Annotated in this window: 53 protein-coding genes and 4 tRNA genes (1 of these 57 only partly in view); 29 read left to right on the top strand and 28 right to left on the bottom strand. The window is 72.1% G+C overall.

Annotated elements, in window-relative coordinates; all coding sequences use genetic code 11:
- The first annotated feature begins 392 nt into the window (after positions 1-392).
- Together ACZ6B8_RS13105 and ACZ6B8_RS13100 are read left to right on the top strand one after the other, a co-directional pair.
- Positions 393-1,070, top strand: coding sequence for a bifunctional DNA primase/polymerase (locus tag ACZ6B8_RS13105; RefSeq protein WP_471088360.1), 678 nt, complete (start codon positions 393-395; stop codon positions 1,068-1,070).
- Positions 1,071-1,125: 55 nt separating this feature from the next.
- Positions 1,126-1,665 (top strand): hypothetical protein, encoded by a 540-nt coding sequence (locus ACZ6B8_RS13100; protein ID WP_471607284.1) that lies wholly within the window; start codon positions 1,126-1,128, stop codon positions 1,663-1,665.
- A 242-nt stretch (positions 1,666-1,907) separates the two neighbouring features.
- On the opposite strand, the gene ACZ6B8_RS13095 is transcribed toward ACZ6B8_RS13100, so the two are convergent.
- The 3 genes from ACZ6B8_RS13095 to ACZ6B8_RS13085 form a co-directional block, all read right to left on the bottom strand.
- Positions 1,908-2,879 carry a DUF5926 family protein gene (locus ACZ6B8_RS13095; protein ID WP_471088356.1) on the bottom strand — a complete coding sequence of 324 codons (972 nt, stop codon included), beginning with the start codon at positions 2,877-2,879 and terminating at the stop codon, positions 1,908-1,910.
- Between the two features lie 128 nt (positions 2,880-3,007).
- A complete protein-coding gene (locus ACZ6B8_RS13090) occupies positions 3,008-3,625 on the bottom strand; it encodes an ATP-binding protein (RefSeq protein ID WP_471607283.1) in 618 nt (205 codons plus the stop codon).
- A 53-nt stretch (positions 3,626-3,678) separates the two neighbouring features.
- A complete protein-coding gene (locus ACZ6B8_RS13085; protein WP_471088352.1) occupies positions 3,679-4,515 on the bottom strand; it encodes a glycerophosphodiester phosphodiesterase in 837 nt (278 codons plus the stop codon).
- A gap of 290 nt (positions 4,516-4,805) precedes the next feature.
- Here ACZ6B8_RS13085 and ACZ6B8_RS13080 point away from each other — a divergent pair, with 290 nt between their 5' ends.
- Together ACZ6B8_RS13080 and ACZ6B8_RS13075 are read left to right on the top strand one after the other, a co-directional pair.
- Positions 4,806-6,314, top strand: a complete 1,509-nt coding sequence (locus tag ACZ6B8_RS13080; protein ID WP_471088350.1) for a S1C family serine protease — start codon at positions 4,806-4,808, stop codon at positions 6,312-6,314.
- A gap of 63 nt (positions 6,315-6,377) precedes the next feature.
- Positions 6,378-6,462, top strand: a tRNA-Ser gene (locus ACZ6B8_RS13075).
- Between the two features lie 299 nt (positions 6,463-6,761).
- Here ACZ6B8_RS13075 and ACZ6B8_RS13070 read toward each other — a convergent pair.
- The 3 genes from ACZ6B8_RS13070 to ACZ6B8_RS13060 all read right to left on the bottom strand — a co-directional run bounded on the left by ACZ6B8_RS13070 (position 6,762) and on the right by ACZ6B8_RS13060 (position 8,326).
- On the bottom strand, positions 6,762-7,250 hold the full coding sequence (locus ACZ6B8_RS13070) for a hypothetical protein (RefSeq protein WP_471607282.1): 489 nt from the start codon (positions 7,248-7,250) through the stop codon (positions 6,762-6,764).
- A complete protein-coding gene (locus tag ACZ6B8_RS13065) occupies positions 7,250-7,939 on the bottom strand; it encodes a hypothetical protein (protein WP_471607281.1) in 690 nt (229 codons plus the stop codon). Before ACZ6B8_RS13065 ends, ACZ6B8_RS13070 begins: the two co-directional genes overlap by 1 nt.
- A gap of 186 nt (positions 7,940-8,125) precedes the next feature.
- Positions 8,126-8,326, bottom strand: coding sequence for a hypothetical protein (locus ACZ6B8_RS13060; protein ID WP_471607280.1), 201 nt, complete (start codon positions 8,324-8,326; stop codon positions 8,126-8,128).
- On the opposite strand from ACZ6B8_RS13060, the gene ACZ6B8_RS13055 reads away from it, so the two are divergent.
- Together ACZ6B8_RS13055 and ACZ6B8_RS13050 are read left to right on the top strand one after the other, a co-directional pair.
- On the top strand, positions 8,325-8,519 hold the full coding sequence (locus tag ACZ6B8_RS13055) for a hypothetical protein (RefSeq protein WP_471607279.1): 195 nt from the start codon (positions 8,325-8,327) through the stop codon (positions 8,517-8,519). The genes ACZ6B8_RS13060 and ACZ6B8_RS13055 overlap by 2 nt on opposite strands.
- Positions 8,520-8,746: 227 nt before the next feature.
- Complete coding sequence (locus tag ACZ6B8_RS13050; RefSeq protein WP_471607278.1) at positions 8,747-8,986, top strand: hypothetical protein; 240 nt, start codon at positions 8,747-8,749, stop codon at positions 8,984-8,986.
- Positions 8,987-9,110: 124 nt separating this feature from the next.
- On the opposite strand, the gene ACZ6B8_RS13045 is transcribed toward ACZ6B8_RS13050, so the two are convergent.
- Both ACZ6B8_RS13045 and ACZ6B8_RS13040 read right to left on the bottom strand, forming a co-directional pair.
- Positions 9,111-9,350 (bottom strand): chaplin, encoded by a 240-nt coding sequence (locus ACZ6B8_RS13045; protein WP_471088346.1) that lies wholly within the window; start codon positions 9,348-9,350, stop codon positions 9,111-9,113.
- Positions 9,351-9,636: 286 nt separating this feature from the next.
- Complete coding sequence (locus tag ACZ6B8_RS13040; RefSeq protein WP_471607277.1) at positions 9,637-10,590, bottom strand: bifunctional DNA primase/polymerase; 954 nt, start codon at positions 10,588-10,590, stop codon at positions 9,637-9,639.
- A gap of 407 nt (positions 10,591-10,997) precedes the next feature.
- On the opposite strand from ACZ6B8_RS13040, the gene ACZ6B8_RS13035 reads away from it, so the two are divergent.
- From ACZ6B8_RS13035 to ACZ6B8_RS12995, 9 genes are all read left to right on the top strand, one after another.
- Positions 10,998-11,309, top strand: coding sequence for a hypothetical protein (locus ACZ6B8_RS13035; RefSeq protein WP_471088342.1), 312 nt, complete (start codon positions 10,998-11,000; stop codon positions 11,307-11,309).
- Between the two features lie 424 nt (positions 11,310-11,733).
- Positions 11,734-12,921, top strand: coding sequence for an acyl-CoA dehydrogenase family protein (locus tag ACZ6B8_RS13030; RefSeq protein ID WP_471607556.1), 1,188 nt, complete (start codon positions 11,734-11,736; stop codon positions 12,919-12,921).
- Positions 12,918-14,063 carry a bifunctional MaoC family dehydratase N-terminal/OB-fold nucleic acid binding domain-containing protein gene (locus ACZ6B8_RS13025; protein ID WP_471607276.1) on the top strand — a complete coding sequence of 382 codons (1,146 nt, stop codon included), beginning with the start codon at positions 12,918-12,920 and terminating at the stop codon, positions 14,061-14,063. The genes ACZ6B8_RS13030 and ACZ6B8_RS13025 overlap by 4 nt, the downstream gene beginning before the upstream one ends.
- Before the next feature lies 1 nt (position 14,064).
- Entirely contained in the window at positions 14,065-15,240 is a 1,176-nt protein-coding gene (locus ACZ6B8_RS13020) for an acyl-CoA dehydrogenase family protein (RefSeq protein ID WP_471607275.1), read from the top strand.
- Positions 15,237-15,704 (top strand): MaoC family dehydratase, encoded by a 468-nt coding sequence (locus ACZ6B8_RS13015; protein WP_471607274.1) that lies wholly within the window; start codon positions 15,237-15,239, stop codon positions 15,702-15,704. Before ACZ6B8_RS13020 ends, ACZ6B8_RS13015 begins: the two co-directional genes overlap by 4 nt.
- Complete coding sequence (locus ACZ6B8_RS13010) at positions 15,701-16,867, top strand: lipid-transfer protein (RefSeq protein WP_471090079.1); 1,167 nt, start codon at positions 15,701-15,703, stop codon at positions 16,865-16,867. The genes ACZ6B8_RS13015 and ACZ6B8_RS13010 overlap by 4 nt, the downstream gene beginning before the upstream one ends.
- Positions 16,868-16,919: 52 nt before the next feature.
- Entirely contained in the window at positions 16,920-17,873 is a 954-nt protein-coding gene (locus ACZ6B8_RS13005) for a DUF1906 domain-containing protein (protein ID WP_471607273.1), read from the top strand.
- Between the two features lie 196 nt (positions 17,874-18,069).
- Positions 18,070-18,651 carry a SigE family RNA polymerase sigma factor gene (locus ACZ6B8_RS13000; protein ID WP_471090075.1) on the top strand — a complete coding sequence of 194 codons (582 nt, stop codon included), beginning with the start codon at positions 18,070-18,072 and terminating at the stop codon, positions 18,649-18,651.
- A 181-nt stretch (positions 18,652-18,832) separates the two neighbouring features.
- Complete coding sequence (locus ACZ6B8_RS12995; RefSeq protein ID WP_471090073.1) at positions 18,833-20,482, top strand: long-chain fatty acid--CoA ligase; 1,650 nt, start codon at positions 18,833-18,835, stop codon at positions 20,480-20,482.
- Between the two features lie 126 nt (positions 20,483-20,608).
- On the opposite strand, the gene ACZ6B8_RS12990 is transcribed toward ACZ6B8_RS12995, so the two are convergent.
- Positions 20,609-21,919 (bottom strand): MFS transporter, encoded by a 1,311-nt coding sequence (locus tag ACZ6B8_RS12990; protein ID WP_471607272.1) that lies wholly within the window; start codon positions 21,917-21,919, stop codon positions 20,609-20,611.
- Between the two features lie 136 nt (positions 21,920-22,055).
- On the opposite strand from ACZ6B8_RS12990, the gene ACZ6B8_RS12985 reads away from it, so the two are divergent.
- A complete protein-coding gene (locus ACZ6B8_RS12985; RefSeq protein WP_471090069.1) occupies positions 22,056-22,631 on the top strand; it encodes a TetR/AcrR family transcriptional regulator in 576 nt (191 codons plus the stop codon).
- 67 nt (positions 22,632-22,698) lie between these two features.
- On the opposite strand, the gene ACZ6B8_RS12980 is transcribed toward ACZ6B8_RS12985, so the two are convergent.
- Both ACZ6B8_RS12980 and ACZ6B8_RS12975 read right to left on the bottom strand, forming a co-directional pair.
- The gene (locus ACZ6B8_RS12980; protein WP_471607271.1) at positions 22,699-27,555 is read right to left on the bottom strand and encodes a PAS domain-containing protein; all 4,857 of its coding nucleotides are present in this window, start codon (positions 27,553-27,555) and stop codon (positions 22,699-22,701) included.
- A gap of 168 nt (positions 27,556-27,723) precedes the next feature.
- The gene (locus ACZ6B8_RS12975; protein ID WP_471607270.1) at positions 27,724-28,146 is read right to left on the bottom strand and encodes an SSI family serine proteinase inhibitor; all 423 of its coding nucleotides are present in this window, start codon (positions 28,144-28,146) and stop codon (positions 27,724-27,726) included.
- Between the two features lie 190 nt (positions 28,147-28,336).
- On the opposite strand from ACZ6B8_RS12975, the gene ACZ6B8_RS12970 reads away from it, so the two are divergent.
- Together ACZ6B8_RS12970 and ACZ6B8_RS12965 are read left to right on the top strand one after the other, a co-directional pair.
- Positions 28,337-28,427 (top strand) — tRNA-Ser (locus ACZ6B8_RS12970).
- A 203-nt stretch (positions 28,428-28,630) separates the two neighbouring features.
- Positions 28,631-28,703 (top strand) — tRNA-Arg (locus ACZ6B8_RS12965).
- Positions 28,704-28,806: 103 nt separating this feature from the next.
- On the opposite strand, the gene ACZ6B8_RS12960 is transcribed toward ACZ6B8_RS12965, so the two are convergent.
- From ACZ6B8_RS12960 to ACZ6B8_RS12940, 5 genes are all read right to left on the bottom strand, one after another.
- Complete coding sequence (locus tag ACZ6B8_RS12960; protein ID WP_471607269.1) at positions 28,807-29,676, bottom strand: GNAT family N-acetyltransferase; 870 nt, start codon at positions 29,674-29,676, stop codon at positions 28,807-28,809.
- An 88-nt stretch (positions 29,677-29,764) separates the two neighbouring features.
- Entirely contained in the window at positions 29,765-29,929 is a 165-nt protein-coding gene (locus ACZ6B8_RS12955) for a hypothetical protein (RefSeq protein WP_162952559.1), read from the bottom strand.
- Entirely contained in the window at positions 29,926-31,050 is a 1,125-nt protein-coding gene (locus ACZ6B8_RS12950; protein WP_471090061.1) for a radical SAM protein, read from the bottom strand. The genes ACZ6B8_RS12955 and ACZ6B8_RS12950 overlap by 4 nt, the downstream gene beginning before the upstream one ends.
- On the bottom strand, positions 31,035-31,256 hold the full coding sequence (locus ACZ6B8_RS12945; protein ID WP_471607268.1) for a hypothetical protein: 222 nt from the start codon (positions 31,254-31,256) through the stop codon (positions 31,035-31,037). The genes ACZ6B8_RS12950 and ACZ6B8_RS12945 overlap by 16 nt, the downstream gene beginning before the upstream one ends.
- A complete protein-coding gene (locus ACZ6B8_RS12940; protein ID WP_471607267.1) occupies positions 31,244-31,546 on the bottom strand; it encodes a hypothetical protein in 303 nt (100 codons plus the stop codon). The genes ACZ6B8_RS12945 and ACZ6B8_RS12940 overlap by 13 nt, the downstream gene beginning before the upstream one ends.
- 347 nt (positions 31,547-31,893) lie before the next feature.
- Here ACZ6B8_RS12940 and ACZ6B8_RS12935 point away from each other — a divergent pair, with 347 nt between their 5' ends.
- The gene (locus ACZ6B8_RS12935; protein WP_471607266.1) at positions 31,894-33,240 is read left to right on the top strand and encodes a hypothetical protein; all 1,347 of its coding nucleotides are present in this window, start codon (positions 31,894-31,896) and stop codon (positions 33,238-33,240) included.
- Here ACZ6B8_RS12935 and ACZ6B8_RS12930 read toward each other — a convergent pair.
- Positions 33,218-33,751, bottom strand: coding sequence for an NUDIX hydrolase (locus ACZ6B8_RS12930; RefSeq protein WP_358778545.1), 534 nt, complete (start codon positions 33,749-33,751; stop codon positions 33,218-33,220). The two genes, ACZ6B8_RS12935 and ACZ6B8_RS12930, sit on opposite strands and share 23 nt — an antisense overlap.
- 207 nt (positions 33,752-33,958) lie before the next feature.
- On the opposite strand from ACZ6B8_RS12930, the gene ACZ6B8_RS12925 reads away from it, so the two are divergent.
- The 9 genes from ACZ6B8_RS12925 to ACZ6B8_RS12885 all read left to right on the top strand — a co-directional run bounded on the left by ACZ6B8_RS12925 (position 33,959) and on the right by ACZ6B8_RS12885 (position 44,808).
- Positions 33,959-34,840 carry a DUF2797 domain-containing protein gene (locus tag ACZ6B8_RS12925; RefSeq protein ID WP_471607555.1) on the top strand — a complete coding sequence of 294 codons (882 nt, stop codon included), beginning with the start codon at positions 33,959-33,961 and terminating at the stop codon, positions 34,838-34,840.
- Positions 34,841-35,000: 160 nt separating this feature from the next.
- Positions 35,001-35,348 (top strand): antibiotic biosynthesis monooxygenase family protein, encoded by a 348-nt coding sequence (locus ACZ6B8_RS12920; protein WP_362375147.1) that lies wholly within the window; start codon positions 35,001-35,003, stop codon positions 35,346-35,348.
- A complete protein-coding gene (locus ACZ6B8_RS12915; RefSeq protein WP_471607265.1) occupies positions 35,302-36,246 on the top strand; it encodes an amidohydrolase family protein in 945 nt (314 codons plus the stop codon). Before ACZ6B8_RS12920 ends, ACZ6B8_RS12915 begins: the two co-directional genes overlap by 47 nt.
- 151 nt (positions 36,247-36,397) lie before the next feature.
- A complete protein-coding gene (locus ACZ6B8_RS12910; RefSeq protein ID WP_471607264.1) occupies positions 36,398-37,150 on the top strand; it encodes a response regulator transcription factor in 753 nt (250 codons plus the stop codon).
- Positions 37,147-38,754: a sensor histidine kinase gene (locus ACZ6B8_RS12905; protein ID WP_471607263.1), complete on the top strand. Its 1,608-nt coding sequence runs from the start codon at positions 37,147-37,149 to the stop codon at positions 38,752-38,754. Before ACZ6B8_RS12910 ends, ACZ6B8_RS12905 begins: the two co-directional genes overlap by 4 nt.
- A gap of 26 nt (positions 38,755-38,780) precedes the next feature.
- The gene (locus ACZ6B8_RS12900) at positions 38,781-40,148 is read left to right on the top strand and encodes a bifunctional glycosyltransferase family 2/GtrA family protein (RefSeq protein ID WP_471607262.1); all 1,368 of its coding nucleotides are present in this window, start codon (positions 38,781-38,783) and stop codon (positions 40,146-40,148) included.
- Positions 40,145-42,265, top strand: a complete 2,121-nt coding sequence (locus tag ACZ6B8_RS12895) for an ArnT family glycosyltransferase (protein WP_471090045.1) — start codon at positions 40,145-40,147, stop codon at positions 42,263-42,265. Before ACZ6B8_RS12900 ends, ACZ6B8_RS12895 begins: the two co-directional genes overlap by 4 nt.
- A 136-nt stretch (positions 42,266-42,401) precedes the next feature.
- A complete protein-coding gene (locus tag ACZ6B8_RS12890) occupies positions 42,402-43,904 on the top strand; it encodes an MFS transporter (protein ID WP_471607261.1) in 1,503 nt (500 codons plus the stop codon).
- A 130-nt stretch (positions 43,905-44,034) separates the two neighbouring features.
- On the top strand, positions 44,035-44,808 hold the full coding sequence (locus ACZ6B8_RS12885) for a TetR/AcrR family transcriptional regulator (protein WP_471607260.1): 774 nt from the start codon (positions 44,035-44,037) through the stop codon (positions 44,806-44,808).
- A 402-nt stretch (positions 44,809-45,210) separates the two neighbouring features.
- On the opposite strand, the gene ACZ6B8_RS12880 is transcribed toward ACZ6B8_RS12885, so the two are convergent.
- The 3 genes from ACZ6B8_RS12880 to ACZ6B8_RS12870 all read right to left on the bottom strand — a co-directional run bounded on the left by ACZ6B8_RS12880 (position 45,211) and on the right by ACZ6B8_RS12870 (position 49,382).
- Positions 45,211-46,032 carry a YceI family protein gene (locus ACZ6B8_RS12880; protein ID WP_471607259.1) on the bottom strand — a complete coding sequence of 274 codons (822 nt, stop codon included), beginning with the start codon at positions 46,030-46,032 and terminating at the stop codon, positions 45,211-45,213.
- A 235-nt stretch (positions 46,033-46,267) separates the two neighbouring features.
- A complete protein-coding gene (locus tag ACZ6B8_RS12875) occupies positions 46,268-48,757 on the bottom strand; it encodes an MFS transporter (protein WP_471607258.1) in 2,490 nt (829 codons plus the stop codon).
- A gap of 97 nt (positions 48,758-48,854) precedes the next feature.
- The gene (locus tag ACZ6B8_RS12870) at positions 48,855-49,382 is read right to left on the bottom strand and encodes a MarR family winged helix-turn-helix transcriptional regulator (RefSeq protein WP_471090035.1); all 528 of its coding nucleotides are present in this window, start codon (positions 49,380-49,382) and stop codon (positions 48,855-48,857) included.
- Positions 49,383-49,556: 174 nt separating this feature from the next.
- Here ACZ6B8_RS12870 and ACZ6B8_RS12865 point away from each other — a divergent pair, with 174 nt between their 5' ends.
- Positions 49,557-49,787: a hypothetical protein gene (locus tag ACZ6B8_RS12865; protein WP_471090033.1), complete on the top strand. Its 231-nt coding sequence runs from the start codon at positions 49,557-49,559 to the stop codon at positions 49,785-49,787.
- Positions 49,788-50,186: 399 nt separating this feature from the next.
- On the opposite strand, the gene ACZ6B8_RS12860 is transcribed toward ACZ6B8_RS12865, so the two are convergent.
- The 8 genes from ACZ6B8_RS12860 to ACZ6B8_RS12825 all read right to left on the bottom strand — a co-directional run.
- Complete coding sequence (locus ACZ6B8_RS12860; protein WP_471090031.1) at positions 50,187-50,423, bottom strand: hypothetical protein; 237 nt, start codon at positions 50,421-50,423, stop codon at positions 50,187-50,189.
- Between the two features lie 690 nt (positions 50,424-51,113).
- Positions 51,114-51,977, bottom strand: coding sequence for an RNA polymerase sigma factor SigF (locus ACZ6B8_RS12855; protein ID WP_471090030.1), 864 nt, complete (start codon positions 51,975-51,977; stop codon positions 51,114-51,116).
- 244 nt (positions 51,978-52,221) lie between these two features.
- A complete protein-coding gene (locus ACZ6B8_RS12850; protein WP_471090028.1) occupies positions 52,222-53,073 on the bottom strand; it encodes an RNA polymerase sigma factor SigF in 852 nt (283 codons plus the stop codon).
- Positions 53,074-53,292: 219 nt separating this feature from the next.
- Entirely contained in the window at positions 53,293-53,586 is a 294-nt protein-coding gene (locus tag ACZ6B8_RS12845) for a Dabb family protein (protein ID WP_471090026.1), read from the bottom strand.
- Between the two features lie 100 nt (positions 53,587-53,686).
- Complete coding sequence (locus ACZ6B8_RS12840) at positions 53,687-53,866, bottom strand: hypothetical protein (RefSeq protein ID WP_150169725.1); 180 nt, start codon at positions 53,864-53,866, stop codon at positions 53,687-53,689.
- Positions 53,867-54,348: 482 nt separating this feature from the next.
- Positions 54,349-54,436: transfer RNA gene (locus ACZ6B8_RS12835), tRNA-Ser, on the bottom strand.
- Positions 54,437-54,507: 71 nt separating this feature from the next.
- Complete coding sequence (gene tadA / locus ACZ6B8_RS12830; RefSeq protein WP_471607554.1) at positions 54,508-54,939, bottom strand: tRNA adenosine(34) deaminase TadA; 432 nt, start codon at positions 54,937-54,939, stop codon at positions 54,508-54,510.
- Positions 54,940-55,089: 150 nt separating this feature from the next.
- On the bottom strand, positions 55,090-55,265 hold the final stretch of the coding sequence (locus ACZ6B8_RS12825) for a tRNA adenosine deaminase-associated protein (RefSeq protein WP_471090091.1). 382 nt of this gene lie beyond the right edge of the window; 176 of the gene's 558 nt are visible here — the last part of the coding sequence; its start codon lies beyond the right edge, outside the window; the stop codon is at positions 55,090-55,092.

Here is a 55,265-nt window from a genome sequence, read left to right as displayed (position 1 = left end):
TTGGCTGAAAACAGCGCCGGGTTAGGGCATATTGGGGTCGACTGACGTTGTTCGGTAAAGCGTTGCAGGGGTCGCGCTGGGTACGTACTCAGTGATGACCAGGGGCAGTTGGGGTCCGTCCGGAACCTGACCGAGGACCCGGGCGTCCTAACTCACGACGACCGTGCCCCATCCTCCCGTGGCGGAGGCGGCAAGCAATATCGCGGGACGGCAAACGCCAGGCGCCGCCACCCCACGCCACGTCAACGCTCGGTTCAGAGTGGTTCCCCATGCCGCAGGCTGGGGTCGGATGTGCCAGCTCGTACGTACAGCGAAGAGATCCACACATGGTGTGATGTGGCCCGCAGTCTCCCCGGCTAACGCCGGCGTGCAACGGAAAGGAACGAGCGCTCATGCGCGAGATCCTCGGAAGGCGACGCAGGCTCCTGCCCTGGCGAATCGGAAGAAAGCCCGGCCGGAGCGCCGGACAGCTCGGCGCGGCCCTGACCTTCGCGACCGAATGGCGGTGGCCCGTACTGCCGGGCGTCGCCCTCGACCGGCGGGACGGCAGCCGCTGCGCCTGCCCCGACCCCGACTGCGCGGTACCGGGCGCGCACCCCCTCGACCCCGGCCTCCTCGCCGCCACCACCGACGAGCGGATGGTCCGCTGGTGGTGGACCAACCGGCCCGGCGCGCCCGTCGTGCTCGCCACCGGCGGCCACGCCCCGTGCGCCGTGAGCCTCCCCGCGGACGCGGGCGTGCGCGCCCTCGCCGCGCTCGACGAGGCGGGCATCAGGCTCGGCCCGGTGGTCGCCACCGAGGACCGGATCCACCTGCTCGTCGCGCCGTACTCGCTGGAGCAGTTGGGCGAGCTCCTCTACGCGCGCGACCACGTACCCGGCTCGCTGCGCTTCCACGGCGAGGGCGGCTACCTCGCGCTGCCTCCCTCCGAGACGGGACAGGGCCGGGTCCGCTGGGAGCGCGCCCCGCTGCCCGGCTCCGCCGCCCCCTGGGTGCCGGACGTCGAGGCCGTGGTGGACGCGGTCGTCGACGCCCTCACTCGTACGGGTGTGAGCGCACCCGAGTTGTAGGGGAATCGGGCGCGCGGCGACCGGGCCGCGCGCCCGCGGTCGCTATCTTCGGCTCATGCAACCCCGCCTGATCGCGCTCATGGGCGTCGCGGCCGTCACGGTCCTGCTGCCGCTCGCCGGCGCGGCCGCGGGACCGGTGGGCGACGGTGACGCGAAGTCGCCCCTCCCCGCCCCCTCGAACGCCTCTCCGAAGCCGCACCGGCCCCCCGAGCCCCGGCGGAACCCCTCGCTCCCCGCGGCCCTCGGCGCGACCACCGTCGCCCGCTGCGGACCCGAACTCGCCGCGCCCGACGGCATCGAGGCCCAGACCTGCGTCCTCACCCACGGGCGTGACACCTGGGCGCGCACCTACTACCGCAACGCCACCGGCGAGGAGCTGACCGCCGTCCTCACCCTGATGGGGCCCGGCAGGCGCACCGTGCAGATGCGCTGCGCGGTCGAGGCGGGGGACGAACCGGCGACGTGCGAGACACCGCGCGAGCGGACCGCGGGCGAGGCGGGCGCCTACTCGGCGGTGGCGGAGTACGCGGCGGGAGAGGCCGACGGGCTGCTGCTGCGCTCGGGGAGCAACTCCCCGCATCCGCAGGGCAGTTGAGAGCCGGACCGGGTCTCCGGGCATGAAAAGGCCCGGTTGCTGGCGACGGGGGATGCACCAGCAACCGGGCTACCTGAACGGTAACAAGAGATCGGCTCCTGGCAAATTCGATCTCACGTATCCGGACAGGGATTCGCGTGCGACGACGGGGAGTTGTGAGCGGAGTCACGCATTCCGTACGCGCCCCGCCGACCGGCCCGCCGACCGCCCCGCCGACCGGCCCGCGGGCCGGGGCGACGAGGTCAGCTGAGCGTCACCTGGCGGTTGGTCAGACCGCCGCGCGCCCGGCGCTCGTCCGCGGTCAGCGGGGCGTCCGAGGCGAGCGCCGCGGCGAGCCGCTCGGCGAACTCCGCGGCGGGCTTCTCGACGTCCGCGGCACCGACCCCGGTCGGCAGGTCCCACACCGGCACGGTCAGCCCGTGCGCACGGAAGGAGCCGACCAGGCGGGTGCCCTCGCCGAGGCTCGAGGTGCCGGCCGCGTGCAGCCGGGCCAGCGCGTCGAGCAGCCGCTCCTCCGGGTGCGGCATGACCCAGCGCAGGTGGTTCTTGTCCGGGGTCTCGCACCAGTACGCGGCGTCGACGCCGGTCAGCTTCGCGGTCGGGATGGCGGCGTCGTTCGCCCGCTCCAGGGAGGCGGCGACCTCCGGCGTCGCGTTCTCCGCGTCCGGCACCCAGAACTCGAAACCGGCGTGCACGACCGGCTCGAACGGGCCCTCGGGGTCGAGGAGATCCTGCAGCCGCGGACCGTCGGCCGGGGCGCGGCGGCCCTTCACCGGCGTACCCGGCTCGGCCTCCAGGGCGCGCTGCAGGGTGTCCGCCAGGTCGCGGCTGATGTCACCGGACGCGGTGTCGTTCTGCAGACCGAGCAGGACCGAACCGTCGTCGCGGCGCAGCGCGGGCCACGCCATCGGCAGCACGGTGGCGAGGGAGACCGAGGGGACGCCCTCGGGGAGCCCGCCCTTGAGGGTCAGCTCGACGGTGGCGGCCGGCACCAGCTCGCGCAGCGCGACCCAGTCGCACTCGCCGGGCAGGCCCTCGAAGGGACGCTGCACCAGCTCGGTCACCGCCTGGGCGGCGGCCCGGCCGTGACAGGCCTTGTAGCGGCGGCCGGAACCGCAGGGACAGGGCTCCCGGGCGCCGACGACCGGCAGCTCCCCGTCCCCCCGCTGCGGCTGCTGCGACTTGCCCTTGGTCTGCGGGCGCTTCTTGGCCATCTTGGGTGTCTCCCGGCTACGGCTCTCTTGCGTACGGGCGCGAGCCTAGCCGCTGGCGCGGAGGCCGTCGGGACGCGTGCTCGCGCGGTCGCCGCACCCGGCCCGGGACGCCCCGGGGCACGGGACGGTCAGTCCAGGTCGTCGAAGGGGTCGGCGAAGGCCAGGTCGGAGAGCGCGGCCGCCGACGGCGCGGCGACGCGCGTAGCGAAATCCTCGTGGTGGTGCCCCGCTTCGAGGACGACCCACACGGTGACCTCGCCGTGCGCGTCGTCGCGGACCCCCCAGGTGTCGGAGAGCGCCGTGATGATGTTGAGCCCGCGGCCGCCGTGCGCCGTCACCGACGGGGTCGCCGGAACCGGGCGGGTCGGGCCGCCGCCGTCCGTCACCTCGACCGTCAGCCGGCCCGTCTTGTCGACGTGCCACGCCGCCCGCACGTCACCGTCGCCGACCATCCCGCGGCCCAGCGGCCTGCCGTGCCGGCAGGCGTTGCTGAGCAACTCCGACAGGACCAGTACGGCATCGTCGACGACCGACTCCGGCACCCCGCTCATGCGCAGCTGACCGCGCATCCGCGCTCGCGCCTCCCCCACGCCCGCAGGGCCATGGGGAACGGCCATGCTCGACGACGTGGGCACCTCCCGTGCCACCACCAACGCCACCCCCGAGACCTCCTTCGCCCCACGCCACGGTGTGGATGCCCCAATGGACTGGACCGGAAACCGGCCAATCCCCGCCCGGTGACGCACTCGTAACGATCGAATACGGACCGAACGCGCCGGTGCACACCCTGTAACCGGAGTTAGCGGAGTCCCAGATGGTCCAGTTGGGACAGAACCTGCTTGGGGCGGTTGGTGATGATCGCGTCGACACCCAGTTCGGCGCAGAGTTCGACGTCCTCGGGCTCGTTCACCGTCCACACGTGCACCTGGTGCCCCGCGCGTTTCAGCTTCTCCACGTAGCCGGGGTGATTGCGCAGGATCCGCATGGCCGGGCCTGCGATGCCCACGCCCGCGGGCAGGCGTCCGTCGCGGTGGCGCGGCGAGACGAACTGCATCAGATAGACGGTCGGCAGCGTCGGGGAGGCGGCCCGGACGCGGTGCAGTGAGCGCGCGGAGAAGCTCATGATCCGTACCGGCGACGCGGCATCGGACGAGGGAGCGTCCAGGCCGAAGCGCTTCAGCAGCAGGAGCAGGCGCTCCTCCACCTGGCCCGCCCAGCGGGTGGGGTGTTTGGTCTCGATCGCGAGGCGCACCTGACGCCCCGAAGCATTACTTTCGGCCACCAGCTCAAGGAGCCGCTCCAGCGTCAGGACGGAGGTGTCCTCGCCCGCGGAGCCCTCCCAGTCCGGACCCTCGTCGGCCTCGCCGTGCTGTCTCTTCCAGGAGCCGAAGTCCAGGGCGGCGAGGTCGGCCAGTTCGAGGGCGGAGACGGCGCCGCGGCCGTTCGACGTACGGTTGACGCGCCGGTCGTGGACACACACGAGGTGGCCGTCGGCGGTCAGCCGTACGTCGCATTCGAGGGCGTCGGCACCGTGCTCGACCGCCTTCTTGTAGGCGGCCAGGGTGTGTTCGGGAGCGTCTTCGGAGGCTCCGCGGTGGGCGACGACCTGGATCTGGTGCTGTCGTGCGAGGGTCACCGCGTCATGGTGCCATCACGGGGTACCCGACGGCTCGCCGGACGGTGCCCTCCAGGGGCGCCGGACGCACAGGATCGGCTTATGGTGCCCTGACAGCCCATGGGAAAAGCTGACTGCAGACATCTGTACCGCGGACTCGGCAGCGCGTACCCGCGCAAGCGGCCGCCCCGCGCACGCCGCGTCCACAGGTGGCCGGGCCGCCGCGTACACAGGTAACAGGTGCACAGTAGGCACAGCCAGGCCGTGACCGAGAACGCACGCAACGACAGCATGGACCGAGGAGAAGAGCTGTGAGCACCGAGAACGAGGGCAACGAGGTACCCAAGGCCCCGTCCGCGCCTCCCGCGCCGGTGGACGCTCCCGCTGTTCCCGCCGACTCCGCTGCCGCCGGTCCCGCCGCGGGGTCCGCGCCCGGGACCGGCGCCGGCGCCGCGGCTCCGCCCGCGCCCGCAGGACAGCCGGGGCACGCGGGGGCGGCACACGCGGCTCCCGCGCACTCCCACGCTCCCGCCCACGCCCCCGCTCCGGCCGCCGCGGGCGCTCCGCAGAGCGGTTCCGGCGCCGGGAACTGGCCGCCGCCTGTGCCGCCCGCCGTGCCCTCGTACGCCACGGGCGGCGGTTCCGGATCCGGCTGGGGCGCCTCCTACCACCCGCAGGAGCCGAAGCCCGGCGGCCGGCGCGGCGGTCTGGTCGCGGCGGTGCTCGCGGCGGCGCTGCTCGCGGGCGGCATCGGCGGCGGCGTCGGCTACTGGGCGGCCGAGCGGGGCGACGACGACACGGGCTCCACGACGGTCTCCGCCGCGGACACCCCCGCCGACCTGAAGCGCGAGCCCGGCTCGGTCGCCAAGATCGCGAACGACGCGCTGCCGAGCGTCGTGACCATCGAGGCGCAGAGCGGTGGCGGCGAGGGCGGCACGGGCACCGGCTTCGTCTACGACAAGCAGGGCCACATCCTCACCAACAACCACGTGGTGGCGTCGGCCGCCGAGGGCGGCAAGCTCCAGGTGACGTTCTCGAACGGCAAGAAGTACGGCGCCGAGGTCATCGGCCGCGCCGAGGGCTACGACGTGGCGGTCATCAAGCTCAAGAACGCCCCCGAGGGGCTGCGGCCGCTCGCGCTCGGCAACTCCGACCGGGTGGCCGTCGGCGACTCGACCATCGCGATCGGCGCCCCCTTCGGCCTGTCGAACACGGTGACGACCGGCATCGTCAGCGCCAAGAACCGCCCGGTGACCTCCAGCGACGGCGGCCAGAGCGGCAAGAGCTCGTACATGAGCGCGCTCCAGACCGACGCGTCCATCAACCCCGGGAACTCCGGCGGCCCCCTCCTCGACGCGCGGGGCGCGGTGATCGGCATCAACTCCGCGATCAAGCCCGCGGAGAGCGGCGGCGGCCTCGGCGGGGGCGGCCAGTCCGGCTCCATCGGCCTCGGCTTCGCGATCCCGGTGAACCAGGCGAAGCAGGTCGCCCAGCAGCTGATCAAGACCGGTACGCCGGTCTACCCCGTGATCGGCGCCTCGGTCTCCCTCCAGCAGGAGGGCGACGGCGCGACGATCAGCCGGGGCGGCGCGGACGGCACGTCCAAGCCGGTCACCCCGAACGGCCCGGCGGACAAGGCGGGCCTCAAGCCCGGCGACGTCATCACCAAGCTGGACGACATGGCGGTCGACAGCGGCCCGACCCTGATCGGCCAGATCTGGACCCACAAGCCGGGCGACACCGTCAAGATCACCTACGTGCGCGACGGCAAGGAGCACACGGTCGACGTGACCCTGGGCCAGCGCAAGGGCGACAGCTGACCCGCTAGTCTTGTCCCCGCGCAGTCCTGATCCCACCGCTCCGGCACGGGCGGGACGGCGCGGGGTGGGTTGCCCGAGCGGCCTAAGGGAACGGTCTTGAAAACCGTCGTGGCGCGAGTCACCGTGGGTTCAAATCCCACACCCACCGCTCGCAGGCCAGCGTGTGTGCTGGTCAGAAAGGGTGTCTCTCATTGAGAGGCACCCTTTTTCGTGGGGGGCGTGTCTCACCTTGATCCGCGACTGTCACGCCTTTGACCAGCGTGTGTGGACCAGGCGTGGACCACGGTGGAGCCCGAACGGGGCCTTTAACCAGGGGCTTTGGGCCATCAATGGGCCAGCATCCGAAGTGCTGTGGGAACCGCGGGCTTGTTCACGGACCTCGGCTCCGCGCTAGTACAGCGAGCAGCGCCCCAGGGCAAGACCCTGGGGCGCTGTGTCGCTTGGCTGCTACTGACCCACGGTGAGGGACCAGCGAACTGCGGAGGGGGCAGTCACAGTGACAGTGCCCTCTGGCCTCGCCTTCTTGAGGCCCAGCTCGTTGTATGTGCTGCTGATCTCGCCGTCCACACAGGCGAGCGGGAAGCTCAATCCCATGGGTTGGACCGTGACCTTTAGCGTTCCCTTGCCCTGGCAGTTGACGAGCACGGACAGCGGCCCCGCAGCGACACGGCCGAGCGGGACGTTCTGATTCCCCTTAGCCGCTGCGATTTCGGCCAGCGCCTTGCCCTCCGGAAGCTTTGGCGCCTCGCTGACCGACTCCCCGGGGATGTGCTCCGGCCTGGGTTTGTCCTTGGAGGGAGTCGCGGAGGATGTCGGTTTCGACTGCCTCGACGAGTCATCTGCCCCAGAGCAGCCGCCAAGGACGACGCTTACCAACAGCACGCCAGTGATGCAGCTTGCCGTGCGGAGAGTTGCCCGCTTGGCAGTGTGGGGCATCACGTCTCCCAGATGTACCAGCCCACCCGGTACGGGGAGTAGCTGGTGATCGTCTTCTTCGCGGTTGTCGAGCAATCGCTGTAGTAGGAGTAGCTCTTGCCCTTGTGCTTCAGCCGGTAGACGCCGTACTTGGCATGTGTGGTCCTCTTGGAGGGGGTATCCACGCTGATGACGTTGCCCATCTTCGCGGTCAGTTCGACCGACAGATTGACGTTGAACTCGCCCTCAAGCTCATGCACCAGCGTGCTGACCTTCACCTTGAGCCCGGCAGATACCGATACACCGACCTTGCCGGTGACTTCGGCCTCGAACCGAGACTTGGCAGTACGGCTCGTGCCGTTGTAGTTGGCATTCGTCGGGCCAACCCCCTTGTGGAACTTTCCGCCCTTGCTGGTGGGCCGGTACACACCGCCCGGTGTGCAGTGCTCGGCGCCGGGAGCAGGATCGGCCTTCCCAGGCGGCAACTCTCCGCCTTCTACGGGAGCGTCGGGGTCCTGGACCTCAATGAGGTCCGTCTCCTCCGGCTCGGCGGGCGGGCCGGGCTGGACGGCGGTGTCCTCCGCGTCTGCGGAGCTACCGGCTATGGGTTCTGGGCTGGGTGCGTCTGCCAGTGCTGGAGTGGTCAGCCCCGCACAAAGCAGAAAGGTGGCTGCCGGAATCAGCAGGCCCTTGGTTGCTCTGATGCCCACAAGGCACCTTCCCCGATGAGCCGCCCCTATTGGGCGGCCGGTCACCTGAAAGTACTGGAGCGGATGCTCTGGGTGAAGGTCGTAGGTGATCTTCTGAGCAAGAATTGAGGTCCAAGAACAGCGCGAGCGCCGTCCTGCCTGATGGGGGCGAAGGACGGCGCCTTGAGGAGCGCGTAGAACTAGCGGTCAGTCCTCTTCTTCTGCCGCCTCCAGAGCTCGCTCAATCTGGCGGTTCGACCGATCCTGGCTGCGGTGGATGGCCTTCGCGTAGAAGCGGAAGAGGACCGCGATGCTGTGGCCCGCGCGACGGGCGACCTCTGCCGGGGAGACCCCCGACTCAAGCCAGAGCGACACGCCCGCATGCCGCAGGTCGAGGGAGCGACCCATGAGTAGTGGTGTCCCTTCCGGGTGGGAGCCCGCGGGCGGCACCGGGCAGGTGGGTGCCGCCCGCGGGCAGAACGAGGAGGCCGCGGAGATTCCCGTAGCGGTACCTGTCGACGAGATGATCCATGCGCTCGCCGCTCAGTTCACCGTGGGGTACAACCGTCGGCTTGCGAAGATGGGCCGTCAGCTTCCTTGAGGTGTTGGAAGCCTTCGCCGCCGTGGCTCCGCCGGCTTCTCGCCCAGGGACTTCTTCGAACTGCCCGGCTGCGCATCAACTCCCGCTCGTTGCGACCTGTTTGTGCGGGAACTGAGCCGTACCTGCACCTTGCGGGTTTTACGTGCTCTTGACATGCGGTGAGAGGAAACGCATGATCTCTCGGCGCCAGGAACCTGGCGTCTGACATGTGAAACGGGAGAACGACGATGCGTAAGGCCTGCGTGGCGATTCTGACGGGGCTGTTCAGCCTCACCCTCTTTGTCGCGCTTCCTGGCAACCAGGGCGACGCCCGGGCCATGACGTTCGACCCCAACGCGTGCCTCGACCTCTCCCAGGTGCAGGTGTGCAAGAAGGGTTACATCTGGAAGAACGTCCCGGTGCAGGGTCCTGTCGTGCCGGGTAAGTGCCGTCCGTACGTCCAGGTCAAGACCGCGAAGAAGTGCTGACGGGCTGAGTGACGCCCGGGCCGACGCGGTCCGGCGGCCGCACCGCACGCGGAAAGGGCGCGATCCCCGCGGGGATCGCGCCCTTTCTGTGTCGTCCCGCCTTACGGCGCGATGCTGCGCCTGATCAGTCGTTGACGCAGGTGTTGCCGAAGGCCGGGTTCAGCAGGCCGATGACGTCAACGGTGTTGCCGCAGGCGTTGACGGGGATGTGGATCGGAACCTGGACCATGTTGCCGGAGATGACGCCCGGGGAGTTCACGGCAGCGCCCTGCGCACCGGAGTCGGCGGCGGCGAGGCCGGCGCCACCCATGACGAGGGCACCGGTGCCCAGCACGACAGCGGTCGTCTTCTTCATTGCGGACATGCTTGTTCTCCTTGATTACGTGCCTGTCGAAGGCGCCCCGCCGGGCCACACACAACACGACGTCGCTCCGGCAGAGGAGCAGCACACCTGTCGGGCGCCTGCGTGATCAACGCTCACCCCCGCCGCCGGACACGTTCGTACCGCCATTCGGGGGACGGCTGTGGTCGGTGGGGGGTGAGGGATGTGTGGGCTTCGCAGGTCAGCCGTGACGGCAGGTCAGTCGTGACGCGTCAGGCGTGACCTCTCAGGCGCGACCTCTCGGATGTGACCCGTCAGGCACGACCTCTCAGGTGTGACCCGTCAGGCGCTCCGCCGAGGCGATCGTCGAGAGGGCCTCGCGTTCGGTGAGGCCGACGCGGAGGGCGGCGTCGGTGAGCCGGGGTGCCAGGGCCTCGCCGATGCCGTTCTCGTACGCGCGGCAGGCGGCCCAGAACAGGCGGGTGTTGCGCTGGCCCTCGTGCGCCGCGAGGACGAACTGCACAAGACCCTGGCCGCGTTGGGCCTCCGGGTTCGAGGGCGTGCGGGGCGCGCGCGACGGGGGCGGCGCGAGCAGGCGGAGCAGCGCGGGCGGGCAGGGCGCGGGCGGCAGATGGTCCGTGCCGGGTGCGGTGCTGTAGATCCCGTGTTCGGTACGGGAACCGGGGCCGACGAGGTAGCCGCCCGCGCCCCTGACGTCGATGCCGGGGGCGAGCCGGCCCGCCGAGTTGGGGACCACGGCGTGCGGCGGCCCCGTCAGCCAGATGTGCCGACCGCCGCTCGGCGTGGTCACGACGACGGTCGGGGGGATCGTGAAGAGGTGGCGCAGCGCCAGTTCGCGCAGGCCCGCGGACGCGTCCGTACCGGACTTGGTGTCCAGGTCGATCCCGATCAGATGGTGTGGCGGCAGCCCGCAGGCGATGCCGTAGCCGGTGGCCCAGGGCGCGGCGGCGAAGAGTTCCCGGATGCGGTGCGGGTCGGTCGTCGCGTCGTACACGCCGTGGCCGGGGCGGCCGCACTCGCCGTGGCAGAGGGCCGGTTGAGGGTCGTCGTGGTGGGGGGAGCGCAGGGCGGGGAGCTTGGTGCGGGAGAGCGGGATCACCGAGAGGCCCCGCTCGGCCGCGGACAGGGCATGGGCGAGCGCGAGGGTGGCGGCGCGGCGGTCGGCGACGCTTCGGGCGGCCGTGCTGGACGCGGAGGTGCGGGCGGCCGCGCTGGATGCGGAAGAGCTGCTTCCAGTGGCGCCGCGTTCGGTGGGGGCCATGACTTCATTTTCGTACACGCGTTCGAAGAAGGGAAGAGGGGGCGACCCCCGGACGGTGGGGTGGTGTGCTCCGCAAGGGGCGCCGCCCCCTCGCTCCGGGCGCTTCGTGCGGCGCTGCCGGAACGCTTCGCCTCATGCGGCACAAGGCATGCGCCCCGGTTCGAATGGGTTCGCACAGCCCTGAAAGGCGATGCAGGGGGCGTGAAGCGTGTTTATCGACATGTCATCACGCTTGCGGGGGAATCGGGGCGATAGGGGTGGTTCGCCGGGGATTCGGTGGGCAACTCTGATCTCGCGACGTCGTACAGAACTCCAAGGCGGTCGGCCAACTTCCTTGGGATAAGCCGTACTTCCGGTGCTCACGGACGCCCGTCCGGCGTGCACCTCCTGCTCTGGAGGAAACAGACATGGCAAGCATCCGTACCGCCCGCATCATCGCCGCCGCCGCCGCCGTGCCGCTGGCTGCGGCGCTCTTCACGGGCATCGCGACGGCCGACAACGGCTCCTTCGCGAACGACGGATCGAACGCGGGCGTGGCGACGGTGAACGGCAGCGGCGTCGGCCACAACAACAGCGGCAACTCGTCCACGACGCAGCAGCAGGCCGTCGGCAACGGCGCCTCCAACCAGAGCAACACCGCCCAGGTGAACGGCTCCGCGTTCACGGCGATCCACCAGGAGAACGAGAACATCGCGGTCAACTTCACCCACCTCTGGTGAGCCGACGGCCCCTTGAGTCGCTCGGGACGGCTCCAAGGGGCGTGGGCTGTGGGGTGTGACGCTCTGTGCGGCGGTGCTTCGGCGCCGCCGCACAGGCGTGTTCGGGGGTGGAGTGCGGGTGGGGTGCGGGGTGGGCGGCTTGTGGTGGGCAGCCGGCTGTGGGGGATCTCTTGGTGCCGGGGTCTCTTGGTGGCTTGGTGGCTTGGTGGCTTGGTGTCGGAGTGTCTTGGTGTCGGCATCTCTTGACACCGGTACGCGATCTGACGGACAGTCAGAAACCCTAGTCAGTACGGGATGGCGACAGCGATATGCGGCTCGTACGAGCGGTGCGCCGCCGCGCGCCCGTACGTCCCCGAATCGCCCGTACCCGCCCGTGCCACCCGTACCGCCCGTACGCGCCGTACGAGCCGGAGAGGCCGCCACCGTGTACCTCGCCTCCACCGAACGCCAGCGCCGACGCCGCGCCGAACTGCGCGCGTACTTCCGGGACGTGATGCCGGACGGCCCCCCGGACGGCGCGGACACGCAGGGCCAGCGACGGCTGCTGCGGCGGATCGGGGCCGACGGCATGCTGGGCATCGGCTGGCCCGTCGAGTACGGGGGGCAAGGGTGCGGCGCCGACGAGCAGTTCGTCTTCTTCGACGAGGCGTACCGCGCGGGCGCACCGGTGTCGATGGTCACCCTCAACACCGTCGGGCCCACCCTCATGAAGTACGGCACGGAGGAGCAGAAGGCCGCCTTCCTGCCGCGGATCCTCAGCGGTGACCTCGTCTTCGCGATCGGCTACAGCGAGCCTTCCGCCGGGACGGACCTCGCGTCCCTGCGGACGAGGGCGGTGCGCGTCGACTCCGACGGGGCGGCCGGTGAGGGCGGGGACTGGCTGATCGACGGGCAGAAGATCTTCACGTCGAACGCGCAGAACGCCGACTGGATCTGGCTCGCCTGCCGCACCGACCCCGACGCCCCCAAGCACCAGGGCATCTCGATCCTGCTCGTCCCGACCGACGCCCCCGGCTTCTCCTGGACACCCATCGAGACCGTCGGCGGCCTGACGACGACGGCCACCTACTACGACGGCGTCCGGGTGCCCGCCGATCACCTGGTCGGCGAGGAGAACGGTGGTTGGGGCCTCATCACCAACCAGCTGAACCACGAGCGGGTGGCGCTCGCCGCGATGGGCATGCAGGCGGAGGACTTCTACGCGGCGGCACGGGCGGCGGCCCGCACACCCGATCCGGTGACGGGCGAGCGGCGGATCGACGCCCCGTGGGTGCGGGCGCGGCTGGCCGAGGCACACGCCCGGCTGGCGGCGACACGCCTGCTCAGCTGGCGTCTGGTGGGGGACGTGGGGGCGGGGACGCCGGCGCCGGGCGACGCGAGCGGCGTGAAGTTCATGGGAACCGAATCGGCCGTGGCGGTGTACCGGATATGCCAGGAGACGGCGGGCGAGGCGGGGTTGGTCCGGGCCGGCTCACCGGGCGGATGCGGGGACGGGGAGCTGGAGCGGATGAACAGGGCGGCGCAGATCAACACGTTCGGGGGCGGGGTGAGCGAGGTGCAGCGCGAGATCGTGGCGACGATGCGGCTCGGGATGCGGAGGGGGCGACGGTGAAGGGCGAGATCCCGTACGACGAGCTGCGGGCCTTCGAGGGCCGGGCCGCGGAGGAGACCGGGCGCGGCAAGGACCCGGTCAACCGTCCGATGATCAGGCACTGGTGCGAGGCGATGGGCGACACCCATCCCGCGTACGGGGGCGAGGATCCCGTGGCGCCGCCGACGATGCTGCAGGCCTGGACGATGGGCGGCCTCTCCGCGCGCGGCGGCCGCTTCCGCGCCCACGACGAGCTGTTCGCGCTGCTGGACGGCGCGGGGTACACCTCGGTGGTCGCGACCGACTGCGAGCAGGAGTATCTGCGGGCGCTGCGCCCCGGCGACGAGATCACCTATGACGCGGTCATCGAGTCGGTCTCGCCGCGCAAGACGACCAAGCTGGGCACGGGCCACTTCGTGACGACGCGGATGGACGTCCTGGCCGGCGGCGAACTGGCGGGGACGCATCGTTTCCGCATCCTCAAGTACGCTCCGGCGGTCCAGCGGGAGCGCCCCTCCGCGGACGGCGGGACGGAGCACACCCGGGCCGCCCGGCGTGACCGAGCCGGAGCGGGGGCGCAGGACCGAACCCCGGCGGACCTGGGTGACCGAACCCCGGCGGACCTGGGTGACCGAACCCCGGCGGACCTGGGTGACCGAACCCCGGCGGACCCGGGTGACCGAACCCCGGCGGACCCGCGGCAAGCCGCCGCGGGCCAGAAACCGAGAAGCAGCCGCCCCCGCCCCGTCGTCAACCGCGACAACGCCGGGTTCTGGGCGGGCGTCGCCGAGCACCGCCTGCTGATCCAGCGCTGCACCGGATGCGGCGACCTCCGCTTCCCCTGGCTGCCGGGTTGCAACGCCTGCGGCTCACTCGAGTGGGACACGGTGGAGGCGAGCGGCGAGGGCACGGTCCATTCGTACGTCGTGATGCACCACCCGCCCTTCCCGGCCTTCGACCCGCCCTACGCCGTCGGCCTCATCGAGCTGGCGGAGGGCGTGCGGATCGTCAGCAACGTCACCGGGGTGCCGTACGACAAGGTGCGCGTGGGGATGCCGGTCCGGCTGGAGTTCCAGCGGGTCGACGCGGAGTTGGAGCTGCCGATGTTCCGGGCTTCGGACAGCGCCGGTGCCGGTGCCGGCGACGCGGGAGGGGTGGGCTGACATGGACTTCACGCCCACCCAGGAGCAGGCGGCGGCCCGTGATCTCGCCGGGGAGATCTTCGCCGACCTGGCCACCCCGGAGCGGCTCGCGGCGGCGGGCACGGGGTCTGACGCCGAGTTGTGGAAGGCGCTGTGCGCGGCGGGTCTGCCGGGCGCGGTGGAGGAGGTCGGGCTGCTCGGGCTCGTGCTGCTCCTGGAGGAGCAGGGCCGGGTCACGGCGCAGGTGCCGTTCGCGGCGAGCTGTGTCTACGGCCTGCTCGCGGTGGCGGCGCACGGCACGCCGGAGCAGCGGGACCGGCTGCTGCCTCCGCTGCGGCAGGGGAGCGCGGTCGCGACGGGGGCGTTCCCGGCCCGGGGCGGGGTCGTGGCGTCCGCGGACGGGCGGCTGAGCGGCGAGGTGGCGTGGGTGCCCTGGCTGCGGGACGCGACGCAGGTCCTGGTGGCGGCGGCCGACCGGAGCCTGTGGCTGGTGCGGGTGGCCGACGCGCGGGTGGAGCCGGTGGAGCTGACCGCGCCCTGGGCCGCGGGCCGGCTCGTGCTGGAGGGGGTCCCCGCGGAACGGCTCGGTGAGGCGGGCGCGGAACGGGGGACCGGCGGGTCCGGCGGGGCCGGCGGGCCGGGTGTGGAGCGGGGCGGGGGCACGGGTGCGGGCGGGGTCGGTGGGTCGGCGGCCGAGAGAGGTGGCGGTCCGGGGGCCGAGGGGGGCCGTGGGGGATCTGGGGCGTACGAGGACGTGCTGGCCTCCGCGCGGACCGCGTTCGCCGGGCTGCAGGCCGGGGTCTGCGCGGGTTCGCTGGCCCGCGCGGTGGCCCACACCAACGAGCGGGAGCAGTTCGGCCGCCCCCTGGCCGCCAAGCAGGCCGTCCAACTGCGCGCCGCGGACGCCCACATGGACACCGAGGCGATACGGGTGACGGCCTACGAGGCGGCCTGGCGCCGCGACGCGGGCCTGCCCTGCGCGACGCACGCGCTCACCGCCGCCTGGTGGGCGTCGGAGGCGGGCACCCGCGTCGTGCACGCGAGCCAGCACCTGCACGGCGGCGCGGGCGCCGACCTCGACCATCCCGTGCACCGGCTCTTCCTGTGGGGGCGGCAGTTGGACGCGTACTTGGGGAGTGGCGGCGAAGTGCTGCAGGAGTTGGGCGAGTTGATCGCGCGGGAGGAGGAGCCGGCATGACGGGGAGAGCAGGCACGACGGGGAGAGCAGGCACGACGGGGAGAGCAGGCAGGGCGCGGGAGGGCGAGGTGCTGCCCCCGCTGGAGATCCCGGTCACCCGCACCCTGATCGTCTCCGGGGCCATCGCGTCCCGTGATTACCAGGACGTGCACCACGACGCGGAGCTGGCGCGGGCCAAGGGCTCCCCCGACATCTTCATGAACATCCTCACCACGAACGGCCTGGTGGGCCGGTACATCACCGACCACTTCGGCCCCACCGCCGTCCTGCGCAAGGTGGCCATACGGCTCGGCGCCCCCAACTACCCCGGAGACACCATGGTGTTGACCGGCACGGTGGAGCGCGTCGCTCCCTCTCCCGAGGGCGACACCGCGACCGTCAGGGTCGTCGGGGCCAACGGCATCGGCAACCACGTGACGGGCACCGTCACGGTGACCGTCGGCGCGGGAGGGAGGGCCGCATGAGCGTCCGTACGCGCGACAGTCTCGGCGGCCGGGCCGCCATCGCCGGCATCGGGGCCACGGAGTTCTCCAAGGACTCCGGGCGCAGCGAGCTCAAGCTGGCCGTCGAGGCGGTGCGGGCCGCGCTGGACGACGCGGGGCTCGCTCCCGCGGACGTGGACGGCATGGTCACGTTCACCATGGACACCAGCCCGGAGATCACCGTCGCCCAGGCGGCCGGCATCGGTGAACTGTCCTTCTTCTCCCGCGTCCACTACGGCGGCGGCGCGGCCTGCGCCACCGTCCAGCAGGCGGCGCTCGCGGTCGCGGCCGGGGTGGCCGAAGTCGTCGTCTGCTACCGCGCGTTCAACGAACGCTCGGGCCGCAGATTCGGCTCCGGGGTGCAGCGGCGCGAGCCGTCCGCCGAGGGGGCGGCGCTCGGCTGGTCGCTGCCGTTCGGCCTGCTCACCCCCGCCTCCTGGGTGGCGATGGCGGCCCAGCGCTACCTCCACACGTACGGCCTGACACCGGACGCCTTCGGCCACGTCGCCGTGATGGACCGCCGGTACGCGGCCACCAACCCGGCGGCGTACTTCCACGGGAAACCGATCACCCTGGAGGACCACGCCGCGTCGCGCTGGATCGTCGAGCCGCTGCGGCTCCTGGACTGCTGCCAGGAGACGGACGGCGGCCAGGCGCTCGTCGTCACGACCACGGAGCGGGCCCGCGACCTCCGGCACCCTCCGGCGGTCGTCGCCGCCGCGGCCCAGGGCGCGGGGCGGGCGCAGGAGCAGATGACCAGCTTCTACCGCGACGACCTCAGCGGTCTCCCCGAGATGAGCGTGGTGGCCCGGCAGCTCTGGCGGACCTCGGGGCTCGCCCCGGCCGACATCGACGTGGGGATCCTCTACGACCACTTCACGCCGTTCGTGCTCATGCAACTGGAGGAGTTCGGGTTCTGTCCGCGCGGTGAGGCCGCGGGCTTCGTCGCCGAGGGGCGGCTGCCCCTGAACACCCACGGCGGCCAGCTGGGCGAGGCGTATCTGCACGGCATGAACGGCATAGCGGAAGCCGTCCGCCAGGTGCGCGGCACCTCGGTGAACCAGATACCCGGCGCCGCACGCACAGTGGTGACGGCGGGCACGGGTGTTCCCACATCGGGGTTGATTCTGGCGGCGGACGGCTGAACCCGGCGCGTCCCTCGCGTGTGCGACGAGGCCCGGCCCTTTCACTCGCCCTATGCGTCTCCAAAAGCTGATCATTGGACTTGTCCTCGTTCTGACCGCCCTGACCGCGGACCTCACGGCGGCACCACCGGGCGTCGCCGCCGACCCCACCCCCGGCACGGGCGCCCCGTCCGGCTGGGCCAGCGCCATCGGCTGGGCCGCGGCGGCCGAAGCGGCCGGTGCGTCGGGTGCCTCGGACGCGGACGACGTGGTCGAGATGCCCTGGTCGGGCGCGCGGGCGTCCGCCAAGGTGTCGACCTTCAACGGCAAGGCGTTCGACACCTGCAACACCCCGTCCGCCGACACCATGCGGCGCTGGCTCAAGTCCAGCTACCGCGGCGTCGGCGTCTACTACGCGGGGCGCGGCCGGGCCTGCAAGAGCCAGGCCCACCTCGACCACGCCTGGATGCGCTCGGTGAAGCGCATGGGCTGGCGGGTCCTGCCGGTGTACGTCGGTTCCCAGGCGCCGTGCGTCGTCGCGAAGAACAAGCGGCACGTGCGCATCGGCAAGAACCCCGCGGCCCAGGGGCAGCGGGAGGGCGCTGACGCGGTGCGCATGGCGAAGACCTTCGGCATCGGGAAGCAGAGCCCGCTCTACCTGGACATGGAGGCGTACCCCTACCGCAAGAAGAGCTGCGCCGACAGCACGCTCTCCTTCGTCCGGTCCTGGGACCGGCAAGTGCGCCGACAGGGCTACGTCCCCGGGTTCTACAGCAGCGCCGACTCCGGGGTGCTGCACATGGAGATGGCCCGCAGGGCGGGGGTGCGGGACCTGCCCGAGGTGATGTGGTTCGCGCGCTGGCACACCAAGCCGAACCTGTACCGCGAGGCGGCGCTGGGCCGTTCGGCGTGGCACCCGGCGCGGCGCATCCACCAGTACGCGGGGAACGTGAAGGAGAGCCACGGCGGGCGTGCGCTGAAGATCGACCGCAACCTGGTCCACGCGCCGGTGGCGCGCATCAGCTAGTCCGTCCACCGTACGGAGGCGCGGGGCTGCGGCATGGTGCGGTGGGGTGGCTCTCGGGGGTGAACCCTCAGGGGGACGCCCCGCCTCCTCCACCTGTAGGAGGTGGCGTCAGCCCCACTCGTACAACCTGAGGCGGACACCGCTTCGGGACCTGCGGCCGATCCGCTGAAGTAGGGGGCGCTTCTAGCGTGGAGCCATGACCGCATCCATGGTGTCCGTGTGCACCAGCGCATCGAAGGCCGCGACGCGGCGCCCGGGTCCGACGCGGCCCGCCGGGCCCTCCGCGTACCCGTCCTTCGCGTCCTACGTACGGGCCCGTCAGTCCGTACTGCTGCGCACCGCCCGCTCGCTGACCGCGAATCCGAGCGATGCCGAGGACCTGCTGCAGACCGCGCTGACCAAGACGTACGTGGCGTGGGACCGGATCGAGGACCACCGCGCGCTCGACGGCTATGTGCGCCGGGCCCTGCTGAACACGCGCACGTCGCAGTGGCGCAAGCGCAAGGTCGACGAGTTCGCCTGCGACGAACTGCCGGAGCCCGACGTGGCGCCGGCCGGGGACCCCGCCGAGCAGCAGGTGCTCCGCGACGCGATGTGGCGCGCGATCATGAAGCTGCCGACGCGGCAGCGGGCCATGGTCGTCCTCAGGTATTACGAGGACCTCAGCGAGGCCCAGACGGCCGAGGTGCTCGGGGTGTCCATCGGCACCGTCAAGAGCGCGGTGTCGCGCGCGCTCGGCAAACTCCGCGAGGACCCGGAGCTGACCCCCGTCCGCTGAGGCGGCGCAAGGGGATACCCGGGGTCACGGGGCTGCCGGAAGCCCCGCGGACGAGGCCGGACGATGATCGATCATCCCCTGGACTAGTGACATACCAAGCGGTATGCGCGCAGAATCAGCGCAGCCCCTACTGCCGCGCGGGCGATCTGCCGCGCAGGCGATGTCGCCCCAGGAGGACGCCGTGCTGAGCACGATGCAGGACGTACCGCTGACCGTCACCCGCATCCTCCGGCACGGCACGACCGTGCACGGGACGTCGCAGGTCACGACCTGGACCGGCGAGGGCGCCCCGCAGCGCCGCAGCTTCCGCGAGATCGGTGAGCGCGCCGCCCGGCTCGCCCACGCCCTGCGCGAGGACCTCGGCGTCACGGACGACGAACGCGTCGCCACCTTCATGTGGAACAACTCGGACCATGTGGAGGCCTACTTCGCGGTGCCCTGCATGGGCGCGATCCTGCACACCCTCAATCTGCGGCTGCCCGCGGAGCAGCTGACGTGGATCGTCGACCACGCCGCCGACCGCGTCATCATCGTCAACGGCTCCCTCCTCGGCCTGCTCGCACCGCTGTTGCCGCACCTGACGAGCGTCGAGCACCTGGTCGTCTCGGGGCCCGGCGACCGCTCCGTCCTCGCGGGCTGTCACGCCCAGGTCCACGAGTACGAGGACCTGCTCGCCGGCAAGCCCGGCACCTACGACTGGCCCGAGCTGGACGAGCGTGCCGCGGCCGCCATGTGCTACACCTCCGGCACCACCGGCGACCCCAAGGGCGTCGTCTACTCCCACCGGTCCATCTATCTGCACTCCATGCAGGTCAACATGGCGCAGTCGATGGGCCTGACGGACGCGGACACCTCGCTCGTCGTCGTCCCGCAGTTCCACGTCAACGCCTGGGGCCTGCCGCACGCCACCTTCATGACCGGCGTGAACATGCTGATGCCGGACCGCTTCCTGCAGCCCGCCCCGCTCGCCGAGATGATCGAGTCGGAGCGCCCCACGCACGCGGCGGCCGTCCCGACCATCTGGCAGGGGCTGCTCGCCGAGCTCACCGCGAAGCCGCGCGACGTCGGTTCGCTCGGCCAGGTCACCATCGGCGGCTCGGCCTGTCCGCCCTCGCTGATGGAGGCCTTCGACCGCCTCGGCATGCGGGTCTGCCACGCCTGGGGCATGACGGAGACGTCGCCGCTCGGCACCGTCGCCCGCCCGCCGGCCCACGCCGTCGGCACCGACGAGGAGTTCGGCTACCGGCTCACCCAGGGCCGCTTCCCCGCCTCGGTCGAGGCCCGGCTGGTCGGTCCCGGCGGCGAACACCTGCCGTGGGACGGCGAGTCGGCCGGCGAGCTCGAGGTGCGTGGCCCCTGGATCGCCGGCGCCTACTACGGCGGCGCGGGCGGCGAGGTGCTCCGCCCCGAGGACAAGTTCAGCGAGGACGGCTGGCTGAAGACCGGTGATGTCGGTGTGATCACCGCGGACGGCTTCCTGACCCTCACCGACCGGGCCAAGGACGTCATCAAGTCGGGCGGCGAGTGGATCTCGTCGGTCGAGCTGGAGAACGCCCTGATGTCGCACCCGGACGTCGCCGAGGCCGCGGTGGTGGCCGTGCCCGACGAGAAGTGGGGCGAACGCCCGCTCGCCACGGTCGTGTTGAAGGAGAACGCGACCGCCGACTATGCCGTCCTGCGCGACTTCCTCGCCGGCTCCGTCGCCAAGTGGCAGCTCCCCGAGCGCTGGGCGGTCATCCCCGCGGTGCCGAAGACCAGCGTCGGCAAGTTCGACAAGAAGGTCCTGCGCAGGCAGTACGCGGACGGCGAGTTGGACGTCACGCGGCTCTGACGTGGCCGGGGGCCGAAGCGCGACCGGAGCGGGAGGCGGGCCCGGGACCGTGCCGGTGGCACGAGCCGGGTCCGGGGCCATGACGGTGACGGGGCCGGTGCCGGGGCCGGTGACCGGCGCCGGGGGTCAGGCCACCCCGGCACCGGCGGCCGTCCCGCCGCCGCGGCGGGCCGGTATCGCGGTGCTCGCCCAGCCGAGCGCGAGCCAGAGCGCGGCCACCGCGCACACCCCCGTCCACCCCCAGTGGGTGTACGCGCTGCCCGCGAGGGCGGAGGCCAGCGCGCCGCCCGCGAAACCGGCCACCACATAGGCGGTGTTGGCGACCGCGGGGGCGGAGGTGGTCGTCAGCGCCAGGGTCTGGTTGGCGACGTGGTTGGTGACCAGCGCCGCGTGCAGGGCTGTCGCCGCCACGCACAGCGCCCAGAGCGCGCCGCCGCCCAGCCAGAAGAGCGGCACGGAGACCCCGGCGGCGCCGTACGCGTACGAGACGACCTTGGCGGCGCCGAAGCGGTCGACGAGCCCGCCCGCGAGGGGTGCCACGACGGTGGCCGCGAGGCCGAAGAGTCCGAAGAGGCCCGCCGTGGCGGTCGTCATGCCGTACCCACCGGAGCCGCTCTCGGTGAGCAGCAGGGCGAGGGAGGTCCACAGCGCGCTCCACGCCCCGTACATCCCGGCCTGGCGGACGCAGGCCCGCCGCAGGTCGGCGGAGCCGCGCACTACGCCGGGCAGCTGGGCGAGGCCGGTGAAGAGCCGGCCCGCGGGGCGACGGTGCTCCTGGGGCAGCACGGCGGCCGAGGCCAGACCGAGCAGCGCCGTGAGGACGGCGGCGCCGACGAACACCGAGCGCCAGCCGAAGGCCTGGCCGGCCAGGGCGCCGAGCACGCGGGCCGCGACGACCCCGGTGAAGAGGCCGGCTATGACCGCCGCGACATGGCTGGCCCGCCGGTGCGCGGGCGCCCGCTCGACGACCAGCGGCACGAGCAGCTGCGGCACGACCGTCGCCGCGGAGGCCACCAGGATGGCGGCGGCGAGCGCGGTGGTGCCCGAGGCGGCCGCTCCGAGGCCCAGCGCCACCGCGGTCACGAGGGAGAGCACCGCGACCAGTCTGCGGCGGTTCACCCGGTCGCCGAGCGGGGCGAAGAACAGCAGTCCCGCCGCGTACCCGAACTGGGCCACGGAGGCGATCCACGCGACGGCCGACGGTGTGGACCCGAAGTCGCGGGCCATCAGGGGGAGCAGGGGCGCGGCCAGGTAGATGTTGGCGGCCGTCACGGCGGTGCAGACGGCGATGAGGACGAGGAAGACGCCGTGCGGAACGGGGAGCGGGTGAGGGGTGGTCGGAGCCGATGCCTGGGCTCGGTCCTGCGCCTGGGGCGGCTTGGCGGAAGCGGGGGCGGAGGTGGCGGCGGAGGAGGTGGAGGGTGCTCGTGAAGGCATGGGCGTGACGACTCCCGCGAGTGAGGGGCCAAGTTTGCAACCAACTGGTTGGTTGGAAAGAGTCTGCGCCCGCCGCCGCCGCACTGTCAAGCAACCAACCAGTTGGTTACCCGGAAGTGTTCGCTACCCTGAGCGCATGGCAGTGAGAGACCCCGAGGCCACCAAGGCGCGGATCTTCGAGGCGGCGGTCGCCGAGTTCGCCCGGTACGGCATCGCAGGCGCCCGCATCGACCGCATCGCCGCCGAGGCGAAGGCCAACAAGCAGCTCATCTACGCCTATTTCGGCAACAAGGCGGAGCTGTTCACGCAGGTGCTCGAGAAGCGCATGCTGGAGATGGCCGTCGCCAACCCCGTCGACGCCGACGACCTGGACGGCTGGCTCGACCGGCTGATGGACTACCACGGCGCCCACCCCGAGCTGCTGCGCCTGCTCTTCTGGGAGGGCATCGAGTACGGCACGGAGGAGCTCCCCGACGAACAGGAGCGGCGCGACCACTACAACGGCAAGGTCGCCGTGCTCGCCGACGCCCAGAAGCGGGGCGTCATCAGCGACGAGATCCCGGCGTCGCACCTGCTCTTCATCGTGGTCGCGCTGGCCGGCTGGTCCACGGCGGTGCCGCAGATGCGGCGGATACTCGTCGGGGACGAGGACGCCGACCGCGAGCGGCTGCGCGCCTCGGTCAAGGCGGCGGTACGGCGTATCACTGCCTGAGGCCTGAGCCTTGCCGGCTCCCCCTCAGGTTCGTGCCGACGCGTTCATACCGACCGCGTCGTGCCCGCTAGTTCGTGCCGATCTTCGCCAGCAGGTCCACGATCCGGCCCTGCACCTCGCTGCTGGTGGAGCGTTCCGCGAGGAACAGCACGGTCTCGCCCGCCGCCAGCTTCGGCAGCTCCGTCTCGTCGACGGCCGCGGTGTAGACGACCAGCGGAGTGCGGTTCAACTGCCCGTTCGCACGCAGCCAGTCGACGATCCCGGCCCTGCGGCGGCGCACCTGGAGCAGGTCCATCACCACGAGGTTGGGCCGCATCTGCGCCGCGAGCGTCACCGCGTCCGCGTCGCTCTCGGCCCGCGCGACCTGCATGCCGCGCCGTTCCAGCGTGGCGGTCAGGGCGAGCGCGATCTCCTCGTGCTCCTCGATGAGCAGTACGCGCGGGGGGTGCTGCTCGCTGTCGCGCGGCGCGAGGGCCTTCAGGAGTACGGCGGGGTCGGCGCCGTACGCCGCCTCGCGCGTCGCCTGGCCCAGCCCGGCCGTCACCAGCACCGGAACCTCGGCGGCCACGGCGGCCTGACGCAGCGACTGCAGCGCCGTACGCGTGATCGGCCCCGTCAGCGGGTCGACGAAGAGCGCCGCGGGGAACGCCGCGATCTGCGCGTCGACCTCCTCCCGCGAGTGCACGATCACCGGGCGGTAGCCGCGGTCGCTCAGTGCCTGCTGCGTGGTGACGTCGGGCGCGGGCCACACCAGGAGGCGCCGCGGGTTGTCGAGCGGCTCGGGCGGCAACTCGTCGTCCATCGGCTGCGGCTGGGGCCGGTTCGCGACCTCGACGGCACCGCCGGGCCCGTCCAGCGGCTCAGGCCCCTCGTCGGCGTCCTCGTCCGGCGCGCCGATCGCGTACGACCGTCCGGTGCCCTCGGTGGCGGACGCGATACGGGACTGCGGGGGCGTCGGAGCGTGGCCCGAGACGGGCGTCTGCGGCAGCGGGTGCGGGCGTACGGGGGCCTCGGGACGCTCGTCGGCCGAGGGGTCCGGCGGCGTGCCCAGCCTGCGGCGGCGTCCGGAGCCGCCGAGCGTGTGCGACTGCCCGGCAGCGGTCTGCGGCGAGGCCGGCTGCGGCTGCGCGGTCGGCCCCTGGCCGGTCTGACCCGGCAGAGGCTGGCTCTGGCCCTGGCCCTGGCCCGGCAGAGGCCGGCCTGCCTGCGGCCGGCTCGTCGGGGCCTGCTGCGGTGCATGAGGTGACTGAGGCGGCTGTGGTGCCTGCGCCGGCTGCCGGGGTTCGGCTGCGGCGTCCGTGGGGGACTGGGGCGCGGACGGCTCACCGGGCTGCGGTGTCTGCGGTGCCTGCGGCGGCAACGGAGGCTGCGGCGCCTGCGGGATACGGGCGGTACGCGGCGGCTGCTGGCCACGCCCGCCCTGCTGACCCTGCCCGGCCTGACCCGGTGCGGGCCGGCCCGGGGCTGGCTGCTGGTCCTGCGGGGGCCGGCCGGCGCCGGGTACGGCCGTGCCGCCGCCGCCGTTGCCGCCGCCCTGCCGGCCCCGCTGCTGGTCGGTGATCTGCTGGCCGAAGGGCACACCCTGCCCGAGGGTGCGCACGCTGATCGAGCGGCCCTGCGTCGAGTTGGGGTCCCCGGCCGGGGCCTCGGCGGGCAATGGCTGGGCCGCGCGGGCCTGCGCGCCCTGCTCGGGCGGGAGCGCGGCGCCCTGCGTCTGTGACGGGAGCGCCTGTGACGGAACGCCGTGCGCCGGGGCACCCGCGGAGTGCGGGGCGCCCTGCGCGGGTACCCCGCCGGGCGGCGTCGTCCCGTCGGGCCACGGCTGCGGCGCCGGTGCCGGCCCCTGTCCCTGTCCCTGAGCTTGCGCCTCCCCCGCCCCCTGCGGGCCACGCGCGGGCGCACCCTGACCCGGCACCCCGGGAACACCCGGCACCTCGGGAACACCCGGCACCCCGGGAACACCCGGACCGCCGGGCGCCCCAGGAGCGGACGGAACCGGACGACCCTGCGCGCCCGAAGACGGCTCGGCCGGAGCCTGCGGTGCCGCCACCGCACGGCGGGAACGGCGCCCCGTGGGGGCCTGCGCCGGATGGGGCTGCGGCGGCGTGTGATCGTCGTCCCCGGCACGCACGGCCGCACCGTGGTGCCCGGTGATCTCCTGCGCGGCCGCGTACTCCTGGCCCGCGGCATGCCCGGCGGGCGCGTACCCGGCGACGTCCTGTCCCGGTGTGCGGTCGGCGGCGGCGGGCGGCAGCGCGAAGACCCGCCCGCTGTTCGCCTCCTCCGCGGCGGCCCGCTCCTTGGCGGCGGCCAGCGCGCGTCGCGCCCGCCGCCCCGTGGGCCGTGCGGTCCCGTCGCCGTACCCGGCCTCGACCGCCGCGAGCTCGACACCCGTGGAGGGGCCGGCCGCCTCGGCCGGGCCCGACGCCAGCGCGGGCAGCGCGTGCTGCTCGCCGACCCGGCGGGCCCGGCGCCCGGACGCCCCTTCGCCGGCGGGCACGCCCTGCGGCGGCACCGTCTCGCCCAACGCGGCGGATCCGGCCGCGTGTTCGGCCGCGGTCATCACGGCGCCCTCGGCACCCTCGGCGGCGCTCGGCCGCCCGCGCCGCCGCCCGGTCCCTCCGGAGGCACCGCCGTACGTCTCCGAAGAGGAAGCTCCCGTACCGCCGGCCCCGGCAGCACCGCCCGTACCAGCGGCACCAGGGCCACCAGCCCCACCCGGGCCGCTCGCCGCGGGATCCGTGGGCCCGGCCACCAGGTCCGTGGTCACGGATCCGCCGAGGCCTTCCGGAGCGGCCTCAGGGGCCCGCCGTCCCCGCCGACGCCCCGTACCGGTAGCCGCACCCGTACCGGCAGGCGCACCCGCGCCACCGGTGTCCGTACCCCCGGACGGCGTGTCCGAAGTGCCCGGAACAGAGTCCTCCGCTCCGGTGGCAGAACTGGCCGCGCCCGGAACACCGCTCTCCAGGAACGAGTCCACCGAAGCCCGCCGGGCCCGCCGACGCCCGCCCCCGGTACCGCCCGAAGCCTGCTCGGGAACCATGACCGCGTGGCCGGGACCGGCACCAACACCGGCACCAGCACCCACACCCGCGGCAGAACCACCGGACACACCGGACCCACCCGAAACAGCCTTCTCCGCGGCGACGCCCGAAGAGACGCCCGAACCGTCGCCCTCCGCGGCCCCCGTCCCCGTCCCCGTCCCCATCGGCACTTCGAGCACGTACGCGCTGCCGCCCATGCCCGGCACCTCGTGGGTCTGCAGCACACCCCCGTGCGCCCGCACGATGCCCCGGACGATCGGCTCGTGGACCGGGTCTCCCCCGGCGTACGGGCCCCGCACCTCGATGCGGACGACCTCGCCGCGCTGGGCGGCCGCCACCACGATGGTCGAGTCGACGTACCCACCCGCCGCGGGGACCCCGGGAAGCCCGCCGGACGCTCCGACACCCGCGCGCGCGTTGCCGGTCGCGTCGATGCCCGCCACGTCCGCGACGAGATGGGCCACCGCCGTGGCGAGCCGTTCCGCGTCGACCACGAGCTCGATCGGCGGCGCGTGCACCGCGAACTGCGCGCGCCCGGGCCCGATCAGCTCGATCGCGCCCTCCACACCGGCGGCGACGACCGCGTCCAGCAGGACCGGCGTACGGGAGAGCTGGTCGTCGCCCGCGTCGAGCAGCTGGAAGCCCAGGACATTGTCGACGAGGGTGGTCATCCGGGCGTAGCCGGCCGACAGGTGGTGCAGCACCTGGTTGGCCTCGGGCCACAGCTGGCCGGCGTCGTCCGAGGCGAGCGCGGCCAGCTCGCGGCGCAGCTCGTCCAGGGGCCCGCGCAGCGAGGAGCCGAGGACGGCGAGCAGCTGTTCGTGCCGCGCGGCCAGCGACTCGTACCGCGTCTTCTCGCGCTCGGCCAGCTCCTCGAAGCGGTCCTTCTCGCGCTCGGCGAGCGCCGCGTACCGCTCCTGCTCGGCGGCGAGCTCCTCGGCCCGCTGCTCCTCGGCGGCCTCGGTCTCCGCCGCGCGCCGCTCCTCGGCGGCCCGCACCTCTTCCTCGCGGCGCTCCTCGGCGGCGCGCAGCTCCTCTTCGTGCCGGGCGAGGGCGGCCTCGTACTTCTCGTTCAGCTCGTCGTAGGGCCTGCGGTCGGTGAACGTCATCACCGCGCCGACCAGTTGGTCACCGTCGCGCACCGGCGACGTCGTCAGGTCGACCGGCACCTTGGCGCCGCTCTTGGACCACAGGACCTGCCCGCGCACCCGGTGCTTGCGGCCGGAGCGCAGCGTGTCGGCGAGCGGGGACTCCTCGTACGGGAAGGGCTCGCCGTCGGCGCGTGAGTGCAGCACGAGCGGGTGCAGTTCCTGGCCGCCGAGGTCGCTGGCGCGGAAGCCCAGTATCTGAGCGGCGGCCGGGTTGACCAGGACGACCCGGCCGTCGGTGTCGGTCCCGACGACGCCTTCGGCCGCGGCGCGCAGGATCATCTCGGTCTGCCGCTGGGAGCGCGCGAGTTCGGCCTCGGTGTCCACCGTGCCCGAAAGGTCCCGGACGACCAGCATCAGCAGTTCGTCACCCGTGTATCCATGGGTGTCGTACGCCGTCCTGCCGTCCTCCAGCGGGGAGCTGGTGACCTCGACGGGGAACTCGATGCCGTCCGTGCGCCGGGCGGTCATCCGGGTCGGCTTGGTGCGCCCGCGCTCGTCGATGGTGTCCGGCCGCCGCATGGATCCGGGGATGAGCCGGGAGTCGAACTCCGGCAGCAGATCCAGCAGACCGCGCCCCACGAGCGCGGTGCCGGGCGTCTCGAACGCCTCCAGCGCGATGGCGTTGGCGTTCACGACCGTGCCGTTGGCGTTGACGAGGACGAGCGCGTCCGGGAGCGCGTCGAGTATGGCTGCGAGGCGAGCAGCGCCTCGGGATGGCCTGCTGCTCACGACGACGCTTCCTCCCTGATGTACCGCTTCTTGCCGACTCGCTCAGGCCATCTTGCCCCTCGGCCCGTGGCGTGTCACGGGAGGGAGTCTACGGGGAGTGGTTGTGCGCGCGTTGCCGGATGAGAGGGAGGTCGCACGCAGAAGATGTGAGTTTTCGGTAGCCCCTGGTCACGCGGAGGTCGCGGGGAGCACCGGCACGAGGGCGTTCCACCGCGAGATCTGGCAGCCGTCGGTGCGGGAGTAGCGCGCGTCGACGGGCCGTCCCGCCCAGGTTCCCCGGATGTGCGCGGTGGCGGGGCCGCCGTACTGCATCGTGCACATCGCGTCGCGCGGGACGGGGGCGAACGGATTGGTCCCGAAGACGGTGACCTCGTCGAGCCGGGCACACGCGTCGGCGGCGTCCGGGTGGTCGCCGCCCGTCGGGTGGCACTTCAGTACGTATGTCTGGTCGTCCTCGCCGCCCATGTCGGTGACCGTGACGGTGAGCCGGTCGGTCGGGGCCGGGGCGGGGGCGGCGGCCTGGGCGACGGTGGGCAGGGCGGACAGCGCGGCGACGGACGCGGCGGCGGTGAGGACGAGACGGCGCAGCATGGGGGCTCCACGGTGAGAGGGGACGAGGCTCTACCGCTCTAACGCCGTGCGCGACGCGACGTTGCGGTGGGGAGGAACGCTTTTGCCCTGCGGGCCGCGCGGCTAGTACCGTGGGGGCCGCGATTGGTGACCGGCCGCCCGGCTGTGTCATCATCTGCACGCACCCCGCGCTCGCGCAGGTGTGCAAGCTGGAGGCGTCGCCTAGTCCGGTCTATGGCGCCGCACTGCTAATGCGGTTTGGGCCTTAAAGCCCATCGAGGGTTCAAATCCCTCCGCCTCCGCAGCTTGATCCGAAGCCCCGGTCCGTCTGGACCGGGGCTTCGGTGCGTAGGCGCGCGTGTCGGCGCATACGGGTGTTTCCCCAGCTCACAAGGGGTCGGGCTAACGGATTTCACATGGCGGCGGCAGTCATGTAATGTTCTTCCTGTCGCCGCGAACGGGCCGCAAGGCCGGGAAGCGAAGACAGAAACAAAAGAAAAAACAAGCACTCGTAGCTTAACGGATAGAGCATCTGACTACGGATCAGAAGGTTGCAGGTTCGAATCCTGCCGAGTGCACAGCAGCCCAGAGGCCCCGTGGAGCAATCCACGGGGCCTCTGGCTTTTGCGTTGACGCGGTGTTCGACGGCAACCGTCTCAGGAGAGTCGGCACAGTCGGGAGCTACCCGGATGTGGTGTGGATGAAGCCCAGGGAGGCCAGTCCTTCGGATTGACACAGCCGGTCCGAGGGGCCGCCGGTCTCGGTCTGGAGGAGTTGGTAGGAAGCGCCGTGGGCTTGCCCCCAGTGCATGGCGGCCCGCCACAGGACACGCCCGAGGCCCTGGCCTCGGGCTTCGGGCAGGACGGCGAAGTACTGGGGCATGAGCTGGGGGCGTCCGATGGCGTCGGACTGGATCTCCATGGGGCCGATCGCGCCCACGATGCGGTCTTCGATGGCGGCGGCGAGGACCGGGCCGCACCGGCCGGCCTGCATCTGCGTGTGGAGGAAGGCCAGGCCATCGCCCGCCATGGCCTCGGCGAACGAGGCGAAGGTGTCCTGCACAGCGGTCGGCCAGGCAGTGACGGGTCGGACCGGGCCATCGAGGGTAGGGCAGGGGCCGGCAGTGAAGTCCTTCAGCTGGATGCGGGTACCGCGCGGGTGTGCGGCCTCGGGGCGGAGGGGGCATACGACCCGGGCGTTGACCACATCGTGCGCGGCAGCGAGCTTGGCGGCCAGCTCTGCGGCCTCATCCACGACGCTGTCACGGAGCCCATAGGCGAAGACCTTCACAGTGCCGCGTCCACCACGCCGAGTCAGCGTGGGGATGAGGGTGTGCCCGGGCTGGTGCACCACGTCTTCGCGGAGGACTTTCTCGTCCTTCTCGCCGCCCCAACGCCGGTCCTTGTCGTAGGGCAGGAAGCCTCCGGTGTCGGCGGCTCGCAAGGTGTCCTCGAAGATGCCGACGGTCAGGGCGTCGGGATGGACGGGACCGAGAGTCGGCACGATCGGTGCGGCCAGTTGGGGCCGGAGCCAGTCCCAGCGGAAGAACATGAGCGGCACCCTAACGGTGAGCCGGTCAGGGCTCAGGCCCCGACGCGAGCACGCCGGGGCCTGAACAGAGTTGACCGGATCGTGTCGGTCAGTGGGGGTTATCGTCACCGGCGTCGCAGGAGCACTCTGCGCTCTCCACGATCACGTCGAGGTCCTGGACGGCGGTGATCGACGCGGTCGCGACGGGCGGGGCTGCTCGGCGGGCCGAGGCCGGCGGGCCGGGGAGGATGGTCACCGGTACGGGCGGGGTCATGAGGCGTTCTCCTTGTCTCCGTGCTGGCAGTAGCTGTGCAGCGGCGCCTTGGCCTCCTGGTAGTGCTTGGCCAGGGGGCGGCAGACCCGGCAGGTGCCGGACAGGGCGCAGCCTTCGCACCCTCCGGTGCGAAGCATGAGGCGGTCGGCGATGGCGCCGAGCCGGGTGAGGCCGTCGATGCCCTCGGCCATGAGGTCGATCTGGTCGTCGCGGCCGACCTTGCAGATCGACACCTTGGCGTGGGGGTCGGCGTGGAAGAAGGTGTGTCCCGCGTTGCAGCCGGCGAACGGCTTGCGCTGCCGCAGGTGGGCGGCGGACTGGGCGAGCAGCGGCTCTCCGCCGCCGTAGATCGTGGGCGTCATGTTCGTGTACGCGTGGTTCTCGACGTTCCACTCTTCGGCGAGGGCGGCCATCTCGTCGGCTTCGGAAGCGTTGTCCTCGGTCACCACGACGTTGATGCGCAGAGGAAGACCCGCCTCACGGGCGGCGTCCATGCCGCGCCGGAACGCCTTCCACGCGCCACGGCGCTGGGTGAGCGTGTCGAAGGACTCCTCGCTCGCCCCGTACATGCTGACCACCAGGCGGTAAGGCGGGCAGTCGCGGAAGAGCTTGAGGAGGTCAGGCCGCCAGAGCAGCGAGCCGTTGGTGGAGATGGTGACCATCATCCCGGCCTGCCAGGCGTACCGGTAGGCGCCTTGGAAGTGGGGATCCATGGTGGGTTCGCCGCCGGTGATCTGGAGCCAGAGGACACCGGCCTCGCGCATGATGTCCAGCAGCCGCACCTTGTCCTCCCAGCCGAGGCCGGAGAAGGGGCGCTCGCCGAGGTAGCAGTGCTTGCAGCCGAAGTTGCAGCCGAGGTTGATCTCCCAGGAGGCCCGGCAGTAGCCGTACGGGGACGGCTCGCGTACCAGCACGGTGCCCCGCGCGGGCAAGCTGCCCAGGTCCAGACCCCACACGTCGGCGGCGGTCTGCACCGCCCAGTCGGACAGCGGTTCACCGTCGGTGGTGGCCTGGCGCAGGCCCTCGTAGTGGTCGGCGGAGATTCGGGCACCGGCCCTTGCTCCCGGCTTGAGGAGAAGGTGCCCGTCGAGGAACGGGGAGGCGATCAGAGCGTGGGCCATCGGTGGCCCTCCTTCCGGATCACGGAGCGGGACAGCACACGGGACTCCTGGCGGCCGACGCGGCAGTAGATCTCGCCCAGCCCGTTGCAGGTGCCGCAGGTCTTGCCGGACGAGTTGGCGCCGCTGCCACCGCAGTCCCCGCACTGTTCGTTGCGAGGCGAGCGAGGGGGCCGGGGCTTGCGCGGGCTCGCGATCAGTTGGTGCACGAGACCTCCTCCAGGGCGTCTTCCCAGGTGTGCTGCATGGCGTGGTCGGCGAACAGACAGCAGCCCTCACCGTCAGGACCCGGGGCGGCCACCGGGCAGTCCGGCAGCACGACAAGTTCCGCCTCGTCCGTCCCGTGCCAGCGGAGCCACAGCGCGGTCCCGTACGCGCCGGCGTCGGCGAGGAGACCGAAGTGCTCACCGTCGTGCGCGGACAGCTGGCACTGCACCGCCCTGTCGACGTGCGGGGCGGCCGACCTCTCCCGCGCTTCCCGTGCCAGGTCGAGGGACACCCGACGCCAGTGCACGCACCGCATCACGACACCATCCGGAAGGATCCGATGGCATTCCGGGCCTGCTGCGAGCAGCGGGGGCAGACGCAGGGCGGGTAGCGACCCGGATTCTCCGGAACCACAGGGTCCTCGCCCACGCGTACCTCCGTGAGAGGCCCCCACGTCTGGCCGGAGTCACGGGAGACCCGCAACGTCATCCGTACGTCATCCTGTCCGTTCGCCATGGCAAGGAGCATCGCGATCCACGGACCCGACCAGAAAGGCCAAGCGGATTACCCAACTTGGGTAATATCACCCTCGGTTGACCAAGTGCAGCGATCCGTAGTCCTCATGCCGGAGCGTGCCCGATGCCCGAGCCATCTCGCTCGAAGGAACTCCCGGTCAGCCTGCTCACGGACCCAGTGATGATCGAGGCATGCCAGGCCAGAGACTTCGGCCGCATCTTTCAGCTGGTCAAGGCACGAGCAGGCATCTATCCGTCGATGATTGCGCGCCGCTGCGACCTGACCCCGAGCCGTGTGGGCGAGGTGATTGCGGGACGGCGGCAGTTGCTGCACATGGACGTGATCGAACGGATCTCGGACGGACTACGCATCCCCGGACACATGCTCGGACTTGCCCGACGCTCCTGGGAGACGCCGCCCAGCCTGACGGTCACACCCCGCGAACCGGCCGAGGTGCCGACCTCAGCCGTCGCACCACTGGCCGCCGGACTGCCGGGGGCGGATGTCGACAGCATCCTCTCCCTGGCGACCGAGCGGGATCTCAGCGTCTCGACGCTGGACGCGCTGCATTCGTCGATCGTGGACTACTGGCGCCGTGACGACGAGCACGGCGGCGAGACCTTACGGCCGGCGGTCGTCGGCCAACTCCGATATGTCGTCGATTTCCTCAGGGAGCAGCGTCCGGCTCCTTTACGGGACGGCCTGCACAGCATCGCGGCCGAGCTGGCCCGGCTCACCGGGTGGACCTATTTCGACGCCTGCCAGTACAACCAGGCGCGCGCCTACTTCACCGAATCGCTCGGCCTGGCCAAAGCCATCGACGACCGCCAGTTCATGGCCAACGTCCTCGCCTGCATGAGTCTCCAGGCCACCTACCAGGACAAGCTCGGCGACGCCCTCGCACTCGTCACGGCGGCCCAGGACCAGGCGCGAACGGCCGCGGGGGCGACACCGCGTGTGCTGGCCATGCTCGCGATGCGTGAAGCTTTCGCCCACGCCACCCTCGGCAATCGAGGCGCGACCCACACCGCGATCTCGGAAGCCCACACCCACTTCGGACGGGTCGGCACCGGTGATCCGGACCCGGCCTGGGTCGCCTACTTCGACGAGCCGAAGCTCATCGTGGACACCGGCATCGCGCATGGCCGCCTGGGTGAAGCCGCTCTTGCCGAACCCCTCATCGCGGACGCCCTCCGCCGAGAGCACCAGACGAACCACCGAGGCCGCGCCTTCCACGCCTTCTGGCTCGCCCGCACGCAGCTCCAGCGCGGCAAAATCGACGAGGCGTGCCATACGGCCATGGACGCCCTGGCCCCAGCGGCGGCCGTCAGCTCGCAACGAGTCGCCGGCCACCTCCGGGAGTTCTACGAGCAGTTGGAGCCCTTCCGTCGCGAACCGGCCGCGGTGGCGTTCGAGTCTCGGCTCCGGGAAGCGCTGCCCCGGCAGATCAGCGGATCGTGTCGTCCATGAGGACGTAAAGCAGTCCGACCAGGGAGCCGCTGCTGACGATCTCGCGGCGGTCGATCATGCCCCGCACGTCGGCCAGCGGGATCCACTCCACCCGGTCCGACTCGTTCTTCTCGGTCGGCGGTCCTTCGTACGTCGCCCCGTCGGACCGGAAGACGTGGTGCTGGGAGTCGGTGATGCCGTTGGCCGGCTCGGCGTAGATCAGCGGCTTGAGCGGACCGGTCCGCCAACCGGTCTCCTCCAGCACCTCACGCGCGGCCGCTTCGGCGGGGGTCTCGCCCACCTCGACCAGGCCCATCGGCAGCTCCCACGCCCAGGCGTCCGTGATGAAGCGGTGCCGCCACATCATCAGAACCTCGCGCTGCTCGTTGACCACGGCCGCCACGGCCAGGTGCCGGAGCTTGACGACATGGTGCTCCCAGCGGTTCCCGTCCGGGGTCTCGATATCGGTGAGCCACACGTTCACCCAGGCGTTCTCGTAGATCGGACGTTCCCCGTGGATCTTCCACTGCATCGCTGCGGCCCCTCTCGATCGGCCTACAGGATCGCAGAACGTACCTCCAGGGCAGCAGAGTGCGGCCATTTAGCGTCCGCCTGACCAATATCGGACGCGACGATCCGCCGCAAGCACTTCCCTCATCTTGGCGGCCTAGGCTCGGGGTCATGCGTGTGCCCTACGCCTTGCAGGTGGCGTTGGCCGGCGGTGCGAGGGGTGACGGCGGTGGCGTGGCGGTGTGCGGGGCTCGGGTGGCCGGACGGGAAACCGGTGCTGCGGTGGGAGGGCGGGCGGGCGAGCGTCCTCTCGTACGGGACCGAGCTGGGGTTCCGGGGCGTCGGGGAGCGGCGGTGTGTGGGGGCGCGGGGGAATCCGTGTCCCTTGCGGGCCGTCGTGGCGGGTACGGCCGCGCAGGCTCGGTGTTCTGAGTGTGCGCGGTTGGATCGTCTTTTCTCCGTGGCCGCGGATGGGGTTCCCGATGATCCGCGGACCTATCGGGTCTATCTCGCCTGGTTCGGGCCCGGGCTCCTGAAGGTCGGGATCACCGCCGAGGAGCGCGGGGCCGTGCGGCTTCTGGAGCAGGGGGCCGTGGCGTTCTGCTGGCTGGGGCGGGGGCCGTTGATGGCGGCCCGGCGTACGGAGGAGCTGTTGCGGGCCGCGCTCGGGGTGCCGGATCGGGTGCCGTACGCCCGTAAGCGGGAGGTGCGCGGTGCGCTGCCGGTGTGGGCCGAGCGGGCGCGGGAGCTCGCGGAGCTGTACGGGCGGGCCGTGGGGCTCGACGGGTGGGCCGAGACCCTGGAGCCGGTGCCGTTCGAGGCCGTCGATCAGTCGGCGGCCTTCGGGATGGCCGGCGGTGGGGGCGCGGTCGGTCACCTGGTGATGCGGGAAGCCGTCGACGGTGGCGTCGTCGCGGGGCGGCTGGTCGCCGCCGCCGGGCCCGATCTTCAGCTGCGGGTGGCGGGCGGGGACGTGCTCGTCGTCGATACGCGGCTGCTCGTGGGGTGGGAGCTGGTGGCCGCCGACGCGGGCGCCGGCGTCAGCGTGCCGGTCCGGCCGATCGCGTCGCCGCCGGGTGGAGGAGGCGTTGAGCAGGATGGGCTCTTCTGACAGGGGGCAGGGGGCAGGGGGCAGGGGGCAGGGGTAGAGGGCGGGGCGTGCTCAGGGAGCAATCGCTTCGTTGACCGAATGGTCAAGTCCGGTCGACCGTTGGGCAAGAGTGTGCGGAAAGGGGTGGACGTGGGCGCCACGCGGGCCCGAGTGTGACGTCATGAGCGATCACACCCAAGGTCCTGTCGGTCCCTTCGAACCGCCTTACTACGTCGTCGTGTTCTCCTCCGTGCGCACCGAGGGAGACCGCGGATACGGCGAGACCGCCGACCGCATGGACGAACTGGTCTCCGACGTGCCGGGGTTCCTCGGCGTCGACTCGGCCCGCACGCCGGACGGCCTCGGCGTCACCGTCTCGTACTTCCGCGACGAGGAGGCCATCCGGGCCTGGCGCAGCGACCTGGAGCACCGCGCGGCGCAGCGGCGCGGGCGCGAGGACTGGTACGAGACGTACGTCCTCCATGTCGCCAAGGTCGAGAGGAGCCACGGGTTTGTGCGGGAGCGATAGCGGTAGAGACCAGGGAGACCGAGGCGACGAGGCTCTCGCCGTCCGGCGGTTCTGCGAGCAGGTCGGGGTGCCCGGGCTCGTCGACGTCCACACGCACTTCATGCCGGAGCGGGTGCTGGAGAAGGTCTGGGCGTACTTCGACTCCTACGACGCGACGGGCGCGGTGGAGTGGCCCATCACCTACCGGCACGAGGAGGCGCGGCGGGTCGCGCTGCTCGGGGAGTTCGGGGTGCGGGCCTTCACCTCGATGCTGTATCCGCACAAGGCGGGGATGGCGGAGTGGCTCAACCAGTGGTCCGCCGGCTTCGCGCGGCGCACGCCCGGCTGTCTGCACACCGCGACGTTCTTCCCCGAGCCGGGCGTGGACCGGTATGTGCGGGAGGCCGTCGAGGCGGGCGCGCGGGTCTTCAAGTCGCATGTGCAGGTGGGGGGTTACGACCCCAATGACGTGCTGCTCGATCCCGTGTGGGGGCTGCTCGCCGAGGCCGGGATTCCGGTGGTCATGCACTGCGGGTCCGGGCCCGAGCCCGGCAAGCACACCGGGCCGGAGGCGGTGGCCAGGTTGCTCGCGCGGCATCCGCGGCTGCCGGTCGTCGTGGCGCACATGGGCATGCCCGAGTACCGCGAGTTCCTCGGCCTCGCGGAGCGGTACGCGGAGGTGCGGCTCGACACGACCATGGCGTTCACCGACTTCAGCGAGGCGCTGATGCCGTTCCCGCGGGGGGAGGCGGGGCGGCTGGCGGACCTCGGGGACAAAGTGTTGCTGGGCAGCGACTTCCCCAACATCCCGTACCCGTACCTGCATCAGCTCCAGGCGCTGGAGCGGCTCGGGCTCGGCGACGCCTGGCTGCGGGGGGTGCTGTACGGGAACGGGGCTCGGCTCTTCGGGGTCGGGTGACCCGGGGGTCGGGCGATCCGGGGGTCGGGTGACCCCGGGGACTTTGGGGTCGGGTGACCCCGGGCCCGAACGACCCCGGGCCCGGCCTTTTCTCAGGGAATTCACAGGTTCGCGCAAGAGTGCTCTCAGAGGCCCCGCACAGGGTGTGCGTATGACCACGACCACGCCTCAGTCGCGTACCGAACTGCTCAGGCCGGACGGGAGCCCCGTCCGCGTGCTCGTCGTGGACGACGAGGTGTCGCTCACCGACCTGTTGTCCATGGCCCTGCGGTACGAGGGCTGGGAGATCCGCAGCGCGGACGACGGGGCGGGCGCGGTGCGGGCCGCGCGCTCCTTCCGGCCCGACGCCGTGGTGCTCGACATGATGCTGCCCGACATGGACGGGCTCGCCGTGCTCGGCAGGCTGCGCCGCGAGATGCCCGACGTGCCGGTGCTGTTCCTCACCGCGAAGGACGCGGTGGAGGACCGGATCGCCGGGCTCACGGCAGGCGGCGACGACTACGTCACCAAGCCGTTCAGCCTGGAGGAGGTCGTGGCGCGGCTGCGCGGGCTCATCCGACGGGCCGGTGCCGCCGGCAAGCGCAGCGAATCCCTGCTGGTGGTGGGCGACTTGACCCTCGACGAGGACAGCCACGAGGTGACGCGGGGCGGTGACTCCATCCACCTCACCGCCACCGAGTTCGAGCTGCTGCGCTATCTGATGCGCAATCCGCGGCGGGTGCTCAGCAAGGCGCAGATCCTCGACCGGGTGTGGAACTACGACTTCGGGGGCCAGGCCAACGTCGTCGAGCTCTACATCTCGTATCTGCGCAGGAAGATCGACGCCGGGCGCGAGCCGATGATCCACACGCGGCGCGGCGCGGGGTATCTGATCAAGTCGGCGGTTCCCGTCGCCGGGGCGTGAGACGGCTCCTGAGCCGCGCGGGACGTCACCTCCCGCGCCGGGACCGGCCGCGCACGCTCCGCACCCGGCTCGTCCTCTCCGCCGTCGCCCTGATCGCCGTGGTGTGCGCGGTGATCGGGACCGTCACCACGCTCGCCCTCAAGTCGCATCTGTACGACCAGCTCGACGGCGCGCTCAGCGACGTGGCCAAGCGGGCGTCCGGGCCGGCCGTGGCACCCGGCACGGGCAGCGGTTCCGGCGGCCTGCCAGGTGGCGGTGGGGGCGGTGCGGGCGGAGGCGAGGGGCCCGGTGCCCACGACCCGCTGGAGTTCGTCACCCGCGGCCCGCAGGAGCTCGGGACCATCGGCGCCGAGGTGGGCCGGGACGGCGCGGTCGTCCGCGCCCTGGTCAGCACCGAGGCGGACGACGACAGCGGCAGCCCGCTGCCGGACGCGACCCGGCTCGACACCGGCCAGCTCGCCGCGCTCGCCGCCGTCCCCCGGGACGGCGAGTCGCACGACGTCGACATCCCGGGGCGCGGCGCGTACCGCGCCACGTACGCGTCCGGCGTCCGCGGCGACTTCCTCGTCGGCGTCCCCGCCGCCAAGGCCGAGAACACCCTCGACACCCTGATCGTCGTCGAGGTCAGCGTCACCGCCGCGGGCCTGGCCGCCGCCTCGCTGGCCGGCGCCGCCATGGTCGGCGTCGCGCTGCGCCCGCTGCGCAGGATCGCCACGACCGCGACCCGCGTCTCCGAACTCCCCCTGCACAGCGGCGAGGTGGCCCTGCACGAGCGGGCGCCCGACGCCGATCCGCGCACCGAGGTCGGCCAGGTGGGCGCCGCGCTCAACCGCCTGCTCGACCACGTCCACTCCGCGCTCGACGCGCGCCAGCGCAGCGAGACACGGGTACGCCGGTTCGTCGCCGACGCCAGCCACGAGCTGCGCACCCCGCTCGCCTCGATCCGCGGATACGCCGAACTGACCCGCCGGGGGCGGGAGTCCACCGGTCCCGACACGCGGCACGCGCTCGGCCGGATCGAGTCCGAGGCGGAGCGGATGACCGGGCTCGTCGAGGATCTGCTGCTGCTCGCCCGGCTCGACGCGGAACAGCCGCTCTCGTACGAGAGCACTGATCCGGCGCCGCTCGTCGTCGACGCCGTCAGCGACGCGCGGGCGGCAGGACCCGACCACCACTGGCGCCTCGACCTCCCCGGGGAACCGGCCCTGGTACGCGCCGACACCGCCCGCCTGCACCAGGTCGTCGGCAATCTCCTCGCCAACGCCCGCACCCACACCCCGCCCGGTACCACCGTCACGGCCCGGGTGCGCGCGGAGGGGCGGCACGTCCGTCTGGAGGTCCTGGACGACGGGCCCGGCGTACCGCCCGACCTGCTGCCCGCCGTCTTCGAACGGTTCGCCCGCGGCGACGCGTCCCGTTCCCGGCAGGCCGGTTCGACGGGCCTCGGCCTGGCCCTGGTCCGCGCCATCGTGACCGCGCACGGCGGCTCGGTCAGCGTGGAGAGCGTGCCGGGGCGGACCGTGTTCGGCGTCGTGCTGCCGGCCGTCGCGGGCCCGCCGCCCCTCACCTCACAGTCGGACCACAGCCTCACCACACAGCCCTGACAGACCACTTGGCGAACGTCGGGCGCATGCGAACCGACTCTTCCCCGGGCGCTTCCCCGGCCGCCGCTTCCCCGGGCGTCTCCCCGGCCGCCGCTTCCCCGGGTGCCCTGCCGTCGCGGGACCACCTGCCCGCCGCGTGGCGGGACGTGCCCGTCCTGGACGTCGTGATCCCGGTCCACAACGAGGAGAAGGACCTCGGGCCGTGCGTCCGGCGGCTGCGCGACCACCTCGCCCGCACCTTCCCCTACCCCTTCCGCGTCACGGTCGCGGACAACGCCTCCACGGACCGCACCCCTGAGGTCGCCGCCGAGCTCGCGGGCTCCGTGCCCGAGGTGTGGCACGTGCGACTTGAGCAGAAGGGCCGGGGCAGGGCCCTGCGCGCCGTCTGGTCCGCCTCCGAGGCGCCCGTCCTCGCCTACATGGACGTCGACCTGTCCACCGACCTCAACGCGCTGCTCCCCCTCGTCGCCCCGCTGATCTCGGGCCACTCGGACCTGGCGATCGGCTCGCGCCTCGCGCGCAGTTCGCGGGTGGTGCGGGGCCCCAAGCGGGAGTTCATCTCCCGTACGTACAACCTCATCCTGCGCGGCTCGCTGCACGCCCGGTTCTCCGACGCCCAGTGCGGGTTCAAGGCGATCCGCGGCGACGTGGCGCGGGTGCTGCTGCCGCTGGTGGAGGACACCGGCTGGTTCTTCGACACCGAGATGCTGGTGCTCGCCGAACGTGCCGGGCTGCGCATCCACGAGGTGCCGGTCGACTGGGTCGACGACCCGCGCTCCACGGTCCACCTGGTGCGGACGGCGACGGACGACCTCAAGGGCGTGTGGCGGGTGGGGCGGGCGCTCGCGGTCGGGGCGCTGCCGCTCGACCGGCTGGCCCGCCCGTTCGGCGACGACCCGCGCGACCGCCGGCTCACCGGGGTCCCCGGCGGCCTCACCCGCCAACTCGTCGGCTTCTGCGTGGTCGGCGCCCTGTCGACGCTGTTCTACCTCCTCCTCTACAGCGGCTTCCGTACGTTCACGGGGTCGCAGGCCGCCAACGTGCTCGCCCTCCTGGTCTCGGCGGTGGCCAACACCGCGGCGAACCGGAGACTCACCTTCGGCGTCCGCGGCCGGGTCCGTGCGGTCCGCCACCAGGCGCAGGGCCTCGTCATCTTCGCCATCGGCCTCGCCCTCACCAGCGGCTCCCTCGCGGCACTCGGCGCGGCGTCGGGCGACCCGGCGCACGCCACGGAGCTGGCCGTCCTGATCGCGGCGAACCTCGCGGCGACGGTCCTGCGGTTCCTGCTGCTGCGGGCGTGGGTGTTCCCGGACCGCCAGGAGCCCGCGCCGCCGACGCCCTCCGCCGTCCCGCACGTCCCCACCGCTCCCCACGACCCGAGGAACGCCCGATGACCACGACCTCCCCCGCGGCGACGCCGCTGCCGGCCGCGCCGGACGGGGCCGCCCGGCGACGGCCGCTCGGCGCCCCGGCCGCACGGCTGTGGCGCGGCCGCCCCGACGACCCGCGCTGGGCCCGCCCCGCCCTCCTCGGCCTGCTCCTCGCGACCGCCGTCCTCTACCTCTGGAACCTGAGCGCGTCCGGCTACGCCAACTCCTTCTACTCCGCCGCCGTGCAGGCCGGCAGCCGGAGCTGGAAGGCCCTCTTCTTCGGCTCGCTGGACGCCGGGAACGCGATCACCGTCGACAAGCCGCCCGCCTCGCTCTGGCCGATGGCGCTCTCCGTGCGCCTCTTCGGCCTGAACTCCTGGGCGGTCCTCGTCCCGCAGGTCCTGATGGGGGTCGCGACCGTCGGGGTGCTGTACGCGGCCGTGCGGCGCCGGTTCAGCCCGGCGGCCGGACTGCTCGCGGGCGCGGTCCTCGCGCTGACACCGGTCGCCGCGCTGATGTTCCGCTTCAACAACCCGGACGCGCTGCTCGCCCTCCTGATGACCGTCACGGTGTATTGCGTACTGCGCGCCCTGGAGCACGGCCGCACCCGGTGGCTGGTGTGGGCGGGCGTCGCGGTCGGCCTCGCGTTCCTCGTCAAGACGTTGCAGGCGTTCCTGATCTTGCCGCCGCTCGCGGTCCTCTACGCGGTGTGCGCGCCGGTGCGACCGCGCAGGCGCTTCGGCCAGCTCGCCGCGTCCGCCGGGGCGATGGCCGTCGCGGGCGGCTGGTGGGTGGCGGTCGTCGAGCTCTGGCCGGCGTCCTCGCGCCCGTACATCGGGGGCTCGCAGAACAACTCCTTCCTGGAGCTGACCTTCGGCTACAACGGCCTCGGCCGCATCAACGGCGAGGAGACCGGCAGCGTGGGCGGGGGCGGCGGCCCCCGCGGCGGCGGTGGCGGCGGTCAGTGGGGCGAGACCGGCATCGGGAGGATGTTCGACTCCGAGATCGGCGCCCAGATCTCCTGGCTGCTGCCCGCCGCGCTGATCCTCCTGGTGGCGGGGCTCGTCCTCACCCGCGGGGCGCGCCGCACGGACACCGCGCGGGCGGCGTTCGTGGCGTGGGGCGGCTCGCTCCTGATGACCGCGGCGGTCTTCAGCTTCATGGCGGGCATCTTCCACCAGTACTACACGGTGGCCCTGGCCCCCTACGTCGCCGCGCTCGTCGGCATGGGCGCCACGGTCCTGTGGGAGGAGCGCGCGACCCGGTGGGCGGGCGCGGTGCTCGGCGTGACGGTCGCGGCCACGGCGGTCTGGTCGTACGAGCTGCTGGGCCGCGCCCCGGACCACCTCCCGTGGCTGCGCTGGGCGGTGCTCGTGGCGGGTCTCGCGGGGGCGGCGGGCCTGATGTGCGCGAGCCGCGCCGGACGTCGACTGGCGCTCACCACCCTGGGGTTGAGCCTGGCGGCCTCCGTGGCGGGACCGGCGGCGTACACCTGGTCGACGGTGGACAGCGCGCACACGGGCTCGATCGTGACGGCGGGCCCGGCGTCGGCGGGCGGCATGGGCGGCCCGGGGGGCGGCGGCAGGCCGGGTGGCGGCGGTCCGGGCGGCGGCCCCGGCGCGTTCCCGGGCCGACAGGGCAAGGGCGCCCAGCCCCCCGGCAACGGCACCAACGCCCACGGCGCCGGCCCCAACGCCATCGCCCCCACCCCGCAGGGCGGCAGGGCGAAGAACCGGCCGGGCGGCGGCAGGGCACGCGGCGGCGGCATGGGCGGGCTGCTCAACGGCGCGCAGGTCTCCGCCACGGCGAAGAAGCTCCTCGATGCGGACGCCGACGCCTACACCTGGGCGGCCGCGGCCATCGGTTCGCAGAACGCGGCGAGTTACCAACTCGCCACCGAGAAGCCGGTGATGGCGATCGGCGGCTTCAACGGAAGCGACCCGGCGCCGACGCTCGCGCGGTTCAAGCAGTACGTGGCGGACGGCGAGATCCACTACTTCATCGCAGGCGGCGGAACGGGCGGCCGCCCGGGCGGTGGCGACGGCACCTCCGCCGGGATCACGTCGTGGGTCGAGTCGACGTTCACGAAGGTGACGGTGGGCAGCGCCACGTTCTACGACCTGACACAACAGAGGAAGTAACGGGCCCAGGCCCCGGAGGGCCCGTCCGGTTCCCCCCTCCCGTAAATCTCTTGTACGCCGTATGAGAAGTGTTCTACGCTGTAAGTCACACAGCCCCATACACCGTAGAACAGGGAACAGGGAAAGGGAGGGCCGCATGACGGCGACGACTGCCGAGACCCCCACCGCCTCGTCCAGGCACCCGCAGCGCTGGCTGATCCTCGGCGTCATCTGCCTGGCGCAGCTCACCGTGCTGCTGGACAACACCGTCCTCAGCGTCGCGATCCCCTCCCTCACCCGGGAGCTGGACGCCTCCACGTCCGACATCCAGTGGATGATCAACGCGTACTCGCTGGTCCAGTCGGGGCTGCTGCTCACCGCGGGCAGCGCCGCCGACCGCTACGGCCGCAAGAAGCTGCTCGCGGCGGGCCTCGCCCTGTTCGGCATCGGCTCGCTGGCGGCCGGTCTCGCGCAGAACTCCGGGCAGCTCATCGCCGCCCGCGCGGGCATGGGTGTGGGCGGCGCGCTGCTCATGACGACCACCCTCGCGGTGGTCGTGCAGATCTTCGACGACGCCGAGCGCGTCAAGGCGATCGGCCTCTGGGCCACCATCAACTCCCTCGGGTTCGCGGCCGGTCCGCTGCTCGGCGGCTTCATGCTCGACCACTTCTGGTGGGGTTCGATCTTCCTGATCAACATCCCGGTGGCACTGCTCGGCCTGATCGCGGTCCTCAAACTGGTGCCCGAGTCCAAGAACCCCCATGGCGAGCGCCCCGACCTCCTGGGCGCGTTGCTCTCCACGATCGGCATGGCCGCGGTGGTCTACGCGATCATCTCCGGCCCCGAACACGGCTGGACGTCGTCGCGGGTGCTGGTCTCCGCGGCCGGCGGCGTCCTGGTGCTCGGCGCGTTCGCGCTCTGGGAGCTGCGCGTCCCGTACCCGATGCTGGACATGCACTTCTTCCGCAACCAGCGCTTCGTCGGGGCGGTGGCCGGCGCCATCCTGGTGGCGTTCGGCCTGAGCGGCTCGCTCTTCCTGCTCACCCAGCACCTGCAGTTCGTGCTCGGGTACGAGCCGCTGGAGGCGGCGCTGCGCACGGCGCCGCTCGCGGTGACCATCGTGGCCCTGAACCTGGCGGGCGTCGGCGCGAAGCTGCACGCCAGGATGGGCACGCCGGTCACGATCGCGTCCGGCATGAGCCTGCTCGCCGCCGGGCTCGCGGCCATAGCGCTGCTCGGCGGCGACAACTACAACGGCCTGCTGCTCGGCCTCATCGTGATGGGCGCGGGCATCGCGCTGGCCATGCCGGCCATGGCCAACGCCATCATGAGCGCCATTCCGCCGGAGAAGGCGGGCGTGGGGGCGGGCATCAACGGCACGCTCGCGGAGTTCGGCAACGGCCTCGGCGTCGCCGTGCTCGGCGCGGTCCTCAACTCCCGCTTCGCCGCGCTGGTGGCGGTCTCCGCCGCCTCGTTCCCCGCCGCGATGGCCGCGGCGGAGTCGCCGGGCGAGCGCGCCCGGATCGCCGACGCGTTCTCCTCGGGCCTGGAGACGAGTCAGCTGGTCGGCGCGGCCGCGGTGTTCGCCGGGGGCATCCTCGCGGCCGCGTTGCTGCGCAGGGCGGAGAGGGCAGACTCCGTGGGTAAGACAGCGGCATAGCATCGGGGAGGGCGGACATCCGGTTCCGGAGCGGACCGGGGCGACCGCCCTCCCACGCCGCCCGCCCGCAGACGGACACCCGCCCGGAGACAACCGCTCCCGGCCCGAGGACCAACGAGGAAGGTGCGCCATGGCGAAGGCAGCCGGCCGCACGAAGAACACGGCGCGGTCGAGCGTCTGGCTGCAGGCCAAGGCCCCGCGCGGCGGCGGCCGCAAGGGCGACCAGCCGAGCGGCCTCGACCGTGACCGCATCACCGAGGCGACGGTCCGGCTCCTGGACGCGGAGGGCCTCGACAAGTTCTCCATGCGCAGGCTGGCCGGCGAGCTCAACGTCACGGCCATGTCGGTCTACTGGTACGTGGACACCAAGGACGACCTCCTGGAGCTCGCCCTCGACGCGGTGTGCGGAGAGATGCGGCTGCCCGACACCGAGGCGGCGCCCGAGGCCTGGCGCGAGCAGCTCCGCGCGCTGGCGGAGGAGTACCGGGCGGCGCTGATCCGGCACCCGTGGGTGTCCCCGCTGGTCGGCCGGTACCTCAACATCGGCCCCAACTGGCTGGCATTCGCCCGGGCCATCCAGTTCACGGTACGCAGCACCGGGCTTCCCGCGTACACGCAGAACGGAGCGATCTCGGCGGTCTTCCAGTTCGTGTACGGCTTCGGCACGATCGAGGGCCACTACATCTCGCGGTGCGCGGAGGCGGGGATGTCGCAGGAGGAGTACTACCGCGAGGCGGCCGGCACGGTCCGCGACGAGCTGGCGTCGCACGGGCTCCTGGAGAGCGCGGACGAGCTGATGGCGGCGCGGGACGGCGACACGGTCGAGGAAATGTGGGAACGGGACTTCACGATCGCCCTCGACCTGATGATCGCGGGCATCGAGTCCCTCCTACCCCGTCCCTGACGCCGTGTCACTCCGCTGTGGGTGGGCGGGGTGGGGGTGCCCCCCTGCTCTCTCCCCCCACCGGCTCCAAACAGCCCCGCCGCTCCGCGGCGGATGTCTCCCACCCACCCGTTTGCCCCGCACCGCAGGGTCGGAGTAGGGGCGGGCGGGCCGGCCCCCCCGGCGCCGGGTGGCTGGCGCGGAGCCGCCCCACCGGCCCGCAGGCGCGTACGAGACGGGAGGGGACGTGGGGGTATGTGCGCACGGAGCACCGAGCACGCAATAGCAACATTGTCCGCGAGGCAGCGCCGCAGGGATGGCGAGTACGCACATACCCCCACGGCCCCGCACCCACAGACGGACCCAAGGCGCAGGCCCCCCAAGGCGCCCCGCCAGGACCCTCAGCCCACCTCCGGCAACGCCTCAGCCCACCTCCGGCAGCGCCTCCCCCTGCACCGCCTGAATGTCCAGAGACACCCGCAACGTCGTCCCGATCGCCGAGATCCCCGCCTGCACCACCTGGTTGTAGTTCATCGCGAAGTCCTCCCGCCGCAGCTCGGCCGTCGCACGGAACGCCGCCCGCGTTCCGCCCCACGGATCCGCCCCGGTCCCGAGGTAATTGAGGTCCAGGTCCACCGGCCGCACGACCCCGTGCATGCCCAGCTCACCGTGGACCGTCCACCGGTCCGTACCCGACGGCGTCAGACCGGTCGAGCGGTACGTGAGCTCGGGGTACTGCTCGACGTCCAGGAAGTCCGGAGACTTCAGGTGCCCGTCCCGCATGCCGTTGCCCGTGTCGATCGACGCCGACCGGATGACCGCCTCGACGCGCGACTTCTCGACGTCCTCGGCGATCTCGATCCGCCCGCCGAACTCCGTGAACCGCCCGTGCACGCTGGTGATCCCGAGGTGCTGGGCGACCGCGCCCACGGTCGAGTGCGCGGGGTCGATGGCCCACGGCCCGGGCGGCGGCAGCTCCGTGCCGCCCTGCCGGGCGAGGACGACGTTGCCGACCTCGGCCCGCCCGCTCGCGGTGACGAGCGCCGTGGAGGCGACGGGCGCGTACCCGACGGCGGTGACGATGACGGTGTAGGGCCCGGCCGCGAGCGGGGTCTCGTCGCGTACGACGCCCTCGCCGTCCGTGGCGGCCCGCAGCACCTGCGTGCCGGTCATGTCGGTCACCGTGACGACGGCGTGGGGTACGGCCCACCCGTCACGCGTACGGATCCGAGCGTTCAGTGCCATCCCGTTTACTCCTTGCCGGACTTCCCGAGGGGAAGCCCCAAAGTCCCAAAGTCAGATGCGGTCAGCCGCAGAAAGCCGCAGACACCGCGGTCAGCCGCGGTCAGACGCAGACGCCCCCGGGCCGACGGTGGCCGGCCGTCCCCTGCCGTGAACGCCACCGCCGGCCCGGGGGCCCTTTCCGCGACCGGCCCGGGGCCGCGCCTCCGCTCGGGGCGCGGCTCCGGGCCGGGGCCGGTCACTCGCCCGGGTGGGCGAGCTCGATGTCGTGGCCGTCGGTGCCGCTGCCGGCGACCGTCAGCCCCGTGGCCACCGGCGGGTACCCCGTCGCGATGACCGTGTACTCCCCGCTGTCCAGGTCGGTGAAGGCGTACGCCCCGTCCGCCCCGGTGGTCGCGGTGGCGACGACGTTGCCGGCGGCGTCCACCAGCGTGACGCGGGCGTCGTTCAGCGCCGAGCCACCGGCCCGCACGGTGCCGAGCACCCGCGCGCCGGACTTGAGCTCGACCTCGACCCGGGTGACCCCGGTGCCGCCGACCTCGACGGGCAGCGCCGTCGGCCGGTGACCGGCGGCGTTCACCGCGATGGTGACGGTGCCGGGGACCAGCTCGGCGAACGTGAACTCGCCCTGCTCGCCGGAGAGTCCGGTGGCCAGCACGTCACCGCGGACGTCGGTCACAATGACCATCGCGCCGCTGACCGGCAGCTTGCTGTCGGCGTCCCGCACGAGCCCGCTCAGCCCGCTGGTGCCGCTGAGGAGGATGTCGTACGACAGCGCGTCCTCGCCCACGACCACGGTCGAGGCCTGCGGCTGGAAGCCGTCGGCGGAGGCGATGAGCACGTACGACCCGGCGCCCGGGGCGTCGACGGTGTAGGCACCGTCGCCCTGCGCGACCGCACGGCCCAGCTGCCGTCCCCCGAGGGAGATCAGCGTGACGGCGGCCCGCGGAACGGGCGCGCTCTCGGCGCCGCGGACATGGCCGCGGACCGGGATGCCGTTGGTGACCGGAGGAAGATCCCCCGTGCCGGCCTCGGCGGCGGACGCCACGGCGGCGAGCCGCTGCGTGCCCTCGGGCCCCTCGGGCCCGGCCTCGGTGTGCGAGGCGACGGAGGCGAGCACGGGCTGCTCGGCGGTGGCCGCGGGAGCGGCGGAAGCCGTGGCGTCGGCAGGGGCGTCGGCCGGAGCCGCGCCGTCCGTGGTCGCCGCGGCGGCCTGGGCGATGCCGCCCGACGTCCGCAGCGGAACCTCCTTGATGAAGAGGGTGATCAGGAAGGCGAGGAACGCGAGCGGCGCGGCGATCAGGAAGACGTCGGCGATGCCGTGCCCGTACGAGCTCTCCATCACCGTGCGGAACGGCTCCGGGATCTTGTCCAGGTCCGGGATGCCGCCGCCGCCCGTGCCGCCGTGGCCGAACTGCGCCGCGGCCTTCGGGCCGAGGTCGTTGATGCCGTCCTTGACGTAGTCGGTGATCCGCGTGGACATGATCGCGCCGAGCGCCGAGACACCCATCGCACCGCCCAGGGAGCGGAAGAAGGTGACGGTGGAGCTGGCGGATCCGAGGTCCTCGGGGGCGACCTGGTTCTGCGTGCACAGGACCAGGTTCTGCATCATCATGCCGATGCCGAGACCCATCAGGGCCATGAAGATCGCGATGTGCCAGTACTCGGTGTCGTACCGGATGGTGCCGAGCAGACCGAGGCCCGCCGTCACCAGCACGCCGCCGCTGACCAGCCACGCCTTCCACTTGCCGGTCTTGGTGATGACCTGGCCGGAGACGGTCGACGAGATGAACAGACCACCGATCATCGGGATCGTCATGACGCCGGACATCGTCGGGGACTTGCCCCGGGCGAGCTGGAAGTACTGGCTGAAGTAGACCGTGCCCGCGAACATCGCGACACCCACGAAGAGCGAGGCGAGCGAGGCGAGGGTGATGGTCCGGTTGCGGAAGAGCCGCAGCGGGATGATCGGCTCCTTGGCCTTCGTCTCGACGAGCACGAAGAGGAGTCCGAGGACGATCGAGCCGCCGACCATGGCGGCCGTCTGCCACGACATCCAGTCGTACTTGTCACCGGCGAAGGTGACCCAGACGAGCAGCAGGCAGACCGCAGCGCTGATGAAGAAGGCGCCGCCCCAGTCGACCTTCACGTCGCGCTTGACGACGGGGAGCTTCAGGGTCTTCTGCAGGACGATCAGCGCGATGATCGCGAACGGCACGCCGACGTAGAAGCACCAGCGCCAGCCGAGCCACGAGGTGTCGGTGATGACACCGCCGAGCAGCGGGCCGCCGACGGTGGCGACGGCGAAGGTGGCGCCGAGGTAGCCGGAGTACCGGCCGCGCTCGCGCGGGGAGATCATCGCGGCCATGACGATCTGCGCGAGGGCGGAGAGACCGCCCACGCCGATGCCCTGCACAACGCGGCAGGCGATCAGCATCCCGGCGCTCTGCGAGAGACCGGCGACGACCGATCCGCCGACGTAGATGATCAGGGCTATCTGGACCAGGGCCTTCTTGCTGAAGAGGTCCGAGAGCTTGCCCCACAGGGGTGTCGTCGCGGTCATGGCGAGCAGCGACGCGGTGACGACCCAGGTGTAGGCGGACTGGCCGCCGCCGAGGTCGCCGATGATTTCGGGCAGGGCGTTGGAGACGATCGTCGACGACAGGATCGCCACGAACATGCCGAGCAGCAGCCCGGACAGCGCTTCCATGATCTGCCGGTGCGTCATCGGAGCGTTCTCACCGGGGTGGCCGTGATGTGCTCCGTGCTTGGCATGGCTGCCCCGCACACCGGCTGGTGTGGTTGTTGCCATGGAGTTCCTTTTCTTACGCGGGTGTACGGGTGGTCTCCGACGTGGTCCGCACGTCGTGGGGGGAGGGGGGCTGCGACGCGTGCGGCCCCGCCGCGGGGCGGGCCGAGACCGCTCGGCAGTCCCCGAAACTGTCGCGCAGGCGCGCGAGCAGCGTGCTGAGCTGGACGACCTCTTCGTCGCTCCAGTCGTGCAAGTAGTGGGTGAGCGTCCGGATGGAGAGCTCGGCGAGCTCGTCCACCTTGGCCTTGCCGTCGGGCGTGAGCCGCAGGATCCGGGAGCGCCTGTCCGCGGGGTCGGGATCGCGGGCGATCCACTCCTTGTCCGCGACGTGCGCCACGTGGCGGCTGGTCACCGACGTGTCGACGGCGAGCAGCTCCGCGAGCCTGCTCATCCGCATCGCGCCGTGGCGGTCGAGCAGGATGAGGACGGCGGCGGATCCGGCCGGGCAGTCGTGCGGCAGGCCCCTTCCGAGGCCACGCTTCACGGCACCGATGGCGCTGAGCTGCTGGGCCAGCTCCTCGTACTGACGCTGCGCGGCCACGGCACCTCCAATTTTTTGTTGCTTAGGGCAACGATAGAAGCAGTTGGTTGCCGCAGGCAAACTAAAAGCGGACCTTCGGCCTAAAGAGTCGGCAAAGCTCTGGGGGCCGGGTCGTAAAGTCCCTGGCCAGAGGGGGTTGGGCCGATGGCCGTGGATTCGCTAGGGTCCTGCTCCATGGCACACAACCCCCAGGGCAACCAGGGCAACCAGGGTCACCACGCTCCGCAGGGCACCCCCGACCCCGCCGGCAGCACGCAGATGTTCCGCGCCTTCGTCGACGAGGCGCCGCGGGGGAGTCAGCCGCAGGCGGCGACGTCCTCTTCGGGCCCCCGGGTGGGCCTGATCGTCGGCGTGATCCTCGCGATCGTGATCGTGGTGGGAGTGGCGTGGCTGGCGTTGTCGTAGGGGGGTTCCGGCGGTTTCCGCTGCGGGGCTTGGGCGGTTTCTGATCTGCGGGTGGCCGGTGGCTGGTCGCGCAGTTCCCCGCGCCCCTGAGCTACCCGCAGCCCCGCCCCCGAGAAGCCCCCGCCCCAGACCGGCGGGTCCCGCAGGGGAACGACGACACGAGCGCCCCGTCAGGGGCGCGGGGAACTGCGCGAGCAAGCACGACGCACCCGCAGGCGAACGATGGCCTCAGGCGCCCCGTCAGGGGCGCGGGGAACTGCGCGAGCAACCACGACGCACCCGCAGATGAACGACAGCCTCACGTACCCCTCAGGGGCGCGGGGAACTGCGCGAGCGGCCAACGACGCACCCGCAGGGGAGAGTCAGCCTTCAGCCCCCCCCCCCCCCCCCACGGGGGGCCTACTCCCAGTCCACCCAGACGTCCCGCGTCTCCACCCGCATACCCAGCGGCACGCGCCACGCGTCCACACACACCGGCCAGGTCCTCACCCTCTTCTGCCCCGCACCGATCGGAGCCGGCAACGCCACCGTCGACTTGATCGTGGCCCAGTCCACCCCGAGCGCCCCGATGATGTGCGTGCCGAACGTGACCTCCCCCGAACGCACCGCGGACCCACCCGTGTTGCGGAAGGTCACCGTCACCTTCTCGCACCACCGCTTGTCCGCAGGGGCCCGTTCCGGATCGCCGACGGCGAGAACCGCGGGCCCACTCGGGGACGGATCCGCCCCCGGCCCCGACGGGCTCGGGGAACTCCCACCCGTACCCGCACCTGACCCCGTACCCGCACCAGAACCCGTACCCGTACGACCGTCCCCGCGCCCCGACGAGGCCCCAGTCGGCGACGAAGACGACCCCGACCCGGAATCCGAGCCCGCGCCCGAACGTCCTTCCCCGCCCCGTGACTTGCCCGGCGACTTGCCCGGCCACTTCCCCGCCGAGTCGCCGGCACGGCCCCCCGCCCCGGGGCCGCCCTCCGACGCCGCCCCCGGCGAGTCGCCGGAACCGTCCCGCTCCAGTGGCACCATCCTCACGTCACCCGTGGGCCCCACCGTCTTGCCCGGCGCCCGCCCGGGCGAGGCCCCCGCCGCGCCCGTCGCCACGTAACCGTCGCCACTGTCACCGCCGCAGGCGGACAGCAGGCCGCCGAGGCACAGCACAGCGGCCCCCGCACCGAGGACATCCCGCACTCCACGTCGCATCGCGCCAGTGTGTCTGACGGCCCGTCAATGAGGAACCCCGTCAGCAACACCGGTGCCGGGTACGAGAGTTACGAGGCGCGTGAGTTACCCGGCACGTGAGGCGAAGCGCATGCGACTTCGCGGGCCTCAGTCCGCGATGAGCCCGTCCCGCAGCTGCGCCAGCGTCCGCGTCAGCAGCCGCGAGACGTGCATCTGGGAGATGCCGACCTCCTCGCCGATCTGCGACTGCGTCATGTTGGCGAAGAAACGCAGCATGATGATGCGGCGCTCGCGCGGCGGCAGCTTGGCGAGCAGCGGCTTGAGGGACTCGCGGTACTCCACACCCTCCAGGGCCGAGTCCTCGTACCCGAGGCGGTCCGCGAGGGAGCCCTCGCCGCCGTCGTCCTCGGGCGTCGGGGAGTCCAGCGAGGAGGCCGTGTACGCGTTGCCGACGGCGAGGCCGTCGACCACGTCCTCCTCGGAGACGCCGAGCGCGGCGGCCAGTTCGGGGACGGTCGGCGAGCGGTCCAGCCGCTGGGCCAGCTCGTCGCTGGTCTTGGTGAGCGCGAGCCGCAGCTCCTGGAGGCGGCGCGGGACCCGCACCGACCAACTGGTGTCCCGGAAGAAGCGCTTGATCTCACCGACGACCGTCGGCATCGCGAACGTCGGGAACTCCACGCCGCGTTCGCAGTCGAAACGGTCGATCGCCTTGATCAGGCCGATCGTGCCGACCTGGACGATGTCCTCCATCGGTTCGTTGCGACTGCGGAAGCGGGCCGCCGCGTACCGCACGAGCGGGAGGTTGAGCTCGATGAGCGTGTCGCGCACATAGGCGCGCTCCGGGCTGTCCTGGTCGAGCGCGGCGAGCCGCAGGAAGAGGGAGCGGGACAGGGTCCGGGTGTCGATGACTTCCGGAGCCGTTGAGCTCTGAAGCGCGTCGGGCGCGGATTCGCTCGGGCTCTTGGTGAGCGTGAGCGTGAGCACCTTCGAGCTGCCCTGGTCTGCGGACATGCCACCCCCTTGAGGTCGCGGACGGTCGCGGCGGGCGCTCCCGTCGGAGGAACGCAGCCTCCACCTGAATACCGGAGGTGGGGCTACGGCAAACGCGGTTCCAGCAGAATGTCACATGTCGGCAACACGCTGTAGTTACTTGTCGACAAACAAGGGTGACATCCATGCAGGAAAGAGGGGGTCTGAGGCTTTTCAGCAAAGAGTGCCGTCGGCAACCGCCGCGACGGCACTCCACTCGATACGGTTACGCCTCGATCCGATTTGCGGACCGAAGGCGTGCGAAGCTCCGGGCGAGCAGTCTCGACACATGCATCTGGGAGACGCCGAGTTCGGCGCTGATCTGTGACTGCGTCAGATTGCTGTAGTAGCGGAGCAGCAGGATCCGCTGTTCCCGCTCGGGGAGTTGGACCAGGAGATGACGTACGAGGTCGCGGTGTTCGACGCCGTCGAGCGCGGGGTCCTCGTAGCCGAGCCGGTCGAGCAGGCCGGGCAGGCCGTCGCCCTCCTGGGCCGCCTCCAGTGACGTCGCGTGGTACGAGCGGCCGGCCTCGATGCAGGCCAGCACCTCGTCCTCGGTGATGCGCAGCCGCTCGGCGATCTCCGAGGTCGTCGGCGAGCGCCCGAAGGCGGTGGTGAGGTCCTCGGTCGCGCCGGTCACCTGCACCCACAGCTCGTGCAGTCGGCGCGGTACGTGGACGGTGCGGACGTTGTCGCGGAAGTACCGCTTGATCTCGCCGACGACGGTCGGCATCGCGAAGGTCGGGAACTGCACCCCGCGCTCCGGGTCGAACCGGTCGATGGCGTTGATCAGCCCGATGGTGCCGACCTGGACGACGTCCTCCATCGGCTCGTTGCGGCTGCGGAAGCGGGCGGCGGCGTACCGCACGAGCGGCAGGTTGGCCTCGATGAGGGCGCCGCGCACCCGGCCGTGTTCCGGACTGCCCGGCTCCAGCTCCTTCAGCTGACCGAAGAGCACCTGGGTGAGGGCCCGGGTGTCGGCACCGCGCGTGCTTCCGGTGGTCCCGGCGCTCCGGGGGGTCCCGGCGCCCGGTACGGGTGTGGCGGGTGGAGCTTCGGGCGCAGTACTGGCCGGCACGGGCAACGCCACCCCTTCTCAGACAAGCTCAGTCAAGCTCGGTCGACCTCGGTCAACTCATCCGTCAAAAGCGGTCATAGCATCACAAGACATGTGCACTGTGTGCAAGCACCTGATAACTACGTGTTGAGGGCAAGAGGGAGGGCGTACGACAGCGAACGGCCCCGCACCGTCGCGGTGCGGGGCCGAAGTGGCGAGGTGGGAGGAGCGCGACCCGGATCAGAACGCGTAGTCCGCGATGACCCACGTGGCGAACTCGCGCCAGAGCGCGACGCCGGCCTGGTGGGCGGGGTGCTCGATGTACCGTTTCAGCGCATCGGTGTCCTCGACCGCCGAGTTGATGGCGAAGTCGTAGGCGATGGGGCGGTCGGTGATGTTCCAGTCGCACTCCCAGAACGTGAGCTCCGGGATCTGCTCGCCGAGGGCGCGGAAGGCCTCGACGCCCTCGACCACGCGCGGTTCGTCGCGCCGCACACCGTCGTTGAGCTTGAAGAGGACCAGATGGCGGATCACGGGCACTCCTTGGGGAAGGCGGGGAGGGGAGGGGGAAGGGCGGGGGATCGGAAGCCGTCCCGCCCCGGCCGCGCGGGCCGGACCGGTCGATTCCGGCCGCTCAGTCCTTGCCTCCGTTGGCGACCCACGTCATGAAGTCCCCGATGCTTTGAGCGGCGCTCGAGATCCCTTCGAAGCCTATCTGGACGTAGTCCGCGGCCTTGGCCGGGTCCGTGATGATCACGTAGAGCACGAAGACGACCACGGCGAAAAGGCCGAGCTTCTTCCACTGCACTGCCACGATCCTGGCCTCCCCTTGCCCGCGACGCGTGTGTCCCCTGTGATCGCGGTGAGTCTAACCCGGGCCGTACTCACGGGGCTTTTAGGGACCAACGGCCCGGCAGCAGAGGCCCTTTGCCCGCGCCCCACGGGTGGCGCGGGGAGCAGGATGGGTGGTGAGCCCAGCGGATCTGGCAGGAATCCGCGGGTGAGGGACCGGCCCTACTGCGGGGTCCGCGCCGTTCGCTTCCCCCCGACGGCGGCGCTGACTTGAGGTCCGGTCCTCGTCGGGGGGAGCGGCTTGTCCCCCCGATGCCGTTCCCCCCGTCCCGGCGGGAGAGAGCCCCGGCGCGTGGAAGGCGCCGGGGCTCTTCGCGTGCGCGGTCCATGCGGGCGGGTACGCGCGACCGCACGCGGCCCGCACCACGCAGGCAGCACGCCGGCAGCACGCACGACGACACGACGAAGAGCCCGTCCAGCTGGACGGGCCCTTCGTATCGAGAGCGGTAGCGGTGGGATTTGAACCCACGGAAGGGGGTTACCCTTCACTCGCTTTCGAGGCGAGCTCCTTCGGCCGCTCGGACACGCTACCGAGAGGAACTCTAGCCCAAGGTGGCCCGTGTTCTGAAATCCGTTCGGCCGGCCCCTCGAGTGCCCCGCGAGTCAGCGGTTCCGGAAGAACTCCGTGAGCAGCGCCGCGCACTCGTCGGCGAGGACTCCCTGGATGACCTCGGGGCGGTGGTTGAGCCTCCGGTCGCGTACGACGTCCCAGAGGGAGCCCGCCGCCCCGGCCTTCTCGTCGAGCGCTCCGTAGACGACCCGGTCCACCCGGGACTGCACGAGCGCGCCCGCGCACATCGTGCAGGGCTCCAGCGTGACGACGAGCGTGCAGCCGGTCAGCCGCCACTCGCCGAGTCCGGCGGCGGCCCTGCGCAGGGCGAGCACCTCCGCGTGGGCGGTGGGGTCGCCGGTCGCCTCGCGTTCGTTGTGGCCCGTCGCGAGCACCGTCGTACCGTCCGGGGACAGCACGACGGCGCCGACGGGCACGTCGCCGCCCTCGGCGGCCAGCCCGGCCTCGGCCAGAGCGAGCCGCATGGGCGCCCGCCAGCGGTCGCGTACGGGATCACCTTCGGTGATGTCGTCGGGGGAACGGTCGGAGAGGAGGGAACGGTCGGAGAGGAGGGGACGGCCGGCGTTCGGGTCGGTCGAGCCGGTCGGGTCGTTCGGGTCGGTCACACGGGGAACCTAGCGGACGGTCTCGAGCACCTCCGCCGCCCCGAGGATTTCGGCGATGTCGCTGAGCGCGTCGCCTGCCTCCAGACCGAGCAGATCCTTCTCGGGCACGCCGAGGTCGGCGAGGATCTCCGTGTCGCCCAGGGGCCCGGACGGCACTCCCGAGGTGCCGGCGCCGTCGTCCGCGT

The organism is Streptomyces sp. NPDC041122 (assembly GCF_055592445.1).
The sequence above is the reverse complement of the archived record's forward strand: the minus strand, read 5'-3'. Positions and strand labels throughout refer to the sequence as shown.

What these genes read in the sequence shown, in the direction of transcription:
- ACZ6B8_RS13070 (WP_471607282.1), bottom strand. Translation starts at nt 7,250, where the DNA reads ATGCCCCACACTGCCAAGCGGGCAACTCTCCGCACGGCAAGCTGCATC.
- ACZ6B8_RS12975 (WP_471607270.1), bottom strand. Translation starts at nt 28,146, where the DNA reads ATGCTGCGCCGTCTCGTCCTCACCGCCGCCGCGTCCGTCGCCGCGCTG.
- ACZ6B8_RS13045 (WP_471088346.1), bottom strand. Translation starts at nt 9,350, where the DNA reads ATGTCCGCAATGAAGAAGACGACCGCTGTCGTGCTGGGCACCGGTGCC.
- ACZ6B8_RS13020 (WP_471607275.1), top strand. Translation starts at nt 14,065, where the DNA reads ATGGACTTCACGCCCACCCAGGAGCAGGCGGCGGCCCGTGATCTCGCC.
- ACZ6B8_RS13100 (WP_471607284.1), top strand. Translation starts at nt 1,126, where the DNA reads ATGCAACCCCGCCTGATCGCGCTCATGGGCGTCGCGGCCGTCACGGTC.
- ACZ6B8_RS12990 (WP_471607272.1), bottom strand. Translation starts at nt 21,919, where the DNA reads ATGCCTTCACGAGCACCCTCCACCTCCTCCGCCGCCACCTCCGCCCCC.
- ACZ6B8_RS12855 (WP_471090030.1), bottom strand. Translation starts at nt 51,977, where the DNA reads ATGTCCGCAGACCAGGGCAGCTCGAAGGTGCTCACGCTCACGCTCACC.
- ACZ6B8_RS12885 (WP_471607260.1), top strand. Translation starts at nt 44,035, where the DNA reads ATGGCGAAGGCAGCCGGCCGCACGAAGAACACGGCGCGGTCGAGCGTC.
- ACZ6B8_RS12920 (WP_362375147.1), top strand. Translation starts at nt 35,001, where the DNA reads ATGAGCGATCACACCCAAGGTCCTGTCGGTCCCTTCGAACCGCCTTAC.
- ACZ6B8_RS12930 (WP_358778545.1), bottom strand. Translation starts at nt 33,751, where the DNA reads ATGCAGTGGAAGATCCACGGGGAACGTCCGATCTACGAGAACGCCTGG.
- ACZ6B8_RS13095 (WP_471088356.1), bottom strand. Translation starts at nt 2,879, where the DNA reads ATGGCCAAGAAGCGCCCGCAGACCAAGGGCAAGTCGCAGCAGCCGCAG.
- ACZ6B8_RS12955 (WP_162952559.1), bottom strand. Translation starts at nt 29,929, where the DNA reads ATGACCCCGCCCGTACCGGTGACCATCCTCCCCGGCCCGCCGGCCTCG.
- ACZ6B8_RS12915 (WP_471607265.1), top strand. Translation starts at nt 35,302, where the DNA reads ATGTCGCCAAGGTCGAGAGGAGCCACGGGTTTGTGCGGGAGCGATAGC.
- ACZ6B8_RS12890 (WP_471607261.1), top strand. Translation starts at nt 42,402, where the DNA reads ATGACGGCGACGACTGCCGAGACCCCCACCGCCTCGTCCAGGCACCCG.
- ACZ6B8_RS12910 (WP_471607264.1), top strand. Translation starts at nt 36,398, where the DNA reads ATGACCACGACCACGCCTCAGTCGCGTACCGAACTGCTCAGGCCGGAC.
- ACZ6B8_RS13060 (WP_471607280.1), bottom strand. Translation starts at nt 8,326, where the DNA reads ATGGGTCGCTCCCTCGACCTGCGGCATGCGGGCGTGTCGCTCTGGCTT.
- ACZ6B8_RS12985 (WP_471090069.1), top strand. Translation starts at nt 22,056, where the DNA reads ATGGCAGTGAGAGACCCCGAGGCCACCAAGGCGCGGATCTTCGAGGCG.
- ACZ6B8_RS13010 (WP_471090079.1), top strand. Translation starts at nt 15,701, where the DNA reads ATGAGCGTCCGTACGCGCGACAGTCTCGGCGGCCGGGCCGCCATCGCC.
- ACZ6B8_RS13040 (WP_471607277.1), bottom strand. Translation starts at nt 10,590, where the DNA reads ATGGCCCCCACCGAACGCGGCGCCACTGGAAGCAGCTCTTCCGCATCC.
- ACZ6B8_RS12900 (WP_471607262.1), top strand. Translation starts at nt 38,781, where the DNA reads ATGCGAACCGACTCTTCCCCGGGCGCTTCCCCGGCCGCCGCTTCCCCG.
- tadA (WP_471607554.1), bottom strand. Translation starts at nt 54,939, where the DNA reads ATGCGGCTCGCTCTGGCCGAGGCCGGGCTGGCCGCCGAGGGCGGCGAC.
- ACZ6B8_RS12865 (WP_471090033.1), top strand. Translation starts at nt 49,557, where the DNA reads ATGGCACACAACCCCCAGGGCAACCAGGGCAACCAGGGTCACCACGCT.
- ACZ6B8_RS12895 (WP_471090045.1), top strand. Translation starts at nt 40,145, where the DNA reads ATGACCACGACCTCCCCCGCGGCGACGCCGCTGCCGGCCGCGCCGGAC.
- ACZ6B8_RS12960 (WP_471607269.1), bottom strand. Translation starts at nt 29,676, where the DNA reads ATGTTCTTCCGCTGGGACTGGCTCCGGCCCCAACTGGCCGCACCGATC.
- ACZ6B8_RS12935 (WP_471607266.1), top strand. Translation starts at nt 31,894, where the DNA reads ATGCCCGAGCCATCTCGCTCGAAGGAACTCCCGGTCAGCCTGCTCACG.
- ACZ6B8_RS13105 (WP_471088360.1), top strand. Translation starts at nt 393, where the DNA reads ATGCGCGAGATCCTCGGAAGGCGACGCAGGCTCCTGCCCTGGCGAATC.
- ACZ6B8_RS13000 (WP_471090075.1), top strand. Translation starts at nt 18,070, where the DNA reads ATGACCGCATCCATGGTGTCCGTGTGCACCAGCGCATCGAAGGCCGCG.
- ACZ6B8_RS13005 (WP_471607273.1), top strand. Translation starts at nt 16,920, where the DNA reads ATGCGTCTCCAAAAGCTGATCATTGGACTTGTCCTCGTTCTGACCGCC.
- ACZ6B8_RS12880 (WP_471607259.1), bottom strand. Translation starts at nt 46,032, where the DNA reads ATGGCACTGAACGCTCGGATCCGTACGCGTGACGGGTGGGCCGTACCC.
- ACZ6B8_RS12950 (WP_471090061.1), bottom strand. Translation starts at nt 31,050, where the DNA reads ATGGCCCACGCTCTGATCGCCTCCCCGTTCCTCGACGGGCACCTTCTC.
- ACZ6B8_RS13055 (WP_471607279.1), top strand. Translation starts at nt 8,325, where the DNA reads ATGAGTAGTGGTGTCCCTTCCGGGTGGGAGCCCGCGGGCGGCACCGGG.
- ACZ6B8_RS13050 (WP_471607278.1), top strand. Translation starts at nt 8,747, where the DNA reads ATGCGTAAGGCCTGCGTGGCGATTCTGACGGGGCTGTTCAGCCTCACC.
- ACZ6B8_RS12875 (WP_471607258.1), bottom strand. Translation starts at nt 48,757, where the DNA reads ATGACGCACCGGCAGATCATGGAAGCGCTGTCCGGGCTGCTGCTCGGC.
- ACZ6B8_RS13015 (WP_471607274.1), top strand. Translation starts at nt 15,237, where the DNA reads ATGACGGGGAGAGCAGGCACGACGGGGAGAGCAGGCACGACGGGGAGA.
- ACZ6B8_RS13035 (WP_471088342.1), top strand. Translation starts at nt 10,998, where the DNA reads ATGGCAAGCATCCGTACCGCCCGCATCATCGCCGCCGCCGCCGCCGTG.